At 74.2% G+C, this 57,671-nt stretch carries 39 protein-coding genes, 1 other RNA gene and 1 pseudogene (2 of these 41 cut by a window edge); 19 read left to right on the plus strand and 22 right to left on the minus strand.

Features of this window, described 5'->3' with window-relative positions; all coding sequences use genetic code 11:
- Positions 1 to 901: the 5' portion of an LLM class F420-dependent oxidoreductase gene (locus ACF089_RS10745; protein WP_392024790.1), read on the minus strand. It extends 110 nt beyond the left edge of the window; only the first 901 of its 1,011 coding nucleotides appear in the window; it begins with the start codon at positions 899 to 901; its stop codon lies off the left edge, out of view.
- Between the two features lie 173 nt (positions 902 to 1,074).
- On the opposite strand from ACF089_RS10745, the gene ACF089_RS10750 reads away from it, so the two are divergent.
- Positions 1,075 to 1,506: a nuclear transport factor 2 family protein gene (locus tag ACF089_RS10750; RefSeq protein WP_392024630.1), complete on the plus strand. Its 432-nt coding sequence runs from the start codon at positions 1,075 to 1,077 to the stop codon at positions 1,504 to 1,506.
- Between the two features lie 254 nt (positions 1,507 to 1,760).
- Here ACF089_RS10750 and ACF089_RS10755 read toward each other — a convergent pair whose 3' ends face one another.
- The 3 genes from ACF089_RS10755 to ACF089_RS10765 all read right to left on the minus strand — a co-directional run bounded on the left by ACF089_RS10755 (position 1,761) and on the right by ACF089_RS10765 (position 4,396).
- Positions 1,761 to 2,579 carry a hypothetical protein gene (locus ACF089_RS10755; protein WP_392024633.1) on the minus strand — a complete coding sequence of 273 codons (819 nt, stop codon included), beginning with the start codon at positions 2,577 to 2,579 and terminating at the stop codon, positions 1,761 to 1,763.
- A gap of 141 nt (positions 2,580 to 2,720) precedes the next feature.
- Positions 2,721 to 3,698 carry an N-acetylmuramoyl-L-alanine amidase gene (locus ACF089_RS10760; RefSeq protein ID WP_392024636.1) on the minus strand — a complete coding sequence of 326 codons (978 nt, stop codon included), beginning with the start codon at positions 3,696 to 3,698 and terminating at the stop codon, positions 2,721 to 2,723.
- Positions 3,699 to 3,724: 26 nt separating this feature from the next.
- The gene (locus ACF089_RS10765) at positions 3,725 to 4,396 is read right to left on the minus strand and encodes a class I SAM-dependent methyltransferase (RefSeq protein WP_392024639.1); all 672 of its coding nucleotides are present in this window, start codon (positions 4,394 to 4,396) and stop codon (positions 3,725 to 3,727) included.
- Positions 4,397 to 4,679: 283 nt separating this feature from the next.
- Between ACF089_RS10765 and soxR the strand changes: the two genes are divergently transcribed.
- On the plus strand, positions 4,680 to 5,156 hold the full coding sequence (gene soxR / locus ACF089_RS10770) for a redox-sensitive transcriptional activator SoxR (protein WP_392024642.1): 477 nt from the start codon (positions 4,680 to 4,682) through the stop codon (positions 5,154 to 5,156).
- Positions 5,157 to 5,252: 96 nt separating this feature from the next.
- On the opposite strand, the gene ACF089_RS10775 is transcribed toward soxR, so the two are convergent.
- Positions 5,253 to 5,624 carry a hypothetical protein gene (locus ACF089_RS10775; RefSeq protein ID WP_392024645.1) on the minus strand — a complete coding sequence of 124 codons (372 nt, stop codon included), beginning with the start codon at positions 5,622 to 5,624 and terminating at the stop codon, positions 5,253 to 5,255.
- 129 nt (positions 5,625 to 5,753) lie between these two features.
- Between ACF089_RS10775 and ACF089_RS10780 the strand changes: the two genes are divergently transcribed.
- The 3 genes from ACF089_RS10780 (at position 5,754) to ACF089_RS10790 (ending at position 9,033) form a co-directional block, all read left to right on the plus strand.
- Positions 5,754 to 6,065 (plus strand): hypothetical protein, encoded by a 312-nt coding sequence (locus ACF089_RS10780; RefSeq protein ID WP_392024804.1) that lies wholly within the window; start codon positions 5,754 to 5,756, stop codon positions 6,063 to 6,065.
- A gap of 192 nt (positions 6,066 to 6,257) precedes the next feature.
- Complete coding sequence (locus ACF089_RS10785; protein ID WP_392024793.1) at positions 6,258 to 7,448, plus strand: beta-ketoacyl synthase N-terminal-like domain-containing protein; 1,191 nt, start codon at positions 6,258 to 6,260, stop codon at positions 7,446 to 7,448.
- Positions 7,449 to 7,593: 145 nt separating this feature from the next.
- Positions 7,594 to 9,033, plus strand: a complete 1,440-nt coding sequence (locus tag ACF089_RS10790; RefSeq protein ID WP_392024648.1) for an MFS transporter — start codon at positions 7,594 to 7,596, stop codon at positions 9,031 to 9,033.
- Positions 9,034 to 9,131: 98 nt separating this feature from the next.
- On the opposite strand, the gene ACF089_RS10795 is transcribed toward ACF089_RS10790, so the two are convergent.
- From ACF089_RS10795 to ACF089_RS10805, 3 genes are all read right to left on the minus strand, one after another.
- Positions 9,132 to 9,764, minus strand: coding sequence for a response regulator (locus ACF089_RS10795; RefSeq protein ID WP_392024796.1), 633 nt, complete (start codon positions 9,762 to 9,764; stop codon positions 9,132 to 9,134).
- Positions 9,765 to 10,047: 283 nt separating this feature from the next.
- Positions 10,048 to 11,469, minus strand: a complete 1,422-nt coding sequence (locus ACF089_RS10800) for a sensor histidine kinase (protein ID WP_392024651.1) — start codon at positions 11,467 to 11,469, stop codon at positions 10,048 to 10,050.
- Positions 11,470 to 11,588: 119 nt separating this feature from the next.
- The gene (locus ACF089_RS10805; protein ID WP_392024654.1) at positions 11,589 to 12,521 is read right to left on the minus strand and encodes an ATP-binding cassette domain-containing protein; all 933 of its coding nucleotides are present in this window, start codon (positions 12,519 to 12,521) and stop codon (positions 11,589 to 11,591) included.
- A 706-nt stretch (positions 12,522 to 13,227) separates the two neighbouring features.
- Here ACF089_RS10805 and ACF089_RS10810 point away from each other — a divergent pair.
- The 3 genes from ACF089_RS10810 (at position 13,228) to ACF089_RS10820 (ending at position 16,422) form a co-directional block, all read left to right on the plus strand.
- Positions 13,228 to 14,082: a MaoC/PaaZ C-terminal domain-containing protein gene (locus ACF089_RS10810; RefSeq protein ID WP_392024657.1), complete on the plus strand. Its 855-nt coding sequence runs from the start codon at positions 13,228 to 13,230 to the stop codon at positions 14,080 to 14,082.
- A 131-nt stretch (positions 14,083 to 14,213) separates the two neighbouring features.
- Positions 14,214 to 15,293 carry a Zn-dependent alcohol dehydrogenase gene (locus ACF089_RS10815; protein ID WP_392024660.1) on the plus strand — a complete coding sequence of 360 codons (1,080 nt, stop codon included), beginning with the start codon at positions 14,214 to 14,216 and terminating at the stop codon, positions 15,291 to 15,293.
- 157 nt (positions 15,294 to 15,450) lie between these two features.
- On the plus strand, positions 15,451 to 16,422 hold the full coding sequence (locus tag ACF089_RS10820) for a 3-oxoacyl-ACP reductase (protein ID WP_392024663.1): 972 nt from the start codon (positions 15,451 to 15,453) through the stop codon (positions 16,420 to 16,422).
- A 177-nt stretch (positions 16,423 to 16,599) separates the two neighbouring features.
- Here ACF089_RS10820 and ACF089_RS10825 read toward each other — a convergent pair whose 3' ends face one another.
- The gene (locus ACF089_RS10825; RefSeq protein ID WP_392024667.1) at positions 16,600 to 16,764 is read right to left on the minus strand and encodes a hypothetical protein; all 165 of its coding nucleotides are present in this window, start codon (positions 16,762 to 16,764) and stop codon (positions 16,600 to 16,602) included.
- A gap of 51 nt (positions 16,765 to 16,815) precedes the next feature.
- Positions 16,816 to 17,865, minus strand: coding sequence for a hypothetical protein (locus ACF089_RS10830; RefSeq protein ID WP_392024670.1), 1,050 nt, complete (start codon positions 17,863 to 17,865; stop codon positions 16,816 to 16,818).
- Between the two features lie 547 nt (positions 17,866 to 18,412).
- Here ACF089_RS10830 and ACF089_RS10835 point away from each other — a divergent pair.
- The 3 genes from ACF089_RS10835 to ACF089_RS10845 are packed head-to-tail and all read left to right on the plus strand — an operon-like array spanning position 18,413 to position 21,341.
- Complete coding sequence (locus ACF089_RS10835; protein WP_392024672.1) at positions 18,413 to 19,252, plus strand: Nif3-like dinuclear metal center hexameric protein; 840 nt, start codon at positions 18,413 to 18,415, stop codon at positions 19,250 to 19,252.
- Complete coding sequence (locus tag ACF089_RS10840) at positions 19,249 to 19,992, plus strand: zinc ribbon domain-containing protein (RefSeq protein WP_392024798.1); 744 nt, start codon at positions 19,249 to 19,251, stop codon at positions 19,990 to 19,992. The genes ACF089_RS10835 and ACF089_RS10840 overlap by 4 nt, the downstream gene beginning before the upstream one ends.
- Positions 19,992 to 21,341: a bifunctional RNase H/acid phosphatase gene (locus ACF089_RS10845; RefSeq protein ID WP_392024676.1), complete on the plus strand. Its 1,350-nt coding sequence runs from the start codon at positions 19,992 to 19,994 to the stop codon at positions 21,339 to 21,341. The genes ACF089_RS10840 and ACF089_RS10845 overlap by 1 nt, the downstream gene beginning before the upstream one ends.
- An 84-nt stretch (positions 21,342 to 21,425) precedes the next feature.
- On the opposite strand, the gene ACF089_RS10850 is transcribed toward ACF089_RS10845, so the two are convergent.
- From ACF089_RS10850 to ACF089_RS10870, 5 genes are all read right to left on the minus strand, one after another.
- Positions 21,426 to 21,926 (minus strand): NUDIX hydrolase, encoded by a 501-nt coding sequence (locus ACF089_RS10850; RefSeq protein WP_392024679.1) that lies wholly within the window; start codon positions 21,924 to 21,926, stop codon positions 21,426 to 21,428.
- On the minus strand, positions 21,923 to 22,324 hold the full coding sequence (locus tag ACF089_RS10855) for a hypothetical protein (protein WP_392024681.1): 402 nt from the start codon (positions 22,322 to 22,324) through the stop codon (positions 21,923 to 21,925). The genes ACF089_RS10850 and ACF089_RS10855 overlap by 4 nt, the downstream gene beginning before the upstream one ends.
- Positions 22,325 to 22,419: 95 nt before the next feature.
- The gene (gene eda, locus ACF089_RS10860) at positions 22,420 to 23,040 is read right to left on the minus strand and encodes a bifunctional 4-hydroxy-2-oxoglutarate aldolase/2-dehydro-3-deoxy-phosphogluconate aldolase (protein WP_392024684.1); all 621 of its coding nucleotides are present in this window, start codon (positions 23,038 to 23,040) and stop codon (positions 22,420 to 22,422) included.
- Between the two features lie 245 nt (positions 23,041 to 23,285).
- Entirely contained in the window at positions 23,286 to 24,086 is an 801-nt protein-coding gene (gene yaaA / locus ACF089_RS10865; RefSeq protein ID WP_392024687.1) for a peroxide stress protein YaaA, read from the minus strand.
- Positions 24,087 to 24,190: 104 nt separating this feature from the next.
- Positions 24,191 to 24,481 carry a hypothetical protein gene (locus tag ACF089_RS10870; protein ID WP_392024689.1) on the minus strand — a complete coding sequence of 97 codons (291 nt, stop codon included), beginning with the start codon at positions 24,479 to 24,481 and terminating at the stop codon, positions 24,191 to 24,193.
- 354 nt (positions 24,482 to 24,835) lie between these two features.
- Between ACF089_RS10870 and ACF089_RS10875 the strand changes: the two genes are divergently transcribed.
- Positions 24,836 to 26,272, plus strand: coding sequence for an RNB domain-containing ribonuclease (locus ACF089_RS10875; RefSeq protein ID WP_392024692.1), 1,437 nt, complete (start codon positions 24,836 to 24,838; stop codon positions 26,270 to 26,272).
- A gap of 22 nt (positions 26,273 to 26,294) precedes the next feature.
- Here ACF089_RS10875 and ACF089_RS10880 read toward each other — a convergent pair whose 3' ends face one another.
- Positions 26,295 to 27,098 carry a MerR family transcriptional regulator gene (locus tag ACF089_RS10880; RefSeq protein ID WP_392024695.1) on the minus strand — a complete coding sequence of 268 codons (804 nt, stop codon included), beginning with the start codon at positions 27,096 to 27,098 and terminating at the stop codon, positions 26,295 to 26,297.
- 77 nt (positions 27,099 to 27,175) lie between these two features.
- On the opposite strand from ACF089_RS10880, the gene rnpB reads away from it, so the two are divergent.
- An RNA gene (gene rnpB / locus ACF089_RS10885) (RNase P RNA component class A) lies at positions 27,176 to 27,578 on the plus strand.
- 335 nt (positions 27,579 to 27,913) lie between these two features.
- The gene (locus ACF089_RS10890; protein ID WP_392024697.1) at positions 27,914 to 28,792 is read left to right on the plus strand and encodes an NAD-dependent epimerase/dehydratase family protein; all 879 of its coding nucleotides are present in this window, start codon (positions 27,914 to 27,916) and stop codon (positions 28,790 to 28,792) included.
- 1,010 nt (positions 28,793 to 29,802) lie between these two features.
- On the opposite strand, the gene ACF089_RS10895 is transcribed toward ACF089_RS10890, so the two are convergent.
- Positions 29,803 to 29,949 (minus strand): hypothetical protein, encoded by a 147-nt coding sequence (locus ACF089_RS10895; protein ID WP_392024699.1) that lies wholly within the window; start codon positions 29,947 to 29,949, stop codon positions 29,803 to 29,805.
- Positions 29,950 to 30,294: 345 nt separating this feature from the next.
- Here ACF089_RS10895 and ACF089_RS10900 point away from each other — a divergent pair, with 345 nt between their 5' ends.
- On the plus strand, positions 30,295 to 32,520 hold the full coding sequence (locus ACF089_RS10900; RefSeq protein ID WP_392024702.1) for a BTAD domain-containing putative transcriptional regulator: 2,226 nt from the start codon (positions 30,295 to 30,297) through the stop codon (positions 32,518 to 32,520).
- 120 nt (positions 32,521 to 32,640) lie between these two features.
- Here the strand turns inward: ACF089_RS10900 and ACF089_RS10905 are convergent, their stop codons facing one another.
- Positions 32,641 to 34,515: a BTAD domain-containing putative transcriptional regulator gene (locus ACF089_RS10905; RefSeq protein WP_392024705.1), complete on the minus strand. Its 1,875-nt coding sequence runs from the start codon at positions 34,513 to 34,515 to the stop codon at positions 32,641 to 32,643.
- 162 nt (positions 34,516 to 34,677) lie between these two features.
- A complete protein-coding gene (locus ACF089_RS10910) occupies positions 34,678 to 36,288 on the minus strand; it encodes an aspartate aminotransferase family protein (protein WP_392024707.1) in 1,611 nt (536 codons plus the stop codon).
- 196 nt (positions 36,289 to 36,484) lie between these two features.
- Here ACF089_RS10910 and ACF089_RS10915 point away from each other — a divergent pair, with 196 nt between their 5' ends.
- Positions 36,485 to 37,033, plus strand: coding sequence for a flavin reductase family protein (locus tag ACF089_RS10915; protein WP_392024710.1), 549 nt, complete (start codon positions 36,485 to 36,487; stop codon positions 37,031 to 37,033).
- A 262-nt stretch (positions 37,034 to 37,295) separates the two neighbouring features.
- The gene (locus ACF089_RS10920) at positions 37,296 to 38,195 is read left to right on the plus strand and encodes an NAD(P)-dependent oxidoreductase (RefSeq protein WP_392024713.1); all 900 of its coding nucleotides are present in this window, start codon (positions 37,296 to 37,298) and stop codon (positions 38,193 to 38,195) included.
- A 140-nt stretch (positions 38,196 to 38,335) separates the two neighbouring features.
- Here the strand turns inward: ACF089_RS10920 and ACF089_RS10925 are convergent, their stop codons facing one another.
- The 3 genes from ACF089_RS10925 to ACF089_RS10935 form a co-directional block, all read right to left on the minus strand.
- Positions 38,336 to 39,511 carry an acyl-CoA dehydrogenase family protein gene (locus ACF089_RS10925; protein WP_392024716.1) on the minus strand — a complete coding sequence of 392 codons (1,176 nt, stop codon included), beginning with the start codon at positions 39,509 to 39,511 and terminating at the stop codon, positions 38,336 to 38,338.
- A 663-nt stretch (positions 39,512 to 40,174) separates the two neighbouring features.
- The gene (locus ACF089_RS10930) at positions 40,175 to 40,600 is read right to left on the minus strand and encodes a YybH family protein (RefSeq protein WP_392024719.1); all 426 of its coding nucleotides are present in this window, start codon (positions 40,598 to 40,600) and stop codon (positions 40,175 to 40,177) included.
- A 194-nt stretch (positions 40,601 to 40,794) separates the two neighbouring features.
- The gene (locus ACF089_RS10935; RefSeq protein ID WP_392024722.1) at positions 40,795 to 41,175 is read right to left on the minus strand and encodes a YybH family protein; all 381 of its coding nucleotides are present in this window, start codon (positions 41,173 to 41,175) and stop codon (positions 40,795 to 40,797) included.
- A 240-nt stretch (positions 41,176 to 41,415) separates the two neighbouring features.
- On the opposite strand from ACF089_RS10935, the gene ACF089_RS10940 reads away from it, so the two are divergent.
- Together ACF089_RS10940 and ACF089_RS10945 are read left to right on the plus strand one after the other, a co-directional pair.
- Positions 41,416 to 55,653: a type I polyketide synthase gene (locus ACF089_RS10940; RefSeq protein ID WP_392024725.1), complete on the plus strand. Its 14,238-nt coding sequence runs from the start codon at positions 41,416 to 41,418 to the stop codon at positions 55,651 to 55,653.
- Between the two features lie 96 nt (positions 55,654 to 55,749).
- Positions 55,750 to 57,671: pseudogene (locus ACF089_RS10945) on the plus strand (type I polyketide synthase) (its annotated part continues 18 nt past the right edge of the window); the annotation flags it as partial.

Here is a 57,671-nt window from a genome sequence, read left to right on the forward strand (position 1 = left end):
CCCTCGGTCCGATCAGCGAGATCTCGTCGGCGAAGGCGTCGGGAACAGCGCGCACGGCCTCGGGCCGGCGCCCCTCGGCGAACAGCCGCTGGATCCGCCGCGCGGCGGATCCGTACCCCATCCGCGCCATCAGCTCGGCGTGGAAGTTCCGGGTCCGGTGTCCCATGCCTCCGATGTAGAAGCCGAGCGCCGTCTTGACCGGGGTCAGCCCCTCCGCGACGTCGTCGCAGACCCGGGCGTGCACCAGCGGCGCGATCATGAACCCGTCGGGCACATCGGTGAGCGCCTCGTCGTACGCGCCGGTCCGCGCCGGTGACCAGTGCAGCGGCAGCCAGCCGTCGGCGATCCGCACCGTCTGGGCGATGTTCTTGGGGCCCTCCGCGCCGAGGAGCAGCGGGAGCGTCGCGCGCAGCGGGTGGGTGATCGGCCGGAGGGGCAGGCCGAGTCCGGTGGCGTCGGGGCCGCGATAGGGGTGGGGGTGGAAGCGGCCGTCCAGTTCGACGGGCCCCTCGCGGCGCAGGACCTGGCGGATGACCTCCACGTACTCCCGGCTCGCGGTGAGCGGGGAGGCGGGGAACGGTCGGCCGTACCAGCCCTCCACCACCTGGGGGCCGGACAGTCCCAGGCCGAGCATCATCCGGCCGCCGGAGAGGTGGTCCAGGGTGAGCGCGTGCATCGCGGTCGCGGTCGGGGTGCGGGCGGCCATCTGCGCCACGGCGGTGCCGAGCCTGATCCGGGAGGTGTGCGCGGCGATCCAGGTGAGCGGGGTGAAGGCGTCGGAGCCCCAGGCCTCGGCGGTCCAGACGGAGTCGTATCCGAGGCGTTCGGCCTCCAGGGCGAGTTCGAGCCGGCCCGGGGCGGGGCTCCGGCCCCAGTAGCCGAGCGCCAGTCCCAGTCGCAGCCCCATGGCCGCCCTCCGCTCCATAGGTGACGATCCGTCAGATTAGGGCGGCGACTCCGGGCCGGGAAGAGCCCGGAGAGGGAATCTCTAGGTAATCAAGTTTGACTAGACGGGAGATCGGGGATACGGTTCCCGAGCATCCGAGCATGATCGTTCCGAATGGGAGACACCGTATGACCCCGCTGCCCGACGCCGGTCACATCCCCACCGCCGAAGAGCTGGCCGAGATCGACGCCTGGTTCGCCGCCTTCGACTCCTACAGCGGCCGGCGCGAGATCGAGCGCATGGCCGATGTCGCCGTCTTCCCCCTCAACCTGGTCAGCGACGACGCCGAGGGCAACGGCGCCTCGGCCCAGTGGGACCGTGAGCAGTACATCGCCACGATGACCCAGGTGATGGGCGGGGGCGACGAGGACATCGCCTTCGAGTCCACCCGCACCCCCGTCTTCCTCTCCTCCGCCATGGTGATCGTCTTCAGCGACTCGGTCATGACGGCCGGCGGACGGTCCCAGCGGATGCACTACGCCGACGTCCTGATCAAGCGCGACGGCGCGTGGGCGTTCCAGACCATGATCCAGGGGGGTTGGGGGGAGAACCTCCGCTGACCGAGGGGGTCGCCCGCCGCTGTGGGCGGGCGGTGCGGGGGAGCGGCGCGGCTGTGGGCGGGCGGTGCGAGGGGCCGGCGCTGTTGTGCGCGGGCGACGCGAAGAGGTCGCCGTACCTCTCGCGCGTGCGGTACGGAGAGGTCGCCGTCCCTCTCGCGCGGGCGGCACGGAGAGATCGCCGTCCCCTCGGGCGGGCGACGCGAAGGGGCCGCCGGAACGTCCGGCGGCCCCTTCGTACGGTGGTGCGGCGCGCGTCAGCCGCGCTGAATGCCCGAGGTGTCCTGGAGCACTCCGCGCCGGCCGTCCTGCGTCTGGGCGATCAGGCCCGAGCCGCGCTGCTCGACCGCGAGATACCAGGTGCCCGGCGCGAGTTCGGCGATCGGGCTGGGCGAGCCGTCCTCGCCGTACAGCGGACGGGCCACCGGCACCGCGAACCAGAACGGCGCGAAATCGGCCGCCGGGGCCGGCTGCGCCGCGGCGGCCGGTCCGGGCTGGGCCGGCTGGCCGCCGTAGGAGGGCTGGGACTGGCCCGGCTGCTGACCGCCGTACGGCTGCTGCTGCTGCGCGCCCGGGTAGCCGTAGCCGCTCTGCGGCTGGCCGCCGTACGGCTGCGGCGACGCCGGACGCGGCGCGCCGAGCAGCGGGGCCTTGAGGGCGGGCACCAGCTGCGAGCAGACCGCGCCCGCCGCCAGCACGAGAGCCCCGATGAAGCCGAGGATCAGACCGGTGCCCGCGTCCGGGTCCAGCTCGCCGTTGAACGAGCCCGCCGGGTCGAAGATGGCGCCCAGCGCCGACCAGGCGGTGAAGACCGCCAGCGCGATGCCGAGGTGGCCCAGCTCGATGCCGATCACCTTCGGCGGCCGGGGCAGCAGATGGGAGAGGACGATCAGGGCCGCGCTGATGATGCCGGCCAGATAGACGCCGAGAAGCAGGGAACCGTTGTCCCAGGCGTTGGGCACATCCCCGCAGAGGGCGCCGGAGCAGTCGATCGTATCCAGGAACGAGGCGATGAACAGCAGGACCGCTGCTCCGATCACCACGCCATCACCTCGTGTGAGGGAGCGGATGTTCACGTAAAAAGTCCTTCTTGGGTCGTCTCATCGGGGCGGTCTTCGCTGCCGCCCGCGGCGGTGTGCGTGGCGCGGAGCTGGGGGTGGGCTCCCCGTTCGTGGGGATGAGGCTATCGTCTGCCCGTTCCGGCCGTCTGCAGGGTGTCAGGAGACATCGGGCTCCGGGGAGGCGGCCGGGGGCGGCCCCGGCCGTGCGGTCAGATGGGCGCGGAGCCCGTCCGCGATCCCCTGCGCGGCCCGCTGCCGCCACCCGGCGCTGGTCAGCAGCGCCGCGTCGGCGGGGTCGCGCATGTTGCCGCACTCGATGAACACCTTCGGCACGGTGGACAGATTGAGCCCGCCGAGATCGGTGCGCACATCCAGCCCGGTGCCGCCGCCCGCGTAATTGGACGGATCGGTGCCGGTCGCGCGGCCGAAGGCCCCGGCGATCCGCTCGCCCAGCTCGCGCGAGGGCCCCACGATCCTTCCGGTGTCCGCCGCGCCCGCGCGGACCGGTCCGGGCAGGATCAGATGGAAGCCGCGATGGCCCCTGGCCGAGCCGTCCGCGTGGACGGAGACGACCGCGTCCGCGCGGGCCGCGTTGCCGATCCGGGCGCGCTCGTCCACACAGGGGCCGAAGGGCCGCTCCCCGTCGTGGGTGAACACGACCCGCGCGCCCTGCTCCTCCAGCAGGGCGCGCAGCCGGTGGGAGACGTCGCGGGTGAACGCGGCCTCGGTGTAGCCGTCGTCGGTCGAGGTGCCCGTCGCGTCGCAGGGCTTCCGGTTGGTCCCGATGTCCACGGGCGCGTTGATCTCGTCCGTGTGCCGGAAGTTGCCCGGGTTGTGGCCCGGGTCGACGACGACCGTCCGGCCCTTCAGCGGTTCCCGGCCGCCCGGCTTCCCGTCGTCGGAACTCTCTCCCGGCTTCTCCCGGGGCTTCTCGCCGGGCTTCCCTCCGGGCTTCTCCCCGGGGGTTTCGCCGGCGGTCTTCGTCGCGGGCGGCGGGCCGCTCTCCGGCGCCCCGTTCACCGACTCCATGGCCAGCCACCCGGCCAGTGCCGCGGCCGGCACGAGTACGGCTGCGGCGATGGCGGGCGCGCCGGGCCTCCGGCGCCGGGGGCGGTCCATCTCGTCGTACGACACCTGCGCGATGGTAGGTGATGGCCGGGTCAGACGCCCGGTCCGGTGCGCCGGAGCACCCGCAGCGAGTCGGTCGCGGAGACCTCGGTGAACGCGCCGGAGCCGAGCGCCCGCCGATAGACGCGGTACGGGGCCTGCCCGCCGTCGGCCGGGTCCGGGAAGACGTCGTGGATCACCAGCAGTCCTCCGTCGGCCAGCAGCGGCGCCCATCCCTCGTAGTCCGCCGTGGCGTGCTCGTCGGTGTGCCCGCCGTCGATGAAGACCAGCCCGAGCGGGGTGCTCCAGACCCGGGCGACCTGCGGGGAGCGGCCGACGATCGCGACGACGTGGTCCTCCAGGCCCGCGCGGTGCAGGGTGCGGCGGAAGGTCGGCAGGGTGTCCATCCGGCCGACCTCCGGGTCCACGACCGACGGGTCGTGGTACTCCCACCCCTCCTGCTGCTCCTCGCTGCCCCGGTGGTGGTCGACGGTGATCGCGGTCGTCCCGGCGGCCCGCGCCGCGTCGGCGAGCAGGATCGTCGACCGCCCGCAGTACGTGCCCACCTCCAGCAGCGGCAGCCCGAGCGCCCCCGCCTCCACGGCGGCGGCGTGGAGCGCGAGCCCCTCGACCCGGGGCATGAACCCCTTGGCGCTCTCGAAGGCGGCGAGGATCGCCGGCGTGGGCGCGGTGTCGGGGGCGGTGCCAGGGGCGGTTTCGGGCATGGCGGGGGCTCCTCGGGTGGGTGCGTACGGCCGCGGGTACGGATGCGCGGGCGTGCGGGGTGTACGGGGCGGCGGGGTGTACGGGACGGTCCGTGCGTGCGGGCGGGGCGGCGGGGTGTACGGGGCGGGGCGGCGGTGCGGGGGCGTACGGGCTGGTCAGCGGCGGTCCTTCACGGTCCGCGCCGCCCGGTCGTCCATCGTGCCGTACCCGCCCCCGCCCGGCGGCGGCCCGGGTCCGGTTACGCTGTTACTTCAAGTGGACTTGAAGTAAAGGCGGCCGGCAGTGAAGGCTCCGACGGATCTGCTCACCGTCGGCGAGGTCGCCCTCCGGGCGGGAATCGCCACCTCCGCCGTCCGCTTCTACGAGGAGCGGGGGCTGATCGCCTCCGAGCGCACCCCGGGCAATCAGCGCCGCTACCCCCGCCATGTGCTGCGGCGCATCTCGCTGATCCTGGCGGCCAAACGGATGGGCATCCCCCTCTCCGAGGTCCTGGAGGTGTTCCGGCCCCTGCCGGACGGCCGGATGCCCGCCAAACGGGACTGGGAGCGCATCTCGCGGCGCTGGGCCGGTCTTCTCGAAGTCCGGCGGCGGGAGATCGAGGAGCTGCAACGGGAGATCACCGGGTGCATCGGCTGCGGCTGCCTCTCCCTCCAGCGCTGCGGCGTGCTCAATCCCGGGGACGAGCTGGGCGAGGCGGGCGCCGGCCCGCGCCGGCTCTCGGCGCACGGGGAGGGGCCCCCGGGGGCCTCCTCCGGCTGAACCTCGCGGGCGGTCTCCGCCCGGCCTCGGCGGACGCCGCTCCCCACGGCCTCGCGGGCACCGCTCCCGATCGCCTCCCGACGCCCCGCCCATGGCTCAGCGACCGGACCTCGGGCGACCGGTCCAGCGGCCGAGGAGGCGGCGGGAACGGCGGGCGCGCGGCCGCCCCGGCCGATGCGGTCCGCGCCGCCGGGCGTCCGCCGCGCCCGCCCGGCCTGTCGCGCCGGGGCCGCGCCCCCGGTGACCGTCCGGCGAGAGGACCGGGGCCTTGCGCTCCGTCTGGGCCCGGATCTCGACATACGACTCATGGGAGGTGGCACGGAACGCCTCCTCGTACGAGGCCAGGGCGGCGCTCATGGCCCCGCCCGCGAGACCGCGCCGCCGAATGCGCGCCGCCAGCCTGGCGAAGAGGAACAACACCACGGCGAAGCCGCCGACCACGATCAGGAACGGTAAGAACGCATCCATGGGAACGAGCCTACGGGCCGCCTGTGCCGCTCCCCGGGCGACCGCCCGCCCGCCGCCGCCGGATCGGCGCCCGGGAAACCCCGGTAGCTGACCTACCGTCAGATTGAAACGTGTTCTACTCTGCCGCGCATGGGCATCGCGTTCACGCACGAACAGAGGGAGCCGGCCGCGTCCGTCCGACGACGGCCGGCGCGCACCGTGCCGCTCGACGAGGTCCGCGCCCTGCCCGACGGTCGCTCCGGCACGACCGGCAGACCCGCCCACTGGGACGCGACCGTCCGGCAGGGACTCCTCGGGGTACGTCTGCCGGGGAGTACGGGGGCGGGGGAGCGGGCCGTCCACGGGCTGCTCATGTCCCGCTGTCCGGCCATCGCGGGCGGCACTACCCAGGTCCGGTTCAACGTCGTCGCCGAACGTCTCCTCGGCCTTCCCCGCGACTGAGGCTCCCCGGAGCCGGAGCCGGAGCCGGAGCCGGGGCCGGGGCCGGGGCCGGGGCCGGGGCCGGGGCCCTGGTGCTCCCCACCCTCCTCGTCGCGGTGTCCATGACGCGCGCCGTGTCCGCGCGCTGCGGGGACCGGGCGGCCCCAGCACTCCCAACAGTCCCAGCGATCCCAGGAGAGAGAGCACACCATGGTGAAGAGCTATGTCGTCGGCGTCGGCATGACCCCGTTCGAGAAGCCCGAATCCCGGGACCGGCCGTACTGGGAGATGGCCGCCGACGCGGGCTCCGAGGCCCTGGCCGACGCCGGGATCTCCTACGAGGACGTCGAACAGGTCCCCGTCGGCCACTGCTTCCAGCCCTCCACCGCCGGCCAGCGCGCCGTCTACGAACTGGGGCTGACCGGTGTGCCCATCTACAACGTCGACAACAACTGCGCCACCGGCGCCACCGCGCTGATGCTGGCCCGCCAGTTCGTCGAGGGCGGCCTCAGCGACTGCGTACTCGCCCTCGGCTTCGAGAAGATGCGCAAGGGCGCGCTCGGCGGCGGCGCGGGCGGCGGCGACCTCAAGGGCTCGCCCGTCGGCCGCCACTACGGGGTGATGGCGGCGGCCCACGGCTTCGCGGCCACCCCGCCCACCGCGCAGATCTTCGGCAACGCGGCCCGCGAGCACATGGACCGCCACGGCACCACGGAGGCGCAGCTCGCGGCCGTCGCCGCCAAGAACCACCGGCACTCGGCGCTCAATCCGCGCGCCCAGTTCCGGGACGTCCACACCGTCGAGGAGATCCTCGCCGCCAAGACCGTCCACGCGCCCCTGACCAGACTCCAGTGCTCGCCCACCTCCGACGGAGCGGCGGCCGCCGTCGTCGTCTCGGAGCGCTTCGTCGCCGAGCGCGGACTGCGCGGCCGCGCGGTGGAGATCGCCGCGCAGACGATGACGACCGACACCGGCGCGTCCTTCTCCTCCGGCTCCTGCGTCGACGTCGTGGGGCGGCCGATGTCCCGGGCGGCCGCGCTCGCCGTGTACGAGTCCTCGGGCCTCGGCATCGAGGACGTCGACGTCATCGAACTCCACGACTGCTTCTCGATCAACGAACTCCTCACCTACGAGGCGCTCGGCATGTGCGCCGAGGGCGCGTCCGGGAAGCTGGTGGAGAGCGGCGCGACGACCTACGGCGGACGATGGGTCGTCAACCCCTCCGGCGGGCTGATCTCCAAGGGCCATCCGCTCGGCGCGACCGGACTCGCCCAGATCGCGGAACTGGTCTGGCAGCTGCGCGGAGAGGCCGGCCCCCGCCAGGCGGCCGGGGCCAGGACCGGCCTCGCCCACAATATCGGCCTCGGCGGAGCCGCCGTCGTCACCCTGCTCCGCGCGGTCTAGAACCCCGCCCCGCGCGCCCCCGGCCCGCCCCAGCGCACCCCCGGCCCCGGCGGCGCGCACCGGCCCGCACCAGGCCGGCGGGCCCGGAGCCGCACACCGAGCCGACCGTATAACCGGATGTACGGACCGGAACACGGCTGAGACCATGACAGTCATGGTCCAAGCCCCCGCAGATGCCCAGCAGAGCCGAATACCCCCTTCCGCCGCCCGCCCCGCCCGTGCCTGGCTGGTGATCCTCGCCGCCAGCGCCGGGCAGTTCCTCGTCGTCCTCGATGTCTCCGTCGTCAATGTGGCGCTCCCCTCGATGCGCGCCGACCTCGGGCTCTCCACCACCGGGCTCCAATGGGTGCTCAACGCCTACTCCATCGCGTTCGCCGGATTCATGCTCTTCGGCGGGCGGGCCGCCGACCTCTTCGGCCGCAAGCGGACCTTCCTCTTCGGGCTCGGACTCTTCACCGCCGCCTCCCTCGCGGGCGGTCTCGCGCAGGAGGGCTGGCAACTGCTCGCCGCCCGCGCCGTGCAGGGCCTGGGCGCGGCCGTGCTCGCCCCGGCGACCCTCACCATCGTGACCGCCGCCGTCCCGCCGGGACCCGCCCGCACCCGGGCGATCGGCACCTGGTCGGCCGTGGGCGCCGCGGGCGGCGCGGCCGGCGGATTCGTGGGCGGACTTCTCACCGATCTCCTCTCCTGGCGCTGGGTTCTGCTGATCAATGTGCCGGTGGGCGCACTGGTGCTGATCGGCGCGGCGATCTGGCTCACCGAGAGCCGGGCCGGCTCGGGCCGCCGACTGGACCTCCCCGGCGCGATCCTGGTCACGGCGGGCCTGGGCGCCGTCGCCTACGGCATCGTCCAGACCGAGGAGTCCGGCTGGACCGCCGCCGCCACCCTGCTGCCCCTGCTCGGCGGCTTCGCCCTGCTCGGCCTCTTCGTCCTCGTCGAGGCCCGGACGACGACCCCGCTCATGCCGCTGAAACTCTTCCGCTCACGAGCCGTCACCGCGGGCAATGTGACGATGATGCTCTGCGGCTCGGCCTCCTTCGCCATGTGGTTCTTCATGACGGTCTACGCCCAGAACGTGCTCGGCTACACCCCGCTCGAAGCCGGACTGGCGCTCGTCCCCAGCTCTGTCAGCGTGATCGTCGGCTCCAAACTCGCCCCCCGGCTGATGGCCCGCGCCGGAGCCGTGAACATCGCCGCCGCCGGAGCGCTGATCGCCGCGACCGGCTTCGCCTGGCAGTCCCTGATGACCGCCGACGGCTCCTTCTTCACCATGATCCTCGGGCCCGGCATCCTGATGATGATGGGCATCGGCCTCGCCGCCACCCCGCTCGCCTCCCTCGCCACCGCCGGCGCCGAGCCCGGCGACGTGGGCCTGGTCTCCGGAATGATCAACACCTCCCGGACCATGGGCGGCGCACTGGGCCTCGCCGTCCTCTCCACCGTCGCCGCCTCCCGCACCGACGGCAGCACCGCCCCCGCAGATCTGGCCGCCGGCTACGCCCTCGCCTTCCGGGTCGGCGCGGGACTGCTCTTCACCTGCGCGGTGCTTTGTCTACTTTGGCTGCCCCGCCGCGAGCAGCCATGACTCCCGGCCCCGGCGTCGAGCTGCCATGACACCCCGCCCAGGGATCCTGGACCGGCGGCCCTGGCCCACCCGGCCCGGGGACCCTGGACCGGCCGGCCCTAGAGCCAGCCCTGACGACGCGCCGCCCGCACCGCCTCCATCCGATTGCGGGTGCCCGTCTTCCCGATCGCGGACGAGAGGTAATTCCGCACGGTCGACTCCGACAGATGCAGCGCCCCCGCGATGTCCGCCACCGTCGCCCCGTCCACCGCCGCGTTCAGCGCGTCCCGCTCCCGCATCGTCAGCGGGCTGGGCCCTGCGCTCAGCGCGGCGGCGGCGAGCGCCGGATCGATCACGGTCTCCCCCGTCAGCACCCGGCGGATCGCCCGCGCCAACTCCTCCACCGGCCCGTCCTTGACCAGAAAACCCACCGCCCCGGCCTCCATCGCCCGCCGCAGATACCCCGGCCGGCCGAAGGTCGTCAGAATCAGCACCCGGCACTCCGGAACCTCGTCCCGCAGCTCGGCCGCCGCGTCCAGCCCGCTGCGCCCCGGCAGTTCGATGTCCAGCAGGGCCACATCGGGCCGTACCTCCAGCGCCTTGGGGGTGATCTCGTCGCCCCGGCCCACCTGGGCGACGACCTCCATATCGGCCTCCATCCCGAGGAGCATCGCCAGCGCTCCCCGCAGCATGCCCTGGTCCTCGGCGAGCAACAGGCGTACGGACTTGGCGGGCCGGTGGTCCCGGGGCATCTCTTCCACGGCGTCATCGTAGGCCCGCCCGGGGGCCCGGGCCCGGGGCAGCGGGCCGAACGGGCGCCCCGCCGCCGACCCCGCCGACCCGCCCCCGGAGTCCCGCCTTCCACCCGACCTACGCCCCGGTCCACCCGCCCGCACCCCGTCCCCCGCGCCGCCTATCCGCGCATCGCCGCCCGCCCGCACCCCGTCCCCCGCGCCGCCCATTCGCGCACCGTCTCCCGCGCGCAGCCCCCGGGGCGGTCCGCCCGCGCTCCGCCTCGCGGACCGCTGTCCGCCGTCAGCCGCCGGCGGCTCCGCGAGTGTGCGGCGCCCCGTCCGTGTTCGTGGCCGTCCCTCCGCCGGGATCCGCCGATTCATCCCGCCCCGCCCCCGATCCCGACTCGTCATCCGATTCGCCGTACGACTTCTTCCCCGCCGGGCCCGCGGGCCCCTCCGTCTCCGGCCCCTCCATCTCCGGCCCCTCCGTCGTCTGCCCCTTCGTCTCCGGCCCTGGTTCCGCGTACCAGGCGTCACCCGCCTCCGTGCGACGGACCGCCGGGTCGTCCATGGGGAGTTCCGCGCTGACTCGGAAGCCGCCGCGGCCGAGCGGGCCGGCCTCCAGCGAGCCGCCCGCTGCGGCTATCCGCTCGGAAAGACCCCGCAGCCCGGTGCCGTCCGCCCGGGAGACCAGGCCGGCCTGGGACAGGAGATCCCCGTGCGACCAGCTCTCCTGCCGCCGCCCGGCCGGGATTCCGACGCCGTCGTCGACGACGGAGACCCGGGCCCGGTCCGCCGTGCCGCGCACGGTGATCTCACAGGTCGTGGCACCGCTGTGCCGGACCGCGTTGGTCACCGCCTCCCGGACCACCCACCCCAGCAGGGCGGCCGTCTGCGGGGCCAGCGGCGCCCCCGACTGATGGACGACCGGATCGATCCCGGACGCGGTCAGCGCCAGCCGCGCCCGGTCCAGCTCGGTGGTGAGGGTGCCCTCCCGATAGCCGGTCACCGCCTCCCGGATCTCGGTGAGCGCCTGCCGGCCGACGGACTCGATGTCGGCGATCTCGGCCAGCGCCGCGTCCAGATCCCTCGGGCCGAGCCGCCGGGCCACCTCCGACTTCACCACGATCACCGACAGGGTGTGCCCGAGCAGATCGTGCAGATCGCGGGAGAAACGCAGCCGCTCCTTCTCCACGGCGATCCGGGCCAGCTCCTGCCGGGTCTCCAGCAGTTTGTTCACCGCTTCGGAGAGCGCCAGGATCGCCGTGGACACCATCCCCGAGATGAACGTCCCATAGGCGATGCCGACCGCGCCCCAGCCCTCCCGCATGAACGCGATCCAGCTCGCCCCGACCGTCAGCAGGACGATCCACACCTTCACCTGACGGCCGCGCAGCACCGTGCCCGTCGCCAGCCCGAGCAGCGGGAAGAAGAGCAGCCAGGCGCCGCCGTACAGCCCCGCCAGCCCGAAGCCGACGGCGGCCAGGGCGAGGAGCAGCCAGCGGGTGGCCGGCGCTTCCCGCGCGGTCTTGTCGAAGGCGCGGAAGACCAGATTGACGTAGAGGGTGTTGAAGACCAGCAGCCCGATCCCGCCGATCCAGGGGTGGGGCGTCTCGCCCTGGAGCAGATTGGACAGCGCCCCTGTCCCGAGCAGAAGCCAGGGGAGCATCGCGAAGCCGCTGGGCGGTCCCAGCTCGTCGGGGCGCGACCCTCTTCTGTTCATCCACATCCGCTGGTCCCCGCTCTTCCCCCGGGCGGTCCCGTGCCGTCCGCGCGGACCGACGGTACGAGACCGGCGGGGCCAGGCGCACGGCCAGGGCCGGACTCCCCGGGCAGCCCCGCTCACCGGGACGGCGAGGCGTCCAGCAAGGTCGCCTCCAGCCGGGAGGTCAGGGCGAGGAAGGCGTCTTCGAGGGAGACGGTGGCGACTTCCAGACCCCGTATCGCGTTCATCCGGGCGAGGGCGACGACGGTGGCGTCGGTGTCGGTGGTGGCGAGCCGGGCCCGGTCGCGGCGTATCTCCACGGAGACCACGCCCGGAAGCTCGATCAGTCCATGGCTGCCCCGGCCGGCCAGATCGACGGAGACCACGGTGCCGCCGGCGGATCGCCTCAACTCCTCGCCGCTGCCGTCGGCGACGATCCGGCCGTGGTCCAGCACGACGATCCGGTCGGCGTTGTCATCGGCCTCCTCCAGATAGTGGGTGGAGAACATCACCGCGTGGCCCCGGGCCGCGTATCCCCGGACGGCGGACCAGAAGGCGGTGCGCGCCTTCGCGTCGAGCCCGGCGGTGGGCTCGTCCAGAACGATCAGCTCGGGGTCGCCTATCAGCGCGACGGCGAGCCGCATCCGCCGCAGCTCACCGTCGGAGAGCAGATCGGCGCGCCGGTCGGCGAGATCGGTGAGCCGGGCCAGCCGCAGCGCCTCGGCGACGGAGAGCGGGCGGGGGAAGGTGTGGGAGGCGAAGGCTATCTGCTCGCGGACGGTGGCCCGGGAGACCGGCCGGTCGTCCTGGAGCATGAAGCCCACCCGCCCCAGGGCCACCGCTTGGGCGGGGGAGTGGCCGAAGAGGCGGACATCACCGGTGTCGGGGGCGGTCAGACCGAGCGTCAGGCCGATCGCGGTGGATTTTCCGGCGCGGTGACGGCCGAGGAGGGCGACCGTCTCGCCGCGCCGGACGGCGAGATCGACGCCGTCCACGGCGTGCACGGCGCCGAAGGACTTGGCCGCCCCGGCGAGGCTCACGACGGGTGCCGCAGATGGGGTCTTGGTCATGGGTGCAACGCTACGGAGGAGGCCCGGTAGCACGGCAGATGCGCATGTACGGACTCGGCAGTGACAAATGTCCTGGTCCTGGGAGCCGCCCAGGCTCCCGCTCCGGGAGACCTCCGCGAGCCGTCCCGAATCACCCGCCCCGGGAGCCGGTCCGGCCGCCGCCGATCCCCTATCTGACATGGCGTCAGGCATCTTCACAACCACCGGGCCCTGCGTTATACATAGGACCGGTCGATCCTAGAACGCGTTCTAGAGCGGGCGCGGGGCCGGCCCCCGTACGACCTCGGTGCGGCCGACGGTGCGGACGGCCGTGCCGAGGTCTCCCCGCGGAACCTCGGCGCGCACCCCCGTACCCCGCACCCCTGCATCCAGGGGTTCCGTACCCGCCACACCGCACCCGTACCCGGCGGGCACCGCACACCACTGCCCGGCACCGCGAGGCACCACCGCACCGCACCGCACGGCCCCGGCGGGATACGGCTCCACCGGCGGGCCCCGCCCCGGAGCCCGGAGTGCCGGAGCACGTACCGAAACCTCGGCCCCGCCGAACCGGAACCACCAGCACCGGAACCCCAACCGGAACCAACACCGGAACACCGGAACACCGGAACACCGGAACACCGGAACACCGGAACACCGAAGGGCCTGGACCCAGCAGCGGACAGTACGCGCACACCCCCCGGACCAGCGAGGGAGCAGCCTCCACATGCCCATCGACCCCGCCAGGGCCGTCGCCGCGGCCCCCCGTAGCGCCGAGATCAGCTGGGACCACAGGGACGTCCAGCTCTACCACCTCGGCATCGGGGCAGGCGTCCCCGCCACCGACCCCGCCGAACTCCGCTACACCCTGGAATCCCGGCTCCAGGTGCTGCCGAGCTTCGCCACCGTCGCCGGCGCGGGCCGCGGACTCGCGGGCGGCCTCTTCGGCCCCGGCGTCGACATCGACCTCGCGTCCGTCCTGCACGGCGGCCAGACCGTCCTGCTGCACCGCACCCTCCCGGCCTGCGGAGCCGCCGTCTCGACCTCCCGGATCGCCGCCGTGTACGACAAGGGAACCGCCGCGATCCTGGTGCTGCGCACCGAGGCGTCCGACGCCGAAGGGCCGCTGTGGACCAGCGACTCCCAGATCTTCGTCCGCGGCGAGGGCGGCTTCGGCGGCGACCGCGGCCCCTCCGCCCGCGCCGAACCGCCCGTCGGCGCGCCGGACAAGACCGTCGAGAAGCGGATACGGGAGGACCAGGCGCTGCTCTACCGCCTCTCCGGCGACCTCAACCCGCTCCACGCCGACCCCGAGTTCGCCGCCCTGGCCGGATTCGACCGGCCCATCCTGCACGGACTCTGCTCGTACGGGATGACCCTCAAGGCGGTGGTCGACACCCTGCTCGACGGGGACGCCGCCCGGGTCCGCTCGTACACCGCCCGCTTCGCCGGAACGGTGTTCCCCGGCGAGACCCTGCGCATCCGGATGTGGTCCGGGGCGAACCGGGTCCGCGCGACGGTCACGGCCGTCGAACGCGACGACGCTCCCGTGCTCGCCGACACCGTCGTCGAGCACGGCTGACACCAGGACGGGAACCGCGACCTGAGCCACGACCGGAACCGCAGCCCGACTCACGACCGGAATCACGACCGGAACCAGGACCGGAACCAGGACCGGAACCAGGACCGGAACCATCAGAGGGGAGCCGTACCGTGCGCGCAGCCGTACTGCACGAGACCGGGCAGACGAAACTCGACGTGCTGGACGACGTGGAGGCCGTGGGCTTCGGCCCGGGAAAGGTCAGGGTCCGGATCAGGGCCACCGGACTCTGCCATTCCGACGTCTCCGCCATGAACGGGGTGCTTCCGCAGCCCGCGCCGTTCGTCCCCGGCCACGAGGGCGCGGGCGAGATCCTCGACGTCGGCGACGGGGTGACCCAGCTCAAGGCGGGCGACCGGATCCTGGTCTGCTGGCTGCCGGCGTGCGGTACGTGCCCCTCCTGCCGGCGTGGCCAGTCCCAGCTCTGCCTGGCCGGTTTCCTCAACGCGGGCACCCCCAACTTCACCCGCTCCGGCGGCGGCGAGATCTTCGGCTTCGCGGGCACCGGCACCTTCACCGAGGAGGTGGTCGTCGACGCCTCCTGCGCGGTCCCGATCCCGGACGACGTGCCGTTCGACATCGCCGCGCTGATCGGCTGCGGGGTCACCACCGGCCTCGGCGCGGCGATCAACACGGCCGATGTGGCCGCCGGTTCCTCGGTCGCGGTGATCGGCTGCGGCGGCGTCGGCATCTCCGCGATCCAGGGCGCGCGGCTCAAGGGAGCGGCCCGGATCGTCGCCGTCGACCCCATCGCCTCCCGGCGCGAGGCCGCCCTCCGCTTCGGCGCGACCGAGGCGGTCCCGCCCGACGGACTGGGCGACGCGCGGCAGCGGATCACCTCGGGCGAGGGCTTCGACTACGTCTTCGAGGTCGTCGGCAAGTCCGCCACGGCGCGCACCGCGTACGAGGCGACCCGGCGCGGCGGCACGCTCTGCGTCGTCGGCGCGGGCTCCATGGACGACTTCCTCCAGCTCAACATGTTCGAGCTGTTCTTCGACGAGAAGCGGATACTGCCGTCGATGTACGGGGGAGGGGACGCGCTCACCTCCTACGAGCGGGCGATCGCGCTCTGGCGGGCGGGCCGCATCGACCTGGAATCGATGATCACCCACCGGGTGCCGCTCGCCCGGATCAACGACGCGGTGGAGCAGATGCGTACGGGCGAGGCCCTGCGCACCTGCATCGAGATCTGACGCCCGCCCGGACCGCACCGCTCGCCCGACGCGCGCCCGCACCTGTACCCCCGCCCGCACCCGCACCTGTACCCCGCACTCGCACCCGTACCTGCAGCCCCACACGCACCCCCCACCCCACCCCACCGAAGCTCCCCTGTCACCGAAAGGATTTCGGATGTCTCAGCAGCCACTCGACGGCCTCTCCGCCGTCGTCACCGGTGCGGGCCGCGGGCTCGGCCGGGCGGAGGCGCTCGAACTGGCCCGGCTCGGCGCGAGTGTGGTCGTCAACGACTACGGCGCTCCCGGGCGCGACGGATCGGGCGGCTCCTCGGCGGCCCCGGCGGCGGAGGTCGCCGAGGAGATCCGCGCCGCCGGGGGCGCGGCGATCGCCCACCACGGCGACGTCGCCGACCACGAGCAGGCTCGCGAACTGGTCCGCCTCGCCGTCTCGCACTTCGGCAAGCTGGACGTCCTGGTCAACAACGCGGGCATCCTCCGCGACCGGATGATCTTCTCGATGGGCGAGGACGAGTGGGACTCGGTGATACGCGTCCACCTCAAGGGTCACTTCAACACCATCCGGTTCGCCTCCGCGCACTGGCGCGAACGTGCCAAGGCGACCGGCGGGCCGGTCTACGGGCGGATCGTGAACACCTCGTCGGAGGCGTTCCTCGCGGGGTCGGCGGGGCAGCCGAACTACGCGGCGGCCAAGGGCGGAGTCGTCGGTCTGACCACCTCCACCGCCCTCGCGCTGGCGAGATACGGCGTCACCGCGAACGCGATCTGCCCCCGGGCCCGGACCCGGATGACCGAGGACGTCTTCGCCGGTGTCCAGGAGCCCCGGGACGGAGCCCTCGATCCGCTCGCGCCGGAGCACGTCTCGCCCCTCGTCGGCTATCTGGCCTCGCCCGCGGCCGCGCGCGTCAACGGTCAGCTCTTCGTCGTCCACGGCGGTCTGGTGGCCGTCGTCGAGCGCCCCAGGGTCGCCGCCCGCTTCGACACCGTGAAGGAGGCCTTCACCTACGACGAACTCGACGCCCTCCTCACACCCCACTACGCGTCCGCGCCGCCCGGGGAGACCTTCGCCGCCGCCGAGGTGCTCCGCCTCCGGCACGAACCGGGCGGAACCGGCCCCGCCGACCGTTGAGCGGACCCCGCCGGCACACCGGAGCCCCGGCGAGCGAGTGACCGCCCCGGACCACCCCCGTAAACCACACCCCCGTAAACCACCGGCTCCTCAGAGAACCGGGCCCACAGAGAACCGGGCCCGTCCGCCCCCGGAGCCGTGGCTCCTGAGGCTGACGGGCCCGGTGAGAATCAGCGGTCAGCCGGCCGGATCGGTCGTCGGACGACGGTGCTTGCCGTGCGGCTCCGCCCCCGAGTCCTCCCGTGCCGCCGCGACTCCCCGGTGCTTCCCGGCCCTCTCCCCCTCCGACTCCTCCAGCCCGTGCGGACGACCCTCAGCCGTGACGGTTCGTGCATCAGACATGCGAAAACTTCCCCCAGTGCGTGAACTGAACAACTTTGCAAGGCGCAGAGTTTATCCAAGCCCCGTCCGCCCCATGAGCGGAGCCTGCTGCAACGGGACGGGCCTGCACACGACCGGCACCACCGGAGGTTCCGGTTCCTCCCGTGGCGGCTCCTCCGTACCGAACACCCGCGCCGCGTCCAGCCGCGCCACTCCGCAGCCGCCCGCCTCCCGCACGCACGGCAGCCGGAGCACCCCGGTGTCGCTCCAGGTGCCCGCGCCGGCCATCCAGCCGACGGGCGCGGCCAGTTGGTGCAGCCGACGGCCCGAGGGACGCCATACGCCGAGCCGGCTCCCCGCCGCGCCCTCGACCCACAGCGCCACCCCGCAGCTCTCCGGCAGCAGCGTCTGCCCCGGCTGCACCGCGAACGGGGTCACCGAACACCCCGGCGGCCGCAGGCTCTCCGGGAAGCGGACCGGCTGACTGCTGCCCAGCACCCCCCACCCCAGCAACTCCTGCCCCGGCGCGTTCGAGCGGATCAGCAGCAGTCCGCTGTCGGGATCGGCCAGGACCAGCCGGTCGTCGCTCGTCTCGGAGATCTGGAGCAGCGGGGACACCTCGCCGCCCCGTTCCAGATCCACCGCCACCGCCTTCAGCGGGCCCTGGGCGTGTCTGCGGTCGAGCGCGAGCATCCGGCCCGTACGGTCCAGCCACACCCCGCCGGAGCAGTGCCCCGGGATCTCCGCCACATGCTCGGGGCCGAACGCGCCCCCGGCCACCAGCCAGACGGACGACGACCGCTCCCCGGGCACGACGGCGTACGCGCGGGTGCCGTCGGGCGACGGCGGCAGCAGTCTCAGCTCGGCGGACTCGACCCCGCCGAGGCTGATCTCGCCCGTACCGGGGTCCGTCGGATACACCAGCGAGAAGAGATGACGCCCGGCCGCCCGTCTGCGGATCAGCACCCGTCCGTCGGTGAGCGGGCGCACATCGGTGCCGCGCTCCTCCGGCTGGGCGAGCGGCAGCGGTACGGCGTAGGGCTCGGGGCCGTCCAGCGTCCACCGCTCCGGGAACAGCGACTCTCCCTCGCCCGCGAGGCGGGCCGCGTATGTGCCGTCCACGGTGAGGGTGATGCCTCCGCCGCCGCCCGCGAACCCGGTCGCGCCGCCCCTGGACCCCGACCCCGACCCCGACCCCGACCTCGACCCCGATCCGCCGGAGGCCGCGCCGCCGGACGCCGATCCGCCCGACACCGGCCCGACCCCGGCCCCGGGCCCCCCGGACCCCGAGCCCCCGACGCCCGCCCCTCCGGACACCCGCCCCCCAGGCCCCGATCCACCGGAAACCCGCCCCGGAACACTCCCGCTGACACGCACTGTCATCGTTCCGTCACCTCCGGTGATGAAGCTAGATTTCGTACTTCCTGCCGAACAACACAAGACCGAGCTGTTCACACATAAGGGTGTCCGGAGCGGGATTCCGCCCCGGGCGGGGTGCCGGGTGTGCTGGACCGAGCGGCCGGCGCAGCGGTCGGCGGGCGGAGGCCGCACCCCGGCCGCACCCCCATCGCGCCCCGGCCCCACCCCGACCCCACCCCGACCCCACCCCGACCGAACCCCGAGGCACCGCCCGGACCTCGGCCGCGCGTGGCGCGGGTAACCTGTTTGCGTGCCCCGTCTGTCTGAAGTCATCGACGCCCTCGACGCCCTGTGGCCCCCCGAGCGGGCCGAGGGGTGGGATGCCGTCGGCACCGTCTGCGGCGATCCGGACGCCGAGGTCGGACGGGTGCTCTTCGCCGTCGACCCCGTCCAGGAGATCGCCGACGAGGCGATCCGGCTCGGCGCACAGCTGATCGTCACCCACCACCCGCTCTATCTGCGCGGTACGACGACGGTCGCGGCCGGTCATTTCAAGGGCCGGGTCGTGCACACCCTGATCAAGAACGACATCGCCCTCCATGTCGCCCACACCAACGCGGACACCGCCGACCCCGGGGTCTCCGACGCCCTCGCGGGCGCGCTCGACCTCCGGATCGTCCGCCCCCTGATCCCGGACGCGAGCGATCCGAACGGCCGTCGGGGCCTCGGCCGGATCTGTGAGCTGGACCACCCCGAGACCCTCGCCGAGTTCGCCGAACGGGCGGCGAAGCGCCTGCCCGCCACCGCGCAGGGCGTCCGGCTCGCGGGCGACCCGGACGCCCTCGTCCGTACGGTCGCGGTGAGCGGCGGCTCCGGCGACAGCCTCTTCGACGCCGTACGGGCCGCGGGCGTGGACGCCTTCCTCACCGCCGATCTGCGCCACCACCCCGTCTCCGAAGCCACCCAGCACTCCCCGCTCGGGCTGGTGGACGCCGCGCACTGGGCCACCGAGTGGCCCTGGTGCGAGCTGGCGGCCGCCCAGCTCGACGAAATCTCCGACCGGCAGGGCTGGAACCTGCGGGTCCATGTCTCGCGCACGGTCACCGATCCCTGGTCATCCCGTTTCTCTTCTCCTGGAGCCCCCAACTGAACGCCGCGCCCGCCGACCAGATCCGACTTCTCGAAGTCCAGGCCCTCGACGTACGCCTGTCGCAGCTCGCCCACAAGCGCAAGTCGCTGCCCGAGCACGCCGAGATCGAATCGCTCACCAAGGACCTCACCCAGCTCCGCGATCTGCTGGTCGCCGCGCAGACCGAGGAGAGCGACACCGCCCGCGAGCAGACCAAGGCCGAGCAGGACGTCGACCAGGTGCGCCAGCGCGCCGTACGCGACCAGCAGCGCCTGGACTCCGGCGCGGTCAGCTCCCCCAAGGACCTGGAGAGCCTCCAGCGCGAGATCGTCTCCCTCGCCAAGCGCCAGGGCGACCTGGAGGACATCGTCCTCGACGTGATGGAGCGCCGTGAGTCGGTCCAGGAGCGTCTCGCCGAACTGACCGAGCGCGTCTCCGCCGTCCAGGCCAAGACGGACGACGCCGTCGCCCGCCGCGACGAGGCCCAGCTCGCGCTGGACACCGAGGCCGCCTCGGTCACCAAGGACCGCGAGGCCGTCGCGGCCGTCATCCCCGCCGACTTCCTCAAGCTGTACGAGAAGCTCCGCGTCCAGCAGGGCGGCGTCGGCGCGGCCCGTCTCTTCCAGCGCCGCTGCGAGGGCTGCCGGCTGGAGCTGAACATCACCGAGCTGAACGATGTGCGCGCGGCCTCGCCCGACACCGTGCTGCGCTGTGAGAACTGCCACCGCATCCTCATCCGCACCTCCGAGTCCGGCATCTGATGCCGAAGTTCGTCGTCGAGGCCGATGGCGGCTCCCGGGGAAATCCCGGCCCGGCGGGGTACGGCGCGGTGGTGATCGACGCGGCCAGCGGTGAGACCCTCGCCGAGGCGGCCGAGTACATCGGCGTCGCGACGAACAATGTCGCCGAGTACAAGGGCCTGATCGCCGGATTGAAGGCCGCGCACGCGCTCGACCCGGAGGCCGCGGTGCATGTCCGTATGGACTCCAAGCTCGTGGTCGAGCAGATGTCAGGGCGCTGGAAGATCAAGCACCCGGACATGAAGCCGCTGGCGGCGCAGGCGGCCCGGGTCCACCCGGCCTCCTCCGTCACCTATGAGTGGATCCCGCGCGAGAAGAACAAGCACGCGGACCGGCTCGCCAACGAGGCGATGGACGCGGGCAAGAAGGGCAGGCAGTGGGAGCCCGCGCGCTCCACGGCCGAGTTCTCCGCCCGTGACGAGGCGGCCGCCCGGATCGTCGGCGACGCGACGGCGGGAGCCGCGAAGGCCCGGGCCGCCCTGGCGGGACCGGCCGCGGGGACCGTCACGGCGGAGTCCGGAGGAGCCGCCAGGACCGCCACGGCGGAGTCCGGAGGAGCCGCCCGGACCGTCACGGCGGAGCCCGGGGGAGCGGCCAGGACCGCCACGGCGGTCGCCGCTCCGCCTGCCGCCGCCTCGTCCGCCGCCGCTCCGTCCGTCGGCTGGGGGCTCGCCGCCGACCTCGGCGCGCCCGCGACGCTCGTCCTCCTGAGGCACGGCGAGACCGCCCTCACCCCCGAGAAGCGCTTCTCGGGCAGCGGGGGCGGCGACCCGTCGCTCTCCGCGGCCGGCCGCCGCCAGGCCGAGGCCGTCGCGGCGGCCCTCGCCGCGCGCGGCACCGTCCAGGAGATCGTCAGCTCCCCGCTCAAGCGCTGCCGCGAGACGGCGGAAGCGGTCGCCGCCCGGCTGAATCTCGACGTCCGCGTCGAGGACGGGCTGCGCGAGACGGACTTCGGGGCCTGGGAGGGCCTGACCTTCGCGGAGGTCCAGGAGCGGTACGCCGACGATCTGGCCGCCTGGCTGGGCTCGACGAAGGCCGCTCCGACCGGCGGCGGCGAGAACTTCGCCGCGGTCGCCCGCCGGGTGGCGGCGGCCCGGGACCGGATCACCGCCCGCTCCGCCGGCCGGACCGTCCTCCTCGTCACCCATGTCACCCCGATCAAGACCCTGGTGCGGCTCGCGCTCGGAGCGCCGCCGGAGTCGCTGTTCCGGATGGAGCTGTCGGCGGCGTCGCTGTCGGCGGTGGCGTACTACTCCGACGGCAACGCGTCCGTACGGCTGCTCAACGACACCTCGCACCTGCGGGGCTGACCGCCGAGACCGCCCGGCCCTTCGCGAACGGCCGGGCGGCGTTCGGCCCCCACTGGATCTCAGCCGGCTGTCCCCAGGCGGCCCTCAGCCGTCCCGCGGTGTCTCGTTCGGTACGAAGCCCAGGTCGACGGGGGCCTCGGGCGGGCCGTCCCGCCGTACGGCGTCGAGCAGTTCCGCCAGGACCGGAGGCCACACCGCCTCCGTGGCGGCGGACAGCTCCCGAGGCGACCACCAGCGTCCGCGCAGGATCGTGTCCTCGGCGTGCGCCTCGGCGAGGTCCCCGACGGGATCCCGCCGGGGGCCGTACGCCAGGAAGACGTCCTCGCGCTGCCGGACCGGGACCCCGGCCCGGGTGAAGTCGTGTTCCCACCGGCAGAGCACCGGACCGGGCTCGACATCGGTCCAGCCCGTCTCCTCGCGCAGCTCGCGCACCGCGCCCCGGGACGGGTCCTCGCCCGGCTCCAACCCGCCGCCGGGCAGCGCCCAGTGGACGCCGACCTCCTCGTTGTCGTAACGGAAGAGGAAGACGGACCCGCCGGGGTCCACCACCGCGACCCGGGCCGCCCGCCGGGGTACGCGTATCACGCGGCACCCCCGCCGGCCCCCGCCTCGAAACGCCGCAGCAGCTCGCGCGCGGGCGCGCTGCGGGCGTCGAAGGGGTGGACGCGCGCCAGTTCGCCGGGGACGGCCGGGCCCCACAGCCGCGCGCCGTCGCACGCGTAACAGAAGGAGATGCGGAAGGAGATCCGGAAGAGCGGCCCGGCGGCCGAGTGCGCGCGGATTCCCCACCGGGGGGTGAAGCAGCGGCCGCGGTCGCCGGCGGGCGCCTCGGCGACGAGGGCCAGGGCCTTCCGGGCCGGATCCGCGTCCCAGGACGCGATCCGCTCGCCGACCAGCTCGTCCGTCCGCGGAGCCTGGCGCGGATCGGCGATGCGTACGACCTCGATCCGCTCGGTCTTCTCATGGTCGGGCGGCAGCAGCATCCGCCCAGCATGATCGATTCTGCTGGGCGGGCCAAGCGGCGCCGGCCGCGCGAGGCGGTGACCGGTGTTCGGCGTTTCGGCGTTCGGCGTTCGGGTCAGCGCGTCCGCAGCGCGGCGGCCTGGGCGGCCAGCGACTCCACCCGCGCCCAGTCCTTCGCGGCGAGCGCGTCCGCCGGGAGCATCCATGTGCCGCCGACGCAGCCGACGTTGGGAAGCGCCAGGTAGGAGGGGGCGGACGCGAGGGAGATGCCGCCGGTGGGGCAGAAGCGGGCCTGCGGGAGCGGACCCGACAGGGACTTCAGATACGCGGTGCCGCCCGCGGCCTCGGCCGGGAAGAACTTCATCTCGTTCACCCCGCGCTCCAGCAGCGCGACGACCTCGGAGGTGGTGGAGACGCCGGGCAGGATCGCCTGGCCCGAGGTCTTCATGGCGTCCAGCAGCCGGTCCGTCCACCCCGGGCTCACCAGGAAGCGGGCCCCGGCCTCCGCCGCCGCTTCCACATTCGCCTCGGAGATCACCGTGCCCGCGCCGACGACCGCGTCGGGCACCTCGGCCGCGATGGCGCGGATGGCGTCCAGGGCGGCGGGCGTCCGCAGGGTCACCTCGATGGCGGGCAGCCCGCCCGCGACGAGGGCGCGCGCGAGCGGTACGGCGTCCTTCGCGTCCTCGATGACGACGACGGGGACGACGGGGGCGAGATCCAGCACGGAGGTCATGGGCTCATCCTGCCGTGCGGCCCGCGCGATACGCAACGCACGTTGCGCACCCTGCAACGGGAGGGGTGGTGGGGGCGTGTCTGTGGGGCGGAGGCCGCCGGGCCCCGCAGGGGGCCGGGCCCGTCGGGGGCGGGCCGGGAGACCCGGCCCCGGGAACTCCGGCCCCAGGGACTCCGGATCCAGGGACTCCGGATCCGGGGAATCAGGCCCGGGCCCGGGGCCCGGCCCGGCGATCCGGGACCCGTTCAGTGGATCTGGGTCACCACGACATCGAGCGCCCACGGCCGCCCCGCCCGCGCCGGAGCCTCGGCCTCCACCGCGTACCCCAGCTCCCGCAACGCCTCCACCAGCTCCTTCGGCCCCTTCGGTTTGGCCCCCGAGATCAGCAGATCCCGGACGATCCGGCCCTTGGTCGCCTTGTTGAAGTGGCTCACCACCGAGCGCTTCTCCACCCCGTCGACCGTCTGCGAGTGCAGCACCCGCACCGTCGCCGTGCGCTCGGCCACCTCGCCCGCCGGCTTCCATGCCGCCGCATAGGCGGACGAGCGCAGATCGAGCACCAGACCGCTCCCGGCGGCCTCCGGAAGCGCCGACTCCATCGGCTTCCGCCAGTGCGCGCCCAGCGCGCCCAGCCCCGGCAGCCGCACGCCCATCGAGCAGCGGTACGACGGAATCCGGTCGCCCACCCGGACCGCGCCCCACAGCCCCGAGAACACCAGCAGCGACGAGCGCGCGCGGCGACGGGCGTCCGGCTCCAGGCTCGCGAGCCCCAGCGCGTCGTACAGCACACCCGTATAGATCTCCCCGGCCGGCCGGGTCCCCGCCGTGCGCAGCTCCACGTTCTTCGCGATCTCGCCGCGCAGCCCCTCGCTCAGTCCGAGCGTCCGCCGGGCCTTCTCCTCGTCGGCGGCGCACAGCTCGACCAGCTCGTCCAGCACCGCCGCGCGCGCCGCCGCGAGTCCGGGCAGCGACAGCGACTCGGGCTTCAGCGGCGCGCCGCGTCCCGAAGCGGCCTTGCCCTCCGACGGCGGCAACAGTACGAGCACGGACCTTCTCCTCACAGCGCGTTCCACTCGGGGATCGACCCCGCGCCAGGGTACGCGGCCGGGCCCCGGCGGGTCGCCCGCCGGGGCCCGGCCGACCGCCCTGATCAGGGGATGTAGACGCTGCGGCCGAACTCCGAGACCGTCGGCTCGCCCTGCGCCACGACCTGGATGATCCGCCCCGAGCAGTCCCGGCTCTCGAAGACGAGCGCGATCTCGTCGGTCCGGTTGTTGACCTGGAGCGGCCGCCGGTCGCTCGGGTAGCAGCCGCTCGGGTTCTGGTGCACGGTGCCGTTCACCAGCAGCCCCCCGTTCGCCGCGAACGCGGTCTGCGGGACGGTGACGGCCAGGGTCGTGGCCGCCGCGAGGGCGCCGAGGGCGAGGGCGATACGTCGCATGGGGTTCCTTCTGTCGGTGCCGGGCCGCCCGTTCCCCGGGCCGGCCCTCTCGAAGGTCAACGTAGGGTAGTCGTCCGTACGCGCACAGTCGCCCACTTGGGTGACCCGCGGGCGCGGCCCGCTGACGGGGCCCGGGCGCACCCGCCCCGGCGCCCGCCGGGCCGCGCGCCCGTGGGCGGTCCGCCTCGCGCCCGCGCGGTCCGCACCAGGCGCCGCCGCTCGACCGCGGGGTCCGCCGTCCCCCTCGTCCGCCGTCCACCCGGTCCGCCTCCCCCTGTCCGGTCCGCCTTCCCCTGTCCGGTCCGTCTCCCGCCCGGGGTGCCGACCGCCCCCGGGCGACCTACGCTCGGTGACATGCCCCGCCGCCCGATCCACGCCACCGGCGCAGCCGAGGCCCCCCTGCGCGCGGCGCTGCGCGAGGTGCGGAAGTCGCTCGGCGTCCCCGGGGAGTTCCCGGCCCCGGTGCTCGCGGAGGCCGAGGCGGCGGCCCGGTCCCCGCGGCTCCCCGAGACCGACGCGACCGGCCTCCCTCTCTTCACCGTCGACCCGCCGACGTCGGCCGACCTCGACCAGGCGATGCACCTCGCCCGCCACGGCAGCGGCTACCGCGTCCACTACGCCATCGCCGACGTGGCCGCCTTCGTCACCCCCGGCGGCGCGCTCGACGCCGAGGCCCACCGCCGCGTACAGACCCTCTACTTCCCCGACGGCAAGGTCCCGCTGCACCCGGCCGCGCTCTCCGAGGCCGCCGCCAGCCTGCTCCCCGGGCAGCAGGTCCCCGCCCTCCTCTGGCGGATCGACCTGGACGCCGAGGGCCGCACGCTCGGCGCGGAGGTCCGCCGGGCGCTCGTCCGCAGCCGCGCCAAGCTCGACTACGAGACGGCCCAGCGGCGGATCGACGACCGCACCGCCGAGGAGCCGCTCGCCCTGCTCCGCACCGTCGGACTCCTGCGCGAGGAACGGGAGCGCGAGCGCGGCGGGATCTCCCTCCAGGTCCCCGAGCAGGAGATCACCGAACAGGACGGCGCGTACCGCCTCTCCTACCGGGCCCCGCGCCCCGCCGACGCGTGGAACGCGCAGATCTCGCTGCTCACCGGAATGGCCGCCGCCGAGATCATGACGGCCGCCGGCACCGGTGTCCTCCGCACCCTCCCGACCGCCCCGGACGGCGCGGTCGCCCGGCTGCGCCGCTCGGCGAAGGCGCTGCGCGTCGACTGGCCGCACCATGTCTCGTACGCCGACGTCGTCCGCTCGCTCGACCCGCGCGAGCCCCGCAACGCGGCGTTCCTCCAGGAGTGCACGGCCCTGCTGCGCGGCGCGGGGTACACCGTCTTCACCGGCGGCAGGCTGCCCGACCCGGCCGTCCACGCGGCGGTCGCCGCCGAGTACACCCACTGCACCGCCCCGCTGCGGCGGCTGGTCGACCGCTATACGGGCGAGCTGTGCGTGGCCGCCTGCGCGGGGCAGGGGGTGCCCGAATGGGTGCTCGGCGCGCTCGGCGCGCTGCCCGGGGAGATGGCGGAGGGCTCGCGGCGGGCCAACGCCGTCGAGCGGGAGTGCGTGGACGTCGTGGAGGCGGCGCTGCTCGCGGACCGGGTGGGCGAGGTCTTCGACGCCTCCGTGGTGGATGTGCGGGAGCGCGAGCCGGGCGTCGGCACGGTCCACCTGGAGGAGCCGGCCGTGGTCGGCCGGGTGGAGAGCCCCCGGCCGCTGCCGCTGGGGGAGCGCCTGCGGGTACGCCTGGCGCGGGCCGCCCCGGGCACGGAGAAGGTCCTGTTCGTCCCGGCCTGACCGCGGCTCCCCCCGGGCCCGGCTACGGCTTCGGCTTCGGCTTCGTCCCCGCCTCGACGCGTGCGGCGAGCCCCGCGATCATGCGGCGGACGACCGCGGCCTGGGCGGGCGCGAAGTCGTCCAGGAACGCGTCCCCGAAACCGTCCGCCCAGCTCTCCGGCCCGCCGCTCGCCCCGCTCGCCATCATCCGGACCATCTCCTCGGGCATGACCGAGGCCAGCTCGTCCCCGAGCGGGCCGACGCGCGGATCGTCCGGGCCCGCCCCGGCGAGATCGTCCAGCCGCCCGTACAGCTCCGCCACCCGCGCCGTCAGCGCGCTGTCGTCGGCGAACGGCCGGAGCGCGGTGAAGAACCTCTCCCGCTCGTCCGCCGACATCACCGTGTCCAGCAGCGCCAGATGCGTACGGTCCTTCGCGGCCATCGGGGAGCCCCCGACGGGCAGCGCCCCGAGCAGCGCGGTCAGCTCGGGCGACACGGGTCCCTCGGCGGGCAGCCGGCCCTCCCGCGCCTGCGCGATCAGCTCCCCGAGCCGGGCCCGCCGCCCGGCCAGCTCGGCCTCCTGGCGGGCCAGATCGGCGTCCAGCTCCGTCAGGATCTCCACCGACTCCCGCCCGGCGTCGTCCGCGAGCACATCGCGCACCTCGGCCAGCCCGAGCCCCAGCTCGGTGAGCCGCCGGATCCGGGCGAGCACGACCGCGTGCCGCAGCCCGTAGTCGCGGTAGCCGTTCGCCCGCCGCCGGGGCTCGGGCAGCACCCCCAGATGGTGGTAGTGCCGGACGGCGCGGGTGGTGACGCCGACCAGCGCGGCGAGTTCTCCGATTCTCATGCCTCCAGTGGAAACCATGACGTCGCGACAGGGTCAACGCGGCCGTGCCCGCCGGGTAGCATGGTCGACACGGCAGACGAGCCGGGCGGACGGCCGCGTGAGGATCTTCGGACCCTCCCGAGGAACGTCCGGGCTCCACACGGCAGGGTGGTGGGTAACGCCCACCCGGGGTGACCCGCGGGACAGTGCCACAGAAAACAGACCGCCAGGGATCTCGGTCCCTGGTAAGGGTGAAACGGTGGTGTAAGAGACCACCAGCGCCTGGGGTGACCCAGGCGGCTAGGTAAACCCCACCCGGAGCAAGGTCAAGAGGGGCCGCGGTGAAACGCGGCCCTGCGCGGACGTTCGAGGGCTGCCCGCCCGAGTCCGCGGGTAGACCGCACGAGGCCGGTGGCGACACCGGCCCTAGATGGATGGCCGTCACCCCGACGACCGCGAGGTCCCGGGGGACAGAACCCGGCGTACAGCCCGACTCGTCTGCCGCCTCCGCCCCCGCGAGGGGGTGCAGTAGCCCCTGTGACCTGCCGCTTTGCGGGCCAGAGGGCTATTTCCCATCGCGCCGCAGATCCGGACGCGGATCGCGACGCCTGCGGCCGCGCAGGTGGCCGTCGTGCTGGTGCGGCTGCCGCTCCGGACGTCTGTGATGGCGGCCGCGCACAACGATCGACACAGCTCGGTTCCGATGTGGGATCGGCCGTCTGGCGGGAGCTGCGCGGACCGCCCTGGGGATTCGAACCGCAACCGCGAGCTGAGTCCGCTTCCCTGTTCGGCTGTTCCGCCGCAGGAGATCGATTCCACGCCGTACAGTCGGGCGCGTGCACTCAGCGACGAAGAGAGCCCCCGCTGGGCTGGTCGCGGTCACCGGAAGTTCGGGCCAAGTCGGAGCGGCCCTGGCCGAGGCGCTGGACGCGGCCGGCTGGGCGGTCCGAGGCGTGGACCGGATTCCCGGTCGCTGGACGAGTGTCGTCGGAGATCTGCGCGACCGGCCGGTGCGACTGGCCGCGTTGCGGTCGGCCGATGTCCTGGTCCATGTCGCCGCGCTGCACGCCCCCCATGTCGGCCGCCTGGCCGATGAAGAGTTCCGAGCCGTGAACGTAGGTGCGACCGCGGGCCTGCTCGACGACGCCGACCGCCTCGGCGCCCGGCGGGTTCTCTACATCAGCAGTACGAGTGTGTACGGACACGCCCTGGAGCCCACCGACCGCGCTGTCTGGGTGGACGAGCGGCTCACGCCGCTTCCCAGGGACATCTACGACGAGACCAAACTGGCCGCGGAGGAGCTGGTCGCCGGCTGCGCCGTCTCCTCGGTCACGCTGCGGATATCGCGATGCTTTCCGGAGCCGCCGCCGGTGCGGGCCCGCCATCTGCTCCACCGGGCGGTCGACGTCGCCGACGTGGCAGCGGCGGGGGTCCTGGCCGTGGCACACCCCACCGTTACGGGCAGGTTCAACATCTCGGGGCCGCACCCGTTTCACCGCGAGGACTGCCGTGCCCTTTCCCGCGATGCGGGCGCGGTGCTCGCCGAACGGGCTCCGGACGTCGTCCGGGCGTTCCGCGACCAGGGGTGGCCCGTGCCCGATCGCCTGGACCGGGTGTACGACTCGACTGCCGCGGCGAACGCGTTCGGTTACCGACCTGTTCGCGGAGTCCGGGAACTGCTGCGCGATGCCGCCGGCGGTCCGGGCCCTGAGTGATCGGACGGCTCGGCCCGCCGTCCACGACTCCGTGGGACCAACGTCGTGAGACACCGCTCTCGGCCGTCCCGCAGCTGCTGCGCACGGTGAAATGATTGTGATGCCTCTCGTGTGATCACGGCGTTGGAGCCTCCTGGACAGCCCCGTTCGCCGATTTGAGCCCGCGCTGCCTCCGCCGGCTCGAGACCGCGTCGCGACGTCTCCGCCGCCAGGACCGCCAGGACCGCCTGACCGCCGGGCCGCCTGAGCGCCGGGCCCGGCGGCCGCCTGAGGTGCCGCATCGGTCCCTGAGCGGGTCAACCGATCGGCTTGGTCTGCCATCTATCTGCCGGGGGCCCGAGGCCGGGCCGGGGGCGCGTCACCCTGTCGGGGCGGCGGCGGAACGCGTCTCCGGCCGGGTGTTCTGGCCGAGGGGATGTCGGCTCGGAGGACGGCGGCTGCCGGACGGGGGATCGCGGATGACGCGGAAGGAAGCGGGGCACGGTTTGGGGGATCCGGCGGCCCGGCGGGGTCGAAAAGGAGCCGGTGGCGGGCCTGTTGGCGGGGTAGCGATGTCGCGGGGGCGCGGTGCGACGCGCGCGGCGCGGGGACCTGTCGTCAAATGATCTTAAATGGTGGACCATGGTCGGGTGATATGTCTTCATGAATTATCCGATGCGGAATGGGAGCGCTTTCATCCGCCGCTGCCGGAGTCGTCGGGCGGCCGGAATCGGCCGGCCGGCCGGACGGTCCTCATCGGGAGCGTGGGGAGGGGCCGGGCCGGGGCGGCCCGGTGGGGCGTGCCCGAGCGGTACGGAACGCGGGGCGGGCTTCCGCGGTGCGCCGGGCGCGGCGCGTTCGGGCGGACGCCTCGGGCGGCGCGCGTCCGGACGGGCGCGTACGAAGACATCACAGGGCCGGGGTCGGCCGACCCCGGGATCGCGCGGGCCGGCCGGTACGCCGCCGGGGCCCGAAGAGGGGGCACCAGGCATCATGGACCGACCTGAGACGCTCGACAACCCATCACCGTGCTATTCGGGAACGCCGACCCGGTCGTACCGGTCGCCGAACCGGCGCGACGCCCCCGAGATGACGGAGATGTGCCCGTCCGTACCGGTACGGCCCCCGGCGTGGAGGCCCCGGAACCGGTCGGCGGGCTGGTGGAGACCGGCGAACACGGGCCGCGGAATGGTCCGTTCGACCTGCCGGTTACCTCCCGTGGGCCGGCCCGGCGGCGGCGCCGTACTCGCGCGGCCGTGTCACGCGGACCCTCCGGCGGGCGGACGGGCCGGGCGGCGGCCGTCCCCCTCGCCGGGGTCTCCGACGGCGCGTCGCCGCGCCGGCGGCACCGCCCTCCCGGGGCACGCGATCCCCAGGGGACCACGGCCGTGCCGGACCCGAGGGCCGACGTCCCTCCCGCGGGACCGCGAAGAAGACAACGGTGCAATTCGATCTACGCGAGCGGCTGAACGAGGAAATCAGGGCGATCGCCGGCCGCTCGACCGTACAGACGGGGAGCGTTAGTGGAATTCCGGGTACTGGGACCGTTGGAAGCGTCGGCCGGGGACCGCAAGCTGACACTGGGAGGGCACAAGCAGCGGGCGGTTCTGGGTCTGCTGCTCCTGCGGGCGAACCGGGTGGTGGCGACGAGCGAACTGCTTTGCGCGCTCTGGCCCGACGACAACCGGCCGCCGACCGCCCGCAAGATCGTGCAGAACGCCGTATGGGGATTGCGGGCCCTGTTCGCCGAAGAGGCCGCCGACAGCGGGGGAGCCGCCCCCGAACTCGTCACCAAGGCCCCCGGATACGTTCTGCGGGTCGCCCCCGACCAGGTCGACCTGCACCGCTTCAACCACCGGGTCGCCGAAGGGCGGTCCGCGCTGACCTCGGGGCGGCCCGAGGAGGCCGCCCGGCTGCTGGGCGCCGCCCTGGAGGAGTGGCAGGGGCCGGCGCTGGCGGACCTCGCCGAGGCGGGCACCGACTGGCCCGAGCTGACCGCGCTGGGCCGGCTCCGGCTGGACGTCATGGAGGACCGCTTCGAGGCCGAACTGCGCAGCGGACACCACCACTCCGTCCTCGGCGAGCTGGTGGCTCTCGCCGAGGAGGAACTGCTGCGCGAACGGCTCTGCGGCCAGCTGATGCTGGCCCTGTACCGCTGCGGCCGGCAGGCGCAGGCGCTGGACGTCTTCAGCCGCGTACGCCGGGCCCTGGTCGAGGAGCACGGGCTCGAACCCTCCCGCGAACTGCAACTGCTCCAGCAGAACATCCTGACCCACGATCCCTCGCTCCGCCCCCCGGCCGCTCCCGCTCCTGCCCCCACCCCCATCGCCGTCCCCGCGCGGCCCGAACCGCTCGAACAGATCGAACCGTCCGGGCCGACCGTGCCGCAGCAGCGGGCCGCGGACGTCGTCGCCCATCCGTCGTCCCCGACGCGGCCGCCGACGACGCCCGCGCACTCGGAACGGTCGCGGAACCGGCCGCCGGGCACCGAGCGCCGATCGGTCGCCGTTCTGCTCGTCAGCGCCCGCTTCCCCGACGAGGTCGTCACCGACGCGCAGTCGTTCCGGACCCTGTACGACGCCGCCACCACGGTCGCCGAGTGCGTCGGCGAGTTCGGCGGCATCGTCGCCGGGTCGCTGGGCCGGGTCTCGGTGGCCGTGTTCGGGCTGCGCGCCGACAGCGAGGGCGCGTCGGCCGACGCGGTGCGGGCGGCCATGGCGCTGCGCACCCGGCTGGGCCGGGCGCCGGGGTCGACCTGGCGCGCGGTGGTGTCGGCGGGCGAGGCCCTGGTGCGGCGGGACCCGGACGACGCCTCGGCGCCCGTCCTGGTCGTGGGCCGGCTGGTGGACCAGGCGCGTCTGCTGCTCGCCAGCGTGCCGCCCGGCGAGATCCACCTCAGCGGCGAGGCGGTGGAGCGCACCGCCGGGCTGGTGCGGCAGCTCCCGACGGACCACCCCGAGGTCCGGGCGGTCGCGGGGCCGCTCCCGGTCGGCGGTCCGCCCGCGCAGCCCGATCTGTCCTGCGGCGCGGCCGAGCTGAGCATCCTGCGCAGCCTTCTCGCGCGGGCCCGCCGCCACTCCGCCGCGCATCTGGTGACCGTGCTGGGGGAGCGGGGCGCGGGCAAGCGGAAGTTCCTCGGCGACTTCCTCGGCGGCATCCAGGACGAGGCGGTGCGGGTGGTGCGGGTCCGGGCCGGGGGCGGAGCCCCGTGGTCGGTCTACGACGTACTGCGGGCGTGCTGCGGGATCGGCGTCTCCGAGACCGACGACAGCGGACTCACCGAGGCCGTACGGCGGGTCGCGGGCCGGGGCGAGACCGCGGAACGGCTGCTGCTGCGGATCGGCGCGCCGCGGGAGCACGACGATCCGGACGCCGCCGCCGACGCGCTCGACGCCTGGTGCGACCTGCTCGTGCCGCTGGCCAGGGAACGGCCCCTGGTGCTCTGCCTGGAGGACGCCCACGCCGCCGACGACACCGTGCTGAATCTGGTGGAGCGGCTCGCGTCGGTGCCGCAGGACGTGCCGCTGTTCCTCGTGGTGTGCGCCCGGCCCGCCGAGCTGATGCGGCGGCGGCCCTTCTGGGGCAGCGGGCTCCGGCACAGCGGGACGCTCACTCTGGACCGGCTGTCCTGCGGCGGCGCCGACCATGTCCTGAGAGGGGGCCGGCTGGACGTCCCCGCCGCGTCGGCCGTACGGCGGGCGCACGGACGGTCCGGCGCGGTCACCCCGTGGCGTGACCGGGCGGTGTGAGACGAGGACCGGACCCCGCTGCCGCACGGAGGCGGTCGCGCGGTCCGGTCCGTCCGTCGTCCGGCGGGCGTGCGTACCGGCTGGCGTACTTGAACGCGCCGAGTACGCCGGACGAGTCGCTCAGCCCCGGACCCGCCAGGTCGAGGGCGGGGCGGCCGGCCGGTAGCGGGTGACGCGGTCCTCCGTGCGGCGGCGGGTCGAGTCGCAGACATGGATCTCGCCGGGCGGGGTGCGGCACAGCATCGTCTCGCAGCGGTCGACGAGGTCCCCGCCCGTCCACGGCTCGCAGCCGCCCGCCGATACGGGGGGCCACAGCCGTACGTAGCCGGTGCCCGTCGCCACCGCGGCGTGCACCGAGAGCCCTTCGGGCACCGGGGCGGTCGGCGCGGCGGCCAGGTCGCGCAGGAGGGCGCGTACCGCGAGTCCCGACCGTACGGCCCGTTCCGCGCAGTCGTCGTCGTCCGGGGAGTCCTGGAAGAAGCCGAACAGCACGGATCCGATCGAGGTCGCCGCGCAGCCGCCCGACCGCATGATCTCCTCGCGGGCCAGCTCGCACACGGTGTCCAGCACGCGATCGGCGTCACGGGCCGACAGATGGTCGAACTCCTCCCCGAGCGAGAACCGCAGCAACAGCACACTGCTGGGCCGGTGCCCGCCGAGACCGTCGGCGGCCGGACCGCCCGCCGGGGGCCGGTCCGGGGGTACGGGGGCGCTGTCGCCGCCGCCGGGTCCCGGCCCGGCGGTGACGGTGGTGGCGGTGGCGACGGCGGGGCGGCTCCCCCCGGCGGCCCCCTGGACGGCCCCTCCTCCGACCGTCCCTTCCCCGACCGTCCCTTCCCCGGCCGTACGTCCGGGCCCGCCCCGGTCCGCGAACCCGCCGGGGTCCGTCGGCCCGCCCGGGCGCGGCACTCGCGGAGGACGCCGCGAACCCGGCCCGGCAGAGGCAGAGGCAGAGGGAGAAGCGGAGCCGGACGACGAGGACGCGGGCGCGGGCGCCGTCCCGGCCCGGGCCGCGGGCTGTTCCCCGGCCCGGCTCGGAGCCGCCCCGGCCCCCGGACCGCCGTCCGCCCCGGCGGCCCTCCCCGCGCCCCCGGGCCGGCCGGCCGTACGCCCGCCCCCGGAGGCCGGCCCCGGCCGGACGCCGTTCCCCGGGCCCGCCGCCGCTCCCGGCGTACGGCGTCCCCCCGGCCGCGCCCCCGTCTCGCCGGCCGTCGTACGGCGTCGCGGCGAGGGCGGGTCCAGCCAGGGATCCTGGGTGAGGACGGCCCGTTGCAGCCGCTGAAGCTCATGACCCGGCTCCAGGCCCAACCCCTCGGACAGGGCTGTGCGGGTACGGGCGTACACATCGAGGGCGTCCGCCCGGCGGCCGCAGCGGTACAGCGCGAGCATCAGCTGCGCCACCGCCCGCTCCCGCAGGGGCTCGGCCTGGGTGAACGCGTCCACCTCGCGCAGTACGGACCGGTGCCGCCCGCAGAGGAGTTCGACCTCGAAGCGGTCCTCCATCGCGTCGAGCCGCTTCTGCTCCAGCGCGGCCAGCTCCGGCCACGCCGTGCCCTCCTCCGCGAGATCCGCGAGGGCCGGGCCCCGCCACAGGACCAGCGCCTGGCCCAGCGCCTCGCGGGCCTGCTCGGTGTCGCCCGCGAGCAGGGCCGACCTGCCCCGGGCGGCCAGCCGCTCGAAACGCACCAGATCGATCTGCTCGGGGGCCACCCGCACCAGATAACCGGGCTCCCGGGTCAGCAGCTGCGGCGACAGTCCGTCCGGGGGCGCGTCGAGGGCCCGCCGCAGCCGCCAAATGGTGTTCTGGAGGATCTTGCGCGCCGTGTCCGGCGCCCGGTCCGCGGCCCATACGGCGGACTGCAGCCGCCGGGTCGAGACCACCTGCCCGGCGTGGAGCAGCAGATACGCCAACGCGGCACGCTGCCTGGTGCCGCCGAGCGGCACCAGACCGGACGCGCTCTCCACTTCGAGTGGTCCCAGAAGCCGGAACTCCATGGTCTTCTCCCGTCTCCACGCCGACCCGTCTCCGCGCCGACCCGAGTCGTGGTGGTCGAGGTCGGTTGTGCCGGGGAGGCGGCGTCCCGGCGCCGTGCGCACGGGCGCGACGGCGGTGTCCCGGGACGGGGCGGCGACGCGTGGCCTTCCCCGGGGGGCGAGTCAGCCGGACACCGGGGCCCGCCCGGCCAGGCGCTCGCCGTCGCCGTCGCGCAACAGCCGGCAGACGTCCCGCAGCCCGGCCTCCAGCTGAGCCGTCTCCGCGTCCGTCAACCGCACCGACGGCTCGAAGCGCAGGGTGTTCAGGGCGCTCGCCGTCGGGAAGGTGCGCACCCGGTGCTCACGCAGCAGATGCCCGGCCAGGAAGTAGCCGAACAGCCCGGTTTCGGCCAGCTCGCGCACCGATCCGGAGACGGCCCCCGTGTGGTCGTGGAACTCCAGACCCAGCATCAGGCCCTTGCCCCGCACCTCCTTCACCTGCTCGGGGAAGTCGGCGCGCACGGACTCCAGCACGGCTCGCAGCGCCGCGCCCCGCTCCCGGGCCAGCCGGTAGACCGCGCCGCCGTCCGCCTCCAGCAGCTCCAGCACCTTCAGGGCGATCGTGCAGGAGAAACTGTCCTTGGCGAAGGTCGAGCTGTGCACGATCTCGAACTCCCGCCGGTAGCGGGCCTTCCGTACGAGCATCACCGAGGTCTTCGCGATGCCGCCGCCGAGGGCCTTGGCGAGGGTGTAGTAGTCCCCCCGCAGCCCCACCTGCGAGGAGGCCAGCAGCGTGCCGGTGCGGCCCATGCCGCTCTGGATCTCGTCGACGACGATCGGGCAGTCGATCTCCTCGCAGAAGCGCTGGACGGCCTCCGCGAACTCGGCCGTCAGCACATGGACGCCGCCCTCGCCCTGGACCGGCTCCAGGAGGAAGGCGCAGAACACCGGGAACTCCCGTTCCACGACGTCCACCCGGCCGTCCGCGACGGTCAGCGCGTACACCACGCCCCGCTCCCGGGCGTAGATCTCCTTCAGCGCCTCGGGCCGCTCGCGCGGGACGAACCGGGCCTGCGCCCCCAGTGCGCGGAAGGGCGCGCGGTATCCCTCGTTGTGGGTGAACTGCACGCTCAGGCCCAGCTTTCCGTGGAACCCGCCCTCCAGTGCCAGGAAGAGCGGCGGCCGCTCCCACTCGGCCGCGTTGAGCGGACCGAGAAGCTCCACCAGCTTTTCCAGGGCGGCGGCCGGGTCCGGGGCGGCCGTGATCCCGAACCGGGCGAGCACCCGCTCCGGGACGGCGGCCGTGCCCGCCGCCACGGCGGCCCGCGCCGAGCGCACCGTACGCTCCGTCTCCGCGCGCAGATCGGCCAGGCGCATCACCCGGTCCATCTCCGCGTGTTTGACCGCGGCCTCGACGGCCTCCGCGCCGCTGTTGGCGAAGACGGCGAAGTACGGTTCGTCGGTGCCGAGTTCGCGGTGGATGATCCGGTTCAGCTCCGCCGCGACACGGTTGGCGTAGGGGTGCCGGGAGAACTGGGCGTGGACGGGCGTGCCCGCGTCGAGCAGCTCGCGGGCGCACCGGACGATGTCCGGGTGGCTGTGGCCGAGCAGCACGGAGCCGTAGCCGCCGGCGAAGTCGGCGACCGGTGTCTCTCCGCCGTCCTCACCGCGCCGGTACAGGGTGTTGCCCTCGGCGCGCACATACTCGACGGCCAGGCCGGCCGCCCCCAGCACTTCCCGCAGATGTGGTTCGGCGAGTTCCGTCCGGTCGGCTTCGGAGTTCATCGTTTCCATGACCATCAGGTTCGGTCATGCGGGTCAGCGACCGGTCATCGCGGAATCTCCGGCGGCGTTCGCCCCGGGCGAGAGCGGCCGATTACCGGAGGATGAGAGATCGCCGCGCGCCCGTCGTTACGTTGGCGGCGCGGGCCCTCGCCCCGCCAATGGCAGGGCCTGAGCCGCCCCGCGAAAAGGATCGGAGAATACGGAAATGAATTCCGCGCCCGCTGACCTCGACGCCGCTTCCGCATGCCCGCCGGCCCACGATGAATTGACCCCGTCGGTGTTCCGCGCCGTGATGGGGCGGTTCGCCACCGGGGTCACCGTCATCACGGTGGGCGGGGAGCGTCCGCACGCGATGACGGCCAACGCCTTCAGTTCGGTGTCCCTGGAGCCGCCGTCCGTGCTGTGCAGCGTGGGGCGGGGCGCGGTGATGCACGGGGCGCTGACCTCGGCCGGACGGTTCGCGGTGAACATACTGGGCGCCGGACAGGAGCGGCTCGCCCGGCACTTCGCCGACAACGACCGCTCCCTCGCCGCCCAGTTCGACGGCGTCCCCTGCACGGCGGGCCGGGAGACCGGCGCCCCGCTGCTGGGCGGCTCGCTCGCCTGGCTGGAGTGCGAACTCACGGCGGCGCACGCCTTCGGCGACCACACCGTCTTCATCGGGACCGTGCTGGGCACGGGCCGGATCGCCGACGGCCGGGGGCTGCTCTTCGCCGACGGGCGTTTCGGCAGGCCGGAGCGGGACGCGGACTGAGCGCGCCGCCCCGCCGTGCCCGGCCCGCCCGCTGAGCCCGGCCCGCCGACGCTCGGAAGGCCGTGTCCGGTACGCCGTGCCCGGCCCGCCCGCGCCCGAGGCCCCCCGCCCGGCCCACCGCGCCCGAGGCGCGGCCCCCACCCCCGCTGACCGGGCGCTGACCGCCCGGTGACCGTCCGATGCGGGGACCGTGCCCGGCCGGTTCCCCGCTCTTGCTTTGCTGACCGGGCAATTCAACGACCTCTGTGAGACGGAGTCATTCATGGCGGAGACAGACCGCGCCCCGGTGACGGTCATCGGCCTGGGGCTGATGGGCCGGGCGCTGGCGGCCACCTTCCTCGAAGCGGGGCATCCGACGACCGTGTGGAACCGCTCGGCGGGCCGGGTGGAGGATCTCGTCTCCCGGGGCGCGGTCGTCGCGGCCGACCCGGCCGAGGCCGTGACAGCCGCCGATCTGGTCGTCGTCTGCGTGTCGGACAACGACGGGCTGCACGCCGTCCTCGACCCGGTGGCCGACCGGCTCAAGGGCCGCGCCCTGGTCAATCTGTCGTCCGGCTCGTCCGACCAGGCGCGGGCCAACGCGGTCTGGGCCGAGGAGCTGGGCATCGGCTACCTCGACGGCGCGATCATGACCGTGCCGGCCCTGGTCGGGGCCTCGCACTCGGTGTTCTTCTACGCCGGCCCCCAGGACGTCTACGAGCGCCACAGCACGGCGCTCGAAGTGCTCGGCGGACGCACGACCTACCTCGGCGAGGACCACGCGCTCGCCCCGCTCTACGACGTGGCGCTGCTCGGCGTCATGTGGGGGACGCTCAACAGCTTCTTCCAGGGCGCGGCCCTGCTGAGCACCGCGGGCGTCAAGGCGTCCGACTTCCTGCCCTGGGCGAGCACCTGGGTCGACACCGTGAAGCTGTTCGCCACGGACTACGCCGGCCAGATAGACGCCGGCGACCGCGCCTACCCCGCCAACGACGCCACGATGGAGGTGAACCTCGGCGCGCTCAAGCACCTGCTGCACGAGAGCGAGTCGCAGGGCGTCAACGCCGAGCTGCCGCGCTTCGTCCACGGACTGATGGAGCGCACCGTGGCCCAGGGGTTCGAGCAGAACAGCTACGCCAGCATGTTCGAGCTGTTCCGCACCCCCGAGCGCCCGGCGGAGTAGGGCGGGCGGGGCGCTCCGGCGTACGCCTGGACGCCCCGGCACGACACGGGCCCGGACCGCAGCGGCGGTCCGGGCCCGTCATGTCGGGGACACGCGGCCGAGGGGCGCCGCACCGAGGAACCGGGCGGGGCCCCCGGGCCTCAGAGGAAGTAGGTGCCGGGCTCCAGACCCAGCAGCACCCGCCCCTGCACCTCCAGATTCGCGCCCAGCTGGACCAGGGCGTGCAGCGAGAAGCCCTGGATGTCCCGGTGGAAGCGCTGGAGGTCCACATCGGTGCGGATCACCGAACCGCCGCTCGCCGCGTACAGCAGCTCGACGGCCTCCTTGGACAGCTGGCCCGCGTAGGCCGTCTGGCCGCGGATGATCGCCTTCTCCTCGTCGGTGGGCTGCTCCCCGGCGTCGGCGCGCCGCTGGAGCAGCTCCAGCCAGCGCTCGGAGAGCGCCCGCGCCGCCGCTATCTTGTTCGCGGCGACGGCCACCTGCTGCTGGGTCACCGGATGCTGCCGCTGGTCGGTCCAGTCCGTGTAGGTGATGCCGCGCCCGGGCACCCGCTCCAGGAAGAGTTCGTAGGAACCCTGGGCGATGCCGGTGAGGGCGGCCGCCACACTCGACAGGATGTACGCCAGCAGGCCGTAGTTCCGGCCCGTCGCACCGGTGTTGGAGCGGTCGCCGGTGGCGGCGTACATCGCCTCCTCCAGCGATACGGTGCGGTGCGCCGGCACGAACAGTCCGGCGGCCTTCACCGTGCAGCTGCCGGTGCCCGCGCCGGAGGAGACGTGCCAGTCGTCCTCCAGGGCGAGCTGTTCCGTCGGCACCAGGGCGATCAGCTCCTGATGGGACCCGTCGGGCAGCTCGACCATCGCGGCCAGCAGATCCCAGTCGGCGCCGCGCACCCCGGAGTTGTAGCGCCAGACGCCGTCCAGCCGGTAGCCGCCGTCGACCGGGGTGAGCGTGCCGGTCGGGGCGAACACGATCGAGACCCGGGTGTCGCCGCCGGTGAAGACCTCCTCCTGGGTCCGGTCGGGGTAGAGGCTGACGGCCCAGGTGCTGGTCAGCCACACCATGGCGAGCCAGCCGGTGGAGGGGCAGCCCCGGGCGATCTCGGAGATGACCCGCGACTGCTGTGCCGCGTCGAGGTCCAGTCCGCCGAACTTCTGGGGGACGGCGGCGCGGAAGACGCCCGCCTTCTCCAGGAGCCGCAGGTTCTCCTCGGCGATCCAGCGCTGCCGCTCGCCCTCCCGCCCGTTCCGGCGCAGGGCCGGCACGGCGGCGCGCACCCCGTCGAGAACGGAGGCGAGTTCTGCTTCAGTGGCCATGGGTGTTCCCCTCATCGTGCGGGATCGGAGGTTTGCCCGTCACGCTAGGGGGCGCGATTCTTGCTCCAGGAAACTCACGGTCTTGCCCCGGTAAGCGGCCCCACGTGCCGACACCGCGCGGAAACCGCCCGGCGGCGGCCCGCCGATGAGCAGGCGATGACCGGGCGGTGGGCGGAGACAGGGCCGGCCGCGCCGCCGTGAAGCGACGGGGAAGCGGCCGTGCGGCCGGGGCGCCGCCGGTTACGGAGTCGTTGGATCCGGCGGCGTGGGGCGCGGGTACGCCGCCGGCGTACGGGAGGGGTACGCGGACCTCGGGCCGGTACGCGGACCTCGGCCGTACGGGGGGCCGGGCCGCGTACCGTACGGGGCCCCGGGCCTGGGCCGTCCGGGACCGGGCCCGAGGCGTGCGGATCCCGAGGCGTACGGATCCCAAGGCGTGCGGATGCCGAGGCGTACGGATCCCAAGGCGTGAGGGCCCCGAGGCGTGGGGATCCCGATGCGTGCGGCTGCCGGGCCGTGCAGACCGAGGCGTGCGGGCCCTGCGACCTGCGACTCCCGCTCCCGGGCGGCCCCCGCGGCGCGAGACGAAGGACGCCCCCCTGGAGACTTCCCAGGGAGGCGCCCTCGCGCGCGGACCGCCCGGCGGGCGGCCCGGGGCGGCCGCTACTCGGCGGCCACCAGCCCCGTCGTGGCCACCGGACGGTCGATCGCCATCAGCCAGCGGCCGTCCTTGCCGAGCCGCAGCACATCGGTGCAGTAACCCTCCACCCGCACCGGCCCGTTCGGGCCCGGGTTGTCGATGGTGTACTCGACCTTGATGAGGGCCACGTCGCCCGCCACGTACGAGGTGGTCAGCTCCGCCGTGCTCACGGGATTCGTCGCCAGATACTCCCGGATGAACGCCCGCCTGGCCTCGCCGGTGAGGGGCTCGCCGGAGAAGTTGGAGATGGAGTCCTCCAGATACAGGCTGTTGAACAGATCACCGTCGCCGGAGTTGAACGCCTGCATGAAGATCTCGTTCTGGATGTCCCGGTCGTCGGTGAGGTCGGGGTTTTCGCGGTCGAAATCGGTGTTGATGTCGTAGGCCATCGGGAATCGGCCCGCCTCTCTGTAAAGGTGACTGGGTCGGTGAAGGTGATCGGGGAGTCCCGGCCGTCCGCCCGGCGCCGGAGACCGGCGGGGAGCGGCCGTGACCGTGACCGCGTACGGGGCGCGGACGGCGTCGGCGGGGCGGGGCGAGGGGGCCGTACGGCCGCGGGGGAGACCTCGGGCCCGCCCGGCGCTCACTCCTGGCCGAACGGGTCGTCGATCGCGTAGCGCCAGACCCCGTCGTCCCCGAGCCGCAGGACGTCGACGCCGGTGCCCTGCACCCGCTCCGGCTCGCCGCCGTCGGCGGAGGGCGTGTCGATGAACCAGTCGACGATCAGGAGCGCGGTGTCATCGGTGATGAAGCTCTGGCGCAGCGTCGTATTGATCTTGGGACCGAGGGAGAGGTACTCCCGCTGAAAGTCCCGCCGCGCCTGCCCCGTGAGCGGCTTGCCCGGCTCCCACACGGCCACAGCTTCCTCCGTGTAGAAGGCCTCCGTGGCCTCGAAGTCGCCGGCGTTGAACGCCTCGGTGTACTGCGCGAGGTGCTTCTTCAGATTTTCCAGCTGCTGGGACATGGAAGGAGTCGACCTGCCTTTTCGCTAGTCGGCGTTGGGGTTTCCGACTAGGGAAGCTATTCGGTCCCGTTCTCCCGGCCGCCCATCGTCCGGTAATCACCCGGCCTCGGCGGAAAGGGAGTTATTCGTTTGAGGTCGATTACTGAGGAACAGGAGAGAACGCCCTGCCTAAGATCGGCCCGCGAGTTGCACCCCATGCGCAGAGTCCTGGCAATTCGGCCGGAAAGGCAGTCGAGCGAGATGACGAATCAGCACGAGTCGGAGACCAGCACGCGGCACGCCGGCGAGGAGGGGACGATCGCGGTCGTCGGGCTCTCCTGCCGTCTGCCGGGAGCCGACGGCCCCGAGGCGTTCTGGAATCTGCTGAGCACCGGCGCCGACGCCGTCACCCCGGTCCCGGAGGGCCGCTGGCGGTCCGCGACGGGCGAGCCCGCTCCCGAGGGCACCGAGCCCGGGATGCGGCGGGGCGGCTTCCTCGACCGGGTCGACGCCTTCGACGCCGCGTTCTTCGGCATCGCTCCCCGCGAGGCCGTCACCATGGACCCGCAGCAGCGGCTCGTGCTCGAACTCGCCTGGGAGGCCCTGGAGCACGCCGGGATCGTCCCCGCCGGACTGCGCGGCAGCCGCACCGCCGTCTTCGTCGGCACCCTGCGCGACGACTACGCCGCCCTCCTCTACCAGCACGGCGCCGGCGCGATCACCCAGCACACCATGGCCGGCGTCAACCGGGGCGTCATCGCCAACCGGGTCTCCTACCACTTCGGACTCCACGGCCCCAGCCTCACCGTGGACTCGGCCCAGTCGTCCTCGCTCGTCGCCGTCCATCTCGCCTGCGAGTCGCTGCGCTCCGGGGAGGCGGAGGCGGCCATCGTCGCGGGCGTCAATCTGAACATCCTCGCCGAGGGCGCGGTGACCGAGGAGCGCTTCGGCGGTCTCTCCCCGGACGGCACCACCTACACCTTCGACGCCCGCGCCAACGGCTTCGTCCGCGGAGAGGGCGGCGCCGCCGTCGTCCTCAAACCGCTCTCCCGGGCCCGCGCCGACGGCGACACCGTCCTCGCCGTCATCCGCGGCAGCGCCGTGAACAACGACGGATCGACCCCCGGCCTCACCGTCCCCGCGCGGAGCGCGCAGGAGCAGGTGATCCGGGAGGCGTACGAGAAGGCGGGCGTCGCTCCCGCGCAGGTGCAGTACGTCGAGCTGCACGGCACCGGTACACCGGTCGGGGACCCGATCGAGGCCGCCGCGCTCGGCGCGGTGCTCGGCGCGGACCGCCCCGGCGGGCAGCCCCTGCGGGTGGGCTCGGTGAAGACCAACATCGGTCACCTGGAGGGCGCGGCGGGCATCGCGGGCCTGGTCAAGACCGTACTGGCACTGAACCACCGGACCCTTCCGCCGAGCCTCAACTTCGAGACCGCGAACCCGGCCGTCCCGCTCGCCGAGCTGGGCCTCGACGTGCAGCGCGGTACGACCGGCTGGCCCGCGCCCGGCCGGCCGCTGGTGGCGGGGGTGTCCTCGTTCGGCATGGGCGGCACCAACGCCCACATCGTGCTGGCGGAGAACCCGCTCCCGGCCCCGGCCCAGGAGCCCGCGTCCGCTCCCGCCGTCGCCCAGGAGCCCGCTCCCGAGCCCGCCGCCGCGCGACAGCCCGCCGCCGCCCCGGCCCAGGAGCCCGCGCCCGCCCCGGCCGCCGAGCCCGACCCCGTAACCGCCCGAGAGCCCGACCCGGCCCCCGGTCGCACCGCGCTCCTGCCCTGGGTGGTCTCCGCCCGGGGCCCGGAGGCCCTCCGCGACCAGGCGGCCCGGCTGCGCGACGCCCTCGGCGGCGACCCGGCCCCCCGCCCCGCCGACGTGGGCCGCTCCCTCGCCGCCACCCGGACCGTCTTCGAGCACCGCGCCGTCGTCCTCGCCGCCGGCCGGGACGGCATGCTCGACGGCCTCGCCGCGCTGAGCGCGGGCGACCCCTCGGGCCAGGTCGTCACCGGCGACGCCCGCCCCGGCCGTACCGCCTGGGTGTTCTCCGGCCAGGGCGCCCAGCGGATCGGCATGGGCCGCGAACTGTGCGCCGAGTTCCCCGTCTACGCGGCCGCCTTCGACGAGGTGTGCGCGGCCTTCGCCCCGCTGCTCCCCCGTCCGCTCGCCGAGGTCGTCGACACCGGCGAGGGCGTCGACGACACCGCCTTCGCCCAGCCCGCGCTCTTCGCCGTCGAGGTCGCGCTGTACCGGCTGATGGCCTCCTGGGGCGTCAAGGCCGACCTCGTCGTCGGCCACTCGATCGGCGAGATAGCCGCCGCGCACTGCGCGGACGTGCTGAGCCTGCCCGACGCCGCGCGGCTGGTCGCCGCCCGGGGCCGGCTGATGCGGGCGCTGCCGCCCGGCGGGGCCATGGTCGCCGTCGAGGCCGCCGAGGCCGAGGTGCTGCCGCTGCTGGAAGGCCATACGGACCATGTCGCCGTCGCCGCCGTCAACGGGCCCCTCTCGCTGGTGCTCTCCGGCGACGAGGAACGCGCCATGATGATCGCCGAACAGATCGCCGCCATGGGCCGCCGCATCCGCCGGCTGGCCATTCCGATGGCCTCCCACTCCCCGCTCATCGTCCCCATGCTGGAGGAGTTCGGCCGCGTCGCCGCCGAACTGGAGTACCACGAGCCGAAGATCGCCGCCGTCTCCACGGTCACCGGCGAGCTGGTCGTCCCCGGCCAGTGGACCGACCCCGAGTACTGGGTCGAGGAGGTGCGCCGCCCGGTCCGCTTCCTGGAGGCCGTCCGCACCATGGAGGCCGAGGGCGTCAGGACCTTCGTGGAGCTGGGCCCCGACACCGTCTGCGCGACCATGGCCGCCGCCAGCGTCCGCGACCCCGACGCCGTGAAGTCGCTCGCCCTGCTGCGCGCGAAACGGCCCGAGCGCGACACCCTGCTCGCCGCGCTCGCCGCCGCGTTCGTCCGCGGCACGGACGTCGACTGGGCGGCCGTGCACGCCGCCGACGGGGGCGGCCCGCGCGTCCCCCTGCCCACCTACGCCTTCCAGCGGGAGCGCTACTGGATCGGCGGCACGGCCCGCGCCGCCGCGCTGCCCGAGGACGGCGACGGCGCGCACTCCGCGCCCGCCGCCCCGGCCGCCGGGCCCGTACGCCGGATCAGGGCGGGGGCCGACGCCACGGCCGTCGTGCTCGACCGGGTCGCGGCCGTGCTCGCCTACCCCGAGGGCCGCCGGGTCGAGACGCACGCCACGTTCAAGGACCTGGGCCTCGATTCGCTGATGTCCGTCGAACTCCGCGACGCGCTCGCCGCCGCCACCGGACTCCGGCTCCCGGGCAGCCTGCTGTTCGACCACCCGACGCCCGGCGCCCTGATCGCCCGGCTCGACACCCTGCTCGCCGGCGCGGACGGCGCCGATCACCCCGCCGGCGCCGACCTTGACGCCGACGCCGACTACCCCGACGGCCCGGGCCGCCCCGTCGCCGCGGACGAGCCGATCGCGATCGTGGGCATGGCCTGCCGCTATCCGGGCGGGGTCGGCTCGCCGGAGGACCTGTGGCGGATCGTGGCGGAGGGCGGGGACGTCATCTCCGGCTTCCCCGACGACCGGGGCTGGGACACCGGCCTTCTCGACGGCGACAGCGGCGCCGAGGAGGGCCGCAGCGCGGTGCGGGAGGGCGGATTCCTGCACGACGCCGCCCTGTTCGACAACGAATTCTTCGGCATCTCGCCCCGCGAGGCCCTCGCCATGGATCCGCAGCAGCGGCTGCTGCTGGAGACCGCCTGGGAAGCGGTCGAACGCGCCGGTCTGGACGCGGCCGGCCTCAAGGGCACGCGTACCGGCGTCTTCGTCGGGGCCACCGCCCTGGAGTACGGGCCCCGGATGCACGAGGCGTCCGACGCCGTCGAGGGCCATGTGCTCACCGGCACCACCCCGAGCGTGCTGTCCGGCCGTATCGCCTACCACCTCGGCCTGATCGGCCCGGCGGTCACCGTGGACACCGCCTGCTCCTCCTCGCTCGTCGCCCTCCACCTGGCCCTGCGCTCCCTGCGCTCCGGCGAGACCAATCTCGCCCTGGCCGGCGGCGCGACCATCATGTCCTCGCCCGGGATGTTCGTCGAGTTCTCGCGGCAGCGGGGGCTGGCTCCGGACGGTCGTATCAAGTCGTTCGCGGGGGGTGCGGACGGTACGTCGTGGTCGGAGGGTGTGGGGTTGTTGCTGGTGGAGCGGTTGTCGGACGCGCGTCGGCTGGGGCATCGGGTGTTGGGGGTGGTGCGGGGCTCGGCGGTGAATCAGGACGGTGCGAGCAATGGTCTGACGGCGCCGAACGGACCCTCGCAGGAGCGGGTGATCCGTCGTGCGCTGGCGGACGCGGGGGTGCGGCCCTCCGACGTGGACGTGGTGGAGGCGCACGGTACGGGGACGCGGCTGGGCGACCCGATCGAGGCGCAGGCGGTGCTGGCGACGTACGGCCAGGATCGTGAGGTGCCGGTGTATCTGGGGTCGTTGAAGTCGAATATCGGGCATGCGCAGGCGGCTGCGGGTGTCGGTGGTGTGATCAAGATGGTGGAGGCGATGCGGCACGGTCGGCTGCCGAGGACGTTGCATGTGGATGAGCCGTCGCCGATGGTGGACTGGTCGAGCGGTGCGGTGGAGCTGCTGACGGAGGAACGGGAGTGGCCCCGGTCCGCCGACCGGCCGCGCCGGGCCGGCGTCTCCTCCTTCGGCATCAGCGGCACCAACGCGCATGTGGTTCTCGAAGAACCCGAGCCTGTCGCGGTACCCGGGGCCGAGCCCGGGGCCGGGACCGAGCCTGTCGCGGAGCCCGAGCCCGAGCCCGGATCGGCCCCCGCCCCCTGGCTGCTCAGCGCCCACAGCCCCGAGGCCCTCACCGCCCAGGCCCAACGCCTGCGCGCCTTCGTGACCTCCGGCGACGCCCGCCCCGCCGACATCGGCTGGTCCCTCGCCGCCACCCGGACCGCCCTGCCCGCACGGGCCGTCCTCACCGGCTCCACCCCGGACGGGCTGCTCGCCGCCCTGGACGCGCTCGCCGCCGGAGAGCCCGCGCCCGCCGTCCTCACCGGCACCGCCGCCGGAGCGGGCCGTACCGCCTTCCTCTTCACCGGCCAGGGCGCCCAGCGCGCGGGCATGGGCCGGGAGCTGTACGCGGCCTCCCCGGTGTACGCCGCCGCCTTCGACGAGATCTGCGCCGCCTTCGAGCCGCACCTCGAAGAGTCCCTGCGCGAGGTGGTGTTCGCCGCCGAGGACACCCCCGCGGGCGCGCTGCTCCAGCGGACCGACTACACCCAGCCCGCGCTGTTCGCGGTGGAGACCGCCCTCTTCCGGCTCGCCGAACACCACGGCATGACGCCCGATCTGCTGGCCGGCCACTCGATCGGGGAGATCGCCGCCGCCCACGCGGCCGGTGTGCTGACGCTGCCCGACGCCGCCCGGCTGGTCGCCGCGCGCGGACGGCTGATGCGGTCCGCGCGGGCCGGCGGCGCGATGGCCGCGATCGAGGCGGAGGAGTTCGAACTCCTGCCCGACCTGGCGGAGTTCCACGGGCGGCTCGACCTCGCCGCCGTCAACGGGCCCGCCGCCTCCGTCGTCTCCGGCGACGAGGACGCCGTCGAGGAGCTGGCGGAGCGCTGGCGGTCGCGGGGCCGCAGGACCCGCGGGCTCCGGGTCAGCCACGCCTTCCACTCGCCGCACATGGACGAGGTGCTGGACGAGTTCCGGGCGGTCGCCGAGAGCCTCGACCCGCGCGCGCCGGACATCCCCGTCGTCTCGACCGTCACCGGCGAACTCGCCACGGACGAGCAGCTCGCCTCGCCCGCCTACTGGGCGGACCAGATCCGCAGGCCGGTCCGTTTCCTCGACGCGCTCCGCGAACTCGCCCGCCAGGGCGCGACCGTCCTGGTCGAGACCGGACCCGACGCGGTCCTGACGCCCCTCGCCCAGTCGGCGCTCGGCGACGCCGTCACCGCCGTACCGCTGCTGCGGGCGGGCCGTCCCGAGCCGGAGACCCTGACCGCCGGGCTCACCCTCGCCTGGGCGCACGGCGCTCCCCTGGACGGCACGGCCCTCCACCCCGGCGGACGGCGCGTCGAACTGCCGACGTACGCCTTCCGGCGCGCGCACTACTGGCTCGCGCCGGCCGGCCCCGCCGACGCGCGCGGCCTCGGTCTCGACCCGGCCGGGCACCCGCTGCTCCGGACCGCGCTCGATGTGGCCGGGCGGGACGACGTCCTGCTCACCGGCAGGCTCTCCACCGACAGCCACCCCTGGCTCGCCGACCACGCCGTCGGCGGCGCCGTCCTCGTACCCGCCACCGCCTTCCTCGAACTGGCCTTCGCCGCGGCCGACCGCGCCGGAGCCGGCCGGATCGAGGAGCTGACCGTCGAAGCCCCGCTGGTGCTCGCCGAGCGCGCCGCCGTGCGCGTCCAGGTCGCCGTGGGCGCGCCCGAACCGGACGGCGGACGCGCCTTCACCGTCCACGTCCGGCCCGACGCCGGCGCGGACGATCCCGAGCCGTGGACCCTGCACGCCTCCGGAGTGCTCGGCGGCACGGCCGCGGGCGAGGGACCCTCCGTACCCCGGCAGTGGCCGCCCGCCGGCGCGAAGCCCGAGCCGCTGGACGGCGTCTACGACCGGCTGGCGGACCTCGGCTACGCGTACGGGCCGGCGTTCCAGTGCCTGGACGCGCTGTGGCGCTCCGGCGACGAGCTGTACGCCGAGGTGTCCCTGCCCGTGGAGCAGCACGCGGCGGCGGAGCGCTTCGGACTGCACCCCGCGCTGTTCGACGCGCTGCTGCACCCGCTGGTGCTGCACGCCGCCGAGGCCGGGACGCCGGGCGAGGGCGTCCGGCTGCCGTTCGCCTGGACCGGCGCGGCGCTGCGGGCCGCCGGGGCCACCGCGCTCCGCGTCCGTATCGCCCCGACCGGCCCCGACGCCTACACGCTGGCCGCCGTCGACCCCGCCGGGCAGCCCGTGATCTCCCTGGAGGGGCTGACCCTGCGGCCCGTCGCCGCCGAGCGGCTCGCCTCCGTCGCCGTCCGCCGCCCCGACCTGTACGAGGTCGAGTGGACGGCGGTCGAGGCGGCCGGGGACACGGGCCCGGGCGGGACCGGGACGCCGGTACTCCGCGTCGTCACGCCGACGGCCTCGGGGCTCCCGGAGGAGCTGCCGCGCGCCGATGTCCTCCTGGTCCACGCCGAGACGCTCGCCGGACCGGTCGGCGAGGACGGCCCTGACATTTCGGACGCCCCCGACGGCTCGGACAGCTCGGACGGCGGCCCGGTCGGCGATCTGCCCGGCGTCGCCCGCCGGACGGCCGCGGCCTTCCTGGAGCTGCTCCAGCGCTTCGTCGCCGACCCCGCGCTCGACGACGCGAAACTCCTCGTCGTGACCCGGGGCGCGGTCGCCGCCGTACCGGGCGAGGACGTGCGATCCCTGGCGTCCGCGCCCGTATGGGGTCTGGCCCGCACGGCGCAGTCCGAGTACCCGAACCGGATCGTGCTGCTCGACACCGATACCGACACCGACACCGACATCCACATCGATACCGACACGGACGCGGAGTCAGGCGCCGACGACCTGCGGTTGTCCGCCGTGCTGGCTTCCGGTGAGCCGCAGTTGGCGGTTCGTGGTGGTGGGCTTCTGGTGCCTCGGTTGGTGCGGGCGGCGGTTGTGGGGGGTTCTGGGTCGTCGGTGTCGTCGGTGTCGTCGGGGTCGTCGGGGTCGTCGGTCTTTGGTGGGGGTGGGGTGTTGGTGACGGGTGGTACGGGTGGTCTGGGTGCTTTGGTGGCGCGGCATTTGGTGGTGGTGCATGGGGTGCGGGATTTGGTGTTGGTGAGTCGTCGTGGTGTGGGGGCTCCGGGTGCGGAGGGTTTGGCGGCGGAGTTGTCGGGGTTGGGGGCTCGGGTGGTGGTGGAGGCGTGTGATGTGGGTGATCGGGGTGCTTTGGCGGAGTTGTTGGCTCGTGTCGGTGGTGGTTTGTCGGGTGTGGTGCATACGGCGGGGGTGTTGGACGATGCGACGGTCGGTGGGTTGTCGGGTGAGCGGGTGGGTGCGGTGCTGCGGCCGAAGGCGGACGCGGCGTGGTATCTGCATGAGTTGACGGCTGGTCTGGGGTTGTCGACGTTCGTGTTGTATTCGTCGGTGGCGGGGTTGTTGGGTACGGCGGGTCAGGCGAACTACGCGGCCGGCAACGCGTTTCTGGACGCTCTGGCCGGTTACCGGCGGGCGCGGGGGCTGCCCGCGCTCTCCCTCGCCTGGGGCCTCTGGGACAGCGCCCACGGCATGGGCGGCGCCCTCGGCGAGTCCGAGCTGAACCGATGGAGCCGGGCCGGACTCCGCCCGCTCCGCCCCGAACAGGGCCTCGCGCTCTTCGACGCCGCCCTCACCGGCGACAGCGCCCTCCGCGTCCCCGCCGTGATCGATCTCCCCGCGCTGCGCTCGGCCGGGGAAGAGCCCCCCGCCCTGCTGCGCTCCCTGGTGCGGAGCCGGGTCCGCCGGGCCGCCGCCGGTGCGCCGGCCCGGGGCGCGGACGGCGACTGGTCCGCCCGGATGGCGGCCCTCCCCGCCGAACAGCGCGAGGAGACCGTACTCGACCTGGTGCGGAGCACGGTCGCCGGAGTCCTCGGCCACACCGACCCGGCCCGGCTGGACCCCGGGCGCGCCTTCAAGGAGATGGGCTTCGACTCGCTCGCCGGGCTGGAGCTGCGCAACCGGCTGAACTCGGCCACCGGAACCCGGCTGCCCGCCACCGTCGTCTTCGATCACCCCTCACCGCGGGCCGTCGCGGACTTCCTGCTGTCCCGGCTGACCGGCGTCGCCGCCAAGGCCGCCGGGAGCGGCCGGGCCGCGGCCGTCGCCGCGGACGATCCGATCGCGATCGTGGGCATGGCCTGCCGTTATCCGGGCGGGGTCGGCTCGCCGGAGGAGCTGTGGCGGCTGGTCGCCGAGGGCACGGACGCGGTGACTCCGTTCCCGGACAATCGCGGCTGGGACCTGGACGCCCTGCACCACCCGGACCCCGACCACATCGGCACCTCCTACGTGCGCCACGGCGGCTTCCTGCACGACGCCGACCGCTTCGACAACGGCTTCTTCGGCATCTCGCCGCGCGAGGCCACCGCGATGGACCCGCAGCACCGGCTGCTGCTGGAGACGGCGTGGGAGACCTTCGAGAGCGCCGGACTCGACCCCGCCGCCCTGCGCGGCTCCGGCACCGGCGTCTTCGTCGGCGCGATGTACGACGACTACGTGTCGCGGCTCGCCGCGAGCCCCCAGGAGTACGAGGGCTTCCTGCTCGCCGGGAACCTCTCCAGCGTCGTGTCCGGCCGGCTGTCGTACACGTACGGACTGGAGGGCCCGGCGGTCACCGTGGACACCGCCTGCTCCTCCTCCCTGGTCGCCCTCCACCTGGCGGCGAACGCCCTGCGCAACGGCGAGTGCGATCTCGCCCTCGCCGGCGGCGTCACCGTCATGGCGGGCCCCAACGTCTTCGTCGAGTTCTCGCGGCAGCGGGGGCTGGCTCCGGACGGTCGTATCAAGTCGTTCGCGGGCGGTGCGGACGGTACGTCGTGGTCGGAGGGTGTGGGGTTGTTGCTGGTGGAGCGGTTGTCGGACGCTCGTCGGCTGGGGCATCGGGTGTTGGGGGTGGTGCGGGGGAGTGCGGTGAATCAGGACGGTGCGAGCAATGGTCTGACGGCTCCGAACGGTCCGTCGCAGGAGCGGGTGATCCGTCGTGCGCTGGCGGACGCGGGTCTGCGGGCGTCCGACGTGGACGTGGTGGAGGCGCACGGCACGGGGACCCGGCTGGGCGACCCGATCGAGGCCCAGGCGGTGCTGGCGACCTACGGCCAGGACCGTGAGGAGCCCGTCTTCCTCGGTTCGCTGAAGTCGAATATCGGGCATGCGCAGGCGGCTGCCGGTGTCGGTGGTGTGATCAAGATGGTGGAGGCGATGCGGCACGGTCGGCTGCCGAGGACGCTGCATGTGGATGAGCCGTCGCCGATGGTGGACTGGTCGAGCGGTGCGGTGGAGCTGCTGACGGAGGAGCGGGAGTGGCCCCGGTCCTCGGACCGGCCGCGCCGGGCGGGCGTCTCCTCCTTCGGCATCAGCGGCACCAACGCGCATGTGGTTCTCGAAGAACCCGAGCCGGAGCCCGAGCAGCCCCGGTCGCAGCCGGAACCCCGGTCCGGGCCCGAGCCTGTCGCGGTACCCGGGGCCGAGCCTGTCGCGGAGCCCGAGCCCGAGCCCGGTTCTGCCCCCGCCCCCTGGCTGCTCAGCGCCCACAGCGAGCAAGCCCTCGCCGCCCAGGCCCAGCGGCTCCACGCCCACCTCACGGCCCGCCCCGACACCCCCCTCGCGGACATCGGCCTCGCCCTGGCCGTCCACCGCACCCTGCACGACCGGCGGGCCGTCGTCGTGGCCGCCGACCGGACGGAACTGCTCGACGGACTCGCCGTCCTCGCCCGGGGCGAGACCGGGAACACCGCGCGGCGCGCCCCCGGCGGACAGCCCGGCAAGACCGCCTTCCTCCTCACCGGCCAGGGCTCCCAGCGCCTGGGCATGGGCCGGGAGCTGTACGCGGCCTCCCCGGTGTTCGCCGCCGCGCTCGACGAGGTCTGCGTCCACCTCGACCGGGAACTGGTCCGGCCGCTGAAGTCCGTGCTGTTCGCCCCCGAGGGCTCCGCCGACTCCGCGCTGCTCGATCAGACCGCCTACACCCAGGCCGCGCTGTTCGCCCTGGAGACCGCCCTCTTCCGGCTCATCGAACACCACGGCCTCGCCCCCGACTATCTGCTCGGCCACTCCGTCGGCGAGGTCACGGCCGCCCATCTCGCCGGAGTGCTGGAGCTGCCGCAGGCCGCCGTCCTCATCGCCGCCCGCGGCCGCCTCATGCAGGCCGCCCGCGAGGGCGGGGCCATGGCCGCCGTCGAGGCCGCCGAGGACGAGGTGCGCACCGCCCTCGAACCCTACGGCGGCCGGCTGACGGTCGCCGCGGTCAACTCGCCCGGATCCACCGTCCTGTCCGGCGACGCCGACGCCGTCGACGAGCTGACCGGCCGCTTCGAACAGCTCGGCCGACGCGTCCGGCGTCTGCCGGTCAGCCACGCCTTCCACTCGCCGCACATGGACGAGGTGCTGGAGGAGTTCCGCGCCGTCGCCGCCGACCTCGACTACCGTGCCCCGCGCATCCCCGTCGTCTCCAACGTCACCGGCGAACTCGCGACGCCCGAGGAACTGTCCTCGCCCGACTACTGGGCGCGGCACATCCGCCAGTCCGTCCGCTTCCTCGACGGCGTCCGTCTGCTGGAGGAGCGCGGCGTCACCGAATGGCTGGAGCTGGGCCCGGACGGGGCGCTGACCGCCCTGGTGCAGCAGTCGCTGACCGCGGAGCCCGGCACGGTCGCCGCCGTGCTGCGCCGGGGCCGGCCCGAGAGCCGGACCTTCACCACCGCCCTCGGCCTGCTCGCCGCGCGCGGGGCCCGGCCGCGCTGGGACGCCTTCTTCCCCGGCGCCCGGCCCGCCGCCCTGCCCTCGTACGCCTTCCAGCGGCAGCGCTACTGGCTGGACGCCCCCACCACGGCCGGTGACGCGGCCGGATTCGGGCTGACCGCCGCGGACCATCCGCTGCTCGGGGCCGGCACCGCGCTCGCCGACCGCGACGAGCATGTGTTCACCGGACGCGTCTCCCGCCACACCCACCCCTGGCTGGCGGACCACGCCGTCGGCGGCGCGGTGCTGGTGCCGGGCACCGGACTGCTGGAGATCGCCCTGGCCGCGGGCGAGCGCACCGGCGTCCCCGAGGTCGGCGAACTGACCCTGGCCGCCCCGCTGCCCCTGCCCGACCGGGGCGGCGTCCGCCTCCAGGTGACCGTCGGAGCGCCGGACGGGACCGGAGCCCGCCCGGTGCGCGTCCACTCCCGCCCCGGCGCGGGCCTCGAAGAGGACGAGTGGACCCTCCACGCGCAAGGAACCCTCCATCCGCAGGGCGCCCTCCACGCACAGGACGCCCCGCGCCCCGCCGGCCCCCCGCCCGGCGACGGCTCCCTCACCGCCTGGCCGCCGCCCGGCGCGACACAGACCGATCTGACCGGCGTCTACGAGCACCTCGACGGCCTCGGCTACGCCTACGGGCCCGCCTTCCGCAATCTGCGCGGCCTCTGGACGGCCGGCGACGAGCTGTACGCGGAGGTCGCGCTCGACGCCGAGCAGCGCGCCCGGGCCGGGCACTACGCCCTGCACCCCGCCCTCCTCGACGCCGCGCTGCACACCCTGCTGCCCGGGGTCGCCCGGGACTCCGGCCCGTCCCTGCTGCCCTTCAGCTGGTCGGGCGTCCGGCTCGCCGCCGCCGGGGCCACGGCGCTGCGCGTACGGCTCGTCCGCTCCGGCGGCGACGCCGAATCCCCGACGGTCGCCCTGACCGTCGCCGACGAGACCGGGGCGCCGCTCGCCGAGATCGCGGAACTGACCCTGCGCCCGCTGTCCGCCGACGCCCTCCCCGCCGCCGCGACCCGGGCCGACGGGCTGCTGCGGGTCGACTGGACGCCGCTGCCCGCCACGGCGACGGCGGACGACGCCGCGGCCGCCGACGGCTGGGCGCTGCTCGGCGAGCCCGCCCCGGACGCCCCGTCGCCGGTCCCGGCCGGAGCCGCCGCGTACGCCGACGCCGACGCCCTGCTCCGCGCGCTCGACGAGGGCGCGCCCGCGCCGTCCGTCCTGGTCGTCCCGTACACCGGTACGCGGGACAGCGGCCGGAGCGTGCCCGAGGAGGTGCACACCGCACTGTGCGCGGCCCTGGCGGACGTCCAGACCTGGCTGTCCGACGACCGGCTGAGCGCCACCCTGTTCGTCGCCGTCACCAGCCGCGCGGTCGCCGCCGGACCGGACGAGGACGTGACCGATCTCGTCCGTGCCCCGCTGTGGGGGCTGCTGCGCTCGGCGCAGTCCGAACACCCGGGCCGGCTGCGGCTGGTCGACGCCGACGACCTCGCACACGCCGCCGCCGTACTGCCCCGCGCGCTGGCTTCCGGTGAGCCGCAGTTGGCGGTTCGTGGTGGTGGGCTTCTGGTGCCTCGGTTGGTGCGGGCGGCTGTTGTGGGGGGTTCTGGGTCGTCGGGGTCGTCGGTGTCGTCGGTGTCGTCGGTCTTTGGTGGGGGTGGGGTGTTGGTGACGGGTGGTACGGGTGGTCTGGGTGCTTTGGTGGCGCGGCATTTGGTGGTGGTGCATGGGGTGCGGGATTTGGTGTTGGTGAGTCGTCGTGGTGTGGGGGCTCCGGGTGCGGAGGGTTTGGCGGCGGAGTTGTCGGGGTTGGGGGCTCGGGTGGTGGTGGAGGCGTGTGATGTGGGTGATCGGGGTGCTTTGGCGGAGTTGTTGGGCCGTGTTGGTGGTGGTTTGTCGGGTGTGGTGCATACGGCGGGTGTGTTGGACGATGCGACGGTCGGTGGGTTGTCGGGTGAGCGGGTGGGTGCGGTGCTGCGGCCGAAGGCGGACGCGGCGTGGTATCTGCATGAGCTGACCGCTGGTCTGGGGTTGTCGGCGTTCGTGTTGTATTCGTCGGTGGCGGGGTTGTTGGGTACGGCGGGTCAGGCGAACTACGCGGCCGGCAACGCGTTCCTGGACGCTCTGGCCGGTTACCGGCGGGCGCGGGGGCTGCCCGCGCTCTCCCTCGCCTGGGGCCTCTGGGAGCAGGCCGGCACCATCTCCGGACATCTCACCGACGCCGATCTGCGCCGGCTCGCCCGGTCCGGACTGCTGCCCCTGGCCACCGACGACGCCCTCGCCCTCCTGGACGCCGCGCCCTCGGCCGGGGAGAGCGTCCTCGCCGTCACCCGGCTGGACGCCCGCGCCCTGCGGGACGCCGACCCCGAACAGATCCCGGCCGTCCTGCGCGGACTGGTCCGCACCTCCCCCCGGAGGGCCCGCACGACCACCGGCCAGGCCCCGGACCGGGGCCCCGGGCTCGCCGAACGGCTCGCACCGCTGTCCGCCGCCGAACGGGACCGCCTCCTCACCGACCTGGTGCGCGCCAGGGCCGCCGAGGTGCTCGGCCACGCCGACCACACGGCGGTCGAGGCCGACCGCCCGGTCCAGGAACTCGGCTTCGACTCGCTGACCGCCGTGGAACTGCGCAACCGCCTCAACGCCGAGACCGCGCTGACCCTGCCCACCACCCTCGTCTTCGACCATCCGACGCCGAGGGCCCTGGCCGCGTATCTCGCCGAACGGCTCGACGTCGGCGCCGCCGCGCCCGACGAGCCCCTGCTCGCCGAGCTGTCCCGGCTGCGGACCGTCATCGAGTCGGCCGCGGCGGACGCGGAGGCCCGGGGCCGGATCACCGCGCGGCTGCGGGAGCTGCTCGCCGCGGCCGACACGGCGGCCGCCGCCGCCGAGACCGCTCACGGCCCTTCCGGCGACGACTCCGGCGCCGATCTCGACTCGGCCACCGACGAGGAACTCTTCGCCCTCGTGGACGAACTGGACTGACCCGGCACACCCGTCAGGACCAGCAGCATCAGACAGGCCCAGCCCCACCGGACATCCGGTAAGCCGCCGCACCAGACCGGGAGTTGAAGGACCATGGCGAGCGAGGACAAGCTCCGCGACTATCTCAAGAAGGCCGTCGCCGACGCTCGGGAAGCACGCAGGCAGCTGCGCGAGCTGGAGGAGAGGTGCCACGAGCCGATCGCGATCGTGGGCATGGCCTGCCGTTATCCGGGCGGTGTCGGCTCGCCGGAGGAGCTGTGGCGGCTGGTCGCCGAGGGCACGGACGCGGTGACCGCCTTCCCGGACAATCGCGGCTGGGACCTGGACGGCCTCTACGACCCGGACCCCGACCGGACCGGCGCCTCCTATGTGCGCCACGGCGGCTTCCTGCACGACGCCGACCGGTTCGACAACGGCTTCTTCGGCGTCTCGGCCCGCGAGGCCGCCGCCGTGGACCCGCAGCAGCGGCTGCTGCTGGAGACGGCGTGGGAGGCGCTGGAGGACGCCGGCATCGACCCCGCCGGCCTGCGCGGCTCCGGTACGGGCGTCTTCACCGGGCTCATGTACAGCGACTACGGCTCCCGCCCCCATCTGCCGCCGGAGGACGCCGAGGGCTATCTGTTCAGCGGCAGCGCGGGAAGCATCGCGGCCGGCCGGCTCTCGTACACCTACGGCTTCGAGGGCCCGTCGGTCAGCGTGGACACCGCCTGCTCGTCCTCCCTGGTCGCCCTGCATCTGGCGGTGAACGCCCTGCGCAACGGCGAGTGCGATCTCGCCCTCGCCGGCGGTGCCACGGTGATGTCCACACCGGTGGCCTTCGTCGAGTTCTCCCGGCTGCGGGGGCTGGCTCCGGACGGTCGTATCAAGTCGTTCGCGGGGGGTGCGGACGGTACGTCGTGGTCGGAGGGTGTGGGGTTGTTGCTGGTGGAGCGGTTGTCGGACGCGCGTCGGCTGGGGCATCGGGTGTTGGGGGTGGTGCGGGGGAGTGCGGTGAATCAGGACGGTGCGAGCAATGGTCTGACGGCTCCGAACGGTCCGTCGCAGGAGCGGGTGATCCGTCGTGCGCTGGCGGACGCGGGTCTGCGGGCGTCGGATGTGGATGTGGTGGAGGCGCACGGTACGGGGACCCGGTTGGGGGATCCGATCGAGGCGCAGGCGGTGCTGGCGACGTACGGCCAGGATCGTGAGGTGCCGGTGTATCTGGGGTCGTTGAAGTCGAATATCGGGCATGCGCAGGCGGCTGCCGGTGTCGGTGGTGTGATCAAGATGGTCGAGGCGATGCGGCACGGTCGGTTGCCGAGGACGCTGCATGTGGATGAGCCGTCGCCGATGGTGGACTGGTCGAGCGGTGCGGTGGAGCTGCTGACGGAGGAGCGGGAGTGGCCCCGGTCCGCCGACCGGCCGCGCCGGGCCGGCGTCTCCTCCTTCGGCTTCGGCGGCACCAACGCCCACGTGATCCTGGAGGAACCGCCGGCCGCCGACCTCGCAGACCCCGCCGGCCTCGGAGCCCCTGGGGACGCATCGCCGCCCGTCACCCTCCCGGCGCTGCCCTGGCTGCTGAGCGGCCGCACCCCCCGGGCGCTCGCGGACCAGGCCGCACGGCTGCGGGCCCATGTCGAGCGACACCCCGCCCTCGATCCCCTGGACGTGGCGTACACCCTCGCCACCGGCCGGGCCGCCCTCGCCCACCGCGCGGTGGCCGTCGGAGCCGGTCGTACGGAACTGCTCGGCGGACTGGACGACCTCGATCCGCGTACGCGTGCCGATGGCGCGGTGGGGTTCGTGTTCTCGGGTCAGGGTGCTCAGCGGGTGGGGATGGGGCGGGAGCTGGCGGCGGCGTTTCCGGTGTTCGGGTCGGTGTTGGACGAGGTGTGCGGGGTCTTGGACGGGTTGTTGGGCGGTTCGCTGCGGGAGGTGATGTTCTCGGAGGAGGCCGGTTCCGGGTTGTTGGATCGGACGGGGTGGGCGCAGCCGGCGTTGTTCGCGTTCGAGGTGGCGTTGTTTCGGTTGGTGGAGTC

Source organism: Streptomyces sp. NPDC014894 (assembly GCF_043080985.1).
Taxonomy (GTDB): Bacteria; Actinomycetota; Actinomycetes; order Streptomycetales; family Streptomycetaceae; genus Streptomyces.

Coding starts and splice junctions, on each gene's coding strand:
- ACF089_RS10750 (WP_392024630.1), top strand. CDS start 1,075: ATGACCCCGCTGCCCGACGCCGGTCACATCCCCACCGCCGAAGAGCTG.
- ACF089_RS10765 (WP_392024639.1), bottom strand. CDS start 4,396: ATGCCCGAAACCGCCCCTGGCACCGCCCCCGACACCGCGCCCACGCCG.
- ACF089_RS10775 (WP_392024645.1), bottom strand. CDS start 5,624: ATGGATGCGTTCTTACCGTTCCTGATCGTGGTCGGCGGCTTCGCCGTG.
- ACF089_RS10780 (WP_392024804.1), top strand. CDS start 5,754: ATGGGCATCGCGTTCACGCACGAACAGAGGGAGCCGGCCGCGTCCGTC.
- ACF089_RS10790 (WP_392024648.1), top strand. CDS start 7,594: ATGACAGTCATGGTCCAAGCCCCCGCAGATGCCCAGCAGAGCCGAATA.
- ACF089_RS10795 (WP_392024796.1), bottom strand. CDS start 9,764: ATGCCCCGGGACCACCGGCCCGCCAAGTCCGTACGCCTGTTGCTCGCC.
- ACF089_RS10800 (WP_392024651.1), bottom strand. CDS start 11,469: ATGAACAGAAGAGGGTCGCGCCCCGACGAGCTGGGACCGCCCAGCGGC.
- ACF089_RS10805 (WP_392024654.1), bottom strand. CDS start 12,521: ATGACCAAGACCCCATCTGCGGCACCCGTCGTGAGCCTCGCCGGGGCG.
- ACF089_RS10810 (WP_392024657.1), top strand. CDS start 13,228: ATGCCCATCGACCCCGCCAGGGCCGTCGCCGCGGCCCCCCGTAGCGCC.
- ACF089_RS10820 (WP_392024663.1), top strand. CDS start 15,451: ATGTCTCAGCAGCCACTCGACGGCCTCTCCGCCGTCGTCACCGGTGCG.
- ACF089_RS10825 (WP_392024667.1), bottom strand. CDS start 16,764: ATGTCTGATGCACGAACCGTCACGGCTGAGGGTCGTCCGCACGGGCTG.
- ACF089_RS10845 (WP_392024676.1), top strand. CDS start 19,992: ATGCCGAAGTTCGTCGTCGAGGCCGATGGCGGCTCCCGGGGAAATCCC.
- ACF089_RS10855 (WP_392024681.1), bottom strand. CDS start 22,324: ATGCTGCTGCCGCCCGACCATGAGAAGACCGAGCGGATCGAGGTCGTA.
- eda (WP_392024684.1), bottom strand. CDS start 23,040: ATGACCTCCGTGCTGGATCTCGCCCCCGTCGTCCCCGTCGTCGTCATC.
- ACF089_RS10870 (WP_392024689.1), bottom strand. CDS start 24,481: ATGCGACGTATCGCCCTCGCCCTCGGCGCCCTCGCGGCGGCCACGACC.
- ACF089_RS10875 (WP_392024692.1), top strand. CDS start 24,836: ATGCCCCGCCGCCCGATCCACGCCACCGGCGCAGCCGAGGCCCCCCTG.
- ACF089_RS10880 (WP_392024695.1), bottom strand. CDS start 27,098: ATGAGAATCGGAGAACTCGCCGCGCTGGTCGGCGTCACCACCCGCGCC.
- ACF089_RS10905 (WP_392024705.1), bottom strand. CDS start 34,515: ATGGAGTTCCGGCTTCTGGGACCACTCGAAGTGGAGAGCGCGTCCGGT.
- ACF089_RS10910 (WP_392024707.1), bottom strand. CDS start 36,288: ATGGAAACGATGAACTCCGAAGCCGACCGGACGGAACTCGCCGAACCA.
- ACF089_RS10915 (WP_392024710.1), top strand. CDS start 36,485: ATGAATTCCGCGCCCGCTGACCTCGACGCCGCTTCCGCATGCCCGCCG.
- ACF089_RS10920 (WP_392024713.1), top strand. CDS start 37,296: ATGGCGGAGACAGACCGCGCCCCGGTGACGGTCATCGGCCTGGGGCTG.
- ACF089_RS10925 (WP_392024716.1), bottom strand. CDS start 39,511: ATGGCCACTGAAGCAGAACTCGCCTCCGTTCTCGACGGGGTGCGCGCC.
- ACF089_RS10930 (WP_392024719.1), bottom strand. CDS start 40,600: ATGGCCTACGACATCAACACCGATTTCGACCGCGAAAACCCCGACCTC.
- ACF089_RS10935 (WP_392024722.1), bottom strand. CDS start 41,175: ATGTCCCAGCAGCTGGAAAATCTGAAGAAGCACCTCGCGCAGTACACC.
- ACF089_RS10940 (WP_392024725.1), top strand. CDS start 41,416: ATGACGAATCAGCACGAGTCGGAGACCAGCACGCGGCACGCCGGCGAG.